The sequence below is a fragment of the Sulfitobacter sp. W074 genome (assembly GCF_025142275.1).
GTDB lineage: Bacteria > Pseudomonadota > Alphaproteobacteria > Rhodobacterales > Rhodobacteraceae > Sulfitobacter > Sulfitobacter profundi.
The window spans coordinates 2074573-2132243 of the sequence record NZ_CP081130.1 but is presented as its reverse complement, the minus strand read 5'-3'; the positions used below and the strand labels follow the sequence as shown (position 1 = coordinate 2132243).

General features: G+C 61.2%; 48 protein-coding genes and 1 tRNA gene (2 of these 49 only partly in view). 26 read left to right on the top strand and 23 right to left on the bottom strand.

Features of this window, described 5'->3' with window-relative positions; genetic code table 11:
• Together hflX and K3762_RS10540 are read left to right on the top strand one after the other, a co-directional pair.
• Positions 1–1071, top strand: the 3' portion of a protein-coding gene (hflX, locus tag K3762_RS10545; protein WP_120351170.1) for a GTPase HflX. The gene continues 228 nt to the left of window position 1, outside the view; 1071 of the gene's 1299 nt are visible here — the last part of the coding sequence; its start codon lies beyond the left edge, outside the window; its stop codon occupies positions 1069–1071.
• A gap of 99 nt (positions 1072–1170) precedes the next feature.
• Entirely contained in the window at positions 1171–1572 is a 402-nt protein-coding gene (locus tag K3762_RS10540; protein ID WP_132443316.1) for a DUF2177 family protein, read from the top strand.
• Here K3762_RS10540 and K3762_RS10535 read toward each other — a convergent pair.
• Both K3762_RS10535 and K3762_RS10530 read right to left on the bottom strand, forming a co-directional pair.
• Positions 1569–2135 carry a pseudouridine synthase gene (locus K3762_RS10535; RefSeq protein WP_120351168.1) on the bottom strand — a complete coding sequence of 189 codons (567 nt, stop codon included), beginning with the start codon at positions 2133–2135 and terminating at the stop codon, positions 1569–1571. The two genes, K3762_RS10540 and K3762_RS10535, sit on opposite strands and share 4 nt — an antisense overlap.
• Positions 2132–4600, bottom strand: coding sequence for a penicillin acylase family protein (locus K3762_RS10530; protein WP_260009442.1), 2469 nt, complete (start codon positions 4598–4600; stop codon positions 2132–2134). Before K3762_RS10530 ends, K3762_RS10535 begins: the two co-directional genes overlap by 4 nt.
• A 96-nt stretch (positions 4601–4696) precedes the next feature.
• Here K3762_RS10530 and K3762_RS10525 point away from each other — a divergent pair, with 96 nt between their 5' ends.
• A complete protein-coding gene (locus K3762_RS10525) occupies positions 4697–5569 on the top strand; it encodes an NAD(P)-dependent oxidoreductase (protein ID WP_132443317.1) in 873 nt (290 codons plus the stop codon).
• 76 nt (positions 5570–5645) lie between these two features.
• Here K3762_RS10525 and K3762_RS10520 read toward each other — a convergent pair whose 3' ends face one another.
• On the bottom strand, positions 5646–6212 hold the full coding sequence (locus K3762_RS10520) for a YSC84-related protein (protein ID WP_067628155.1): 567 nt from the start codon (positions 6210–6212) through the stop codon (positions 5646–5648).
• A gap of 126 nt (positions 6213–6338) precedes the next feature.
• Entirely contained in the window at positions 6339–7343 is a 1005-nt protein-coding gene (gene hemB, locus K3762_RS10515; protein WP_132443318.1) for a porphobilinogen synthase, read from the bottom strand.
• Between the two features lie 119 nt (positions 7344–7462).
• Here hemB and K3762_RS10510 point away from each other — a divergent pair, with 119 nt between their 5' ends.
• Together K3762_RS10510 and mfd are read left to right on the top strand one after the other, a co-directional pair.
• Positions 7463–7990 carry a component of SufBCD complex gene (locus tag K3762_RS10510; RefSeq protein WP_120351165.1) on the top strand — a complete coding sequence of 176 codons (528 nt, stop codon included), beginning with the start codon at positions 7463–7465 and terminating at the stop codon, positions 7988–7990.
• A gap of 31 nt (positions 7991–8021) precedes the next feature.
• On the top strand, positions 8022–11492 hold the full coding sequence (gene mfd / locus K3762_RS10505; RefSeq protein WP_260009438.1) for a transcription-repair coupling factor: 3471 nt from the start codon (positions 8022–8024) through the stop codon (positions 11490–11492).
• 18 nt (positions 11493–11510) lie between these two features.
• Here mfd and K3762_RS10500 read toward each other — a convergent pair whose 3' ends face one another.
• Together K3762_RS10500 and K3762_RS10495 are read right to left on the bottom strand one after the other, a co-directional pair.
• A complete protein-coding gene (locus K3762_RS10500) occupies positions 11511–12716 on the bottom strand; it encodes a multidrug effflux MFS transporter (RefSeq protein ID WP_206054265.1) in 1206 nt (401 codons plus the stop codon).
• Between the two features lie 148 nt (positions 12717–12864).
• A complete protein-coding gene (locus K3762_RS10495; protein ID WP_067628143.1) occupies positions 12865–13509 on the bottom strand; it encodes a DsbA family protein in 645 nt (214 codons plus the stop codon).
• Between the two features lie 102 nt (positions 13510–13611).
• On the opposite strand from K3762_RS10495, the gene K3762_RS10490 reads away from it, so the two are divergent.
• A complete protein-coding gene (locus K3762_RS10490; RefSeq protein WP_007119543.1) occupies positions 13612–14235 on the top strand; it encodes a helix-turn-helix domain-containing protein in 624 nt (207 codons plus the stop codon).
• On the opposite strand, the gene K3762_RS10485 is transcribed toward K3762_RS10490, so the two are convergent.
• Positions 14224–15954: an extracellular solute-binding protein gene (locus K3762_RS10485; RefSeq protein WP_132443321.1), complete on the bottom strand. Its 1731-nt coding sequence runs from the start codon at positions 15952–15954 to the stop codon at positions 14224–14226. The two genes, K3762_RS10490 and K3762_RS10485, sit on opposite strands and share 12 nt — an antisense overlap.
• A gap of 401 nt (positions 15955–16355) precedes the next feature.
• Between K3762_RS10485 and K3762_RS10480 the strand changes: the two genes are divergently transcribed.
• Positions 16356–17141, top strand: a complete 786-nt coding sequence (locus K3762_RS10480) for a 3-hydroxybutyrate dehydrogenase (protein ID WP_132443322.1) — start codon at positions 16356–16358, stop codon at positions 17139–17141.
• 5 nt (positions 17142–17146) lie between these two features.
• Positions 17147–18181 (top strand): patatin-like phospholipase family protein, encoded by a 1035-nt coding sequence (locus tag K3762_RS10475; RefSeq protein WP_132443323.1) that lies wholly within the window; start codon positions 17147–17149, stop codon positions 18179–18181.
• Here K3762_RS10475 and K3762_RS10470 read toward each other — a convergent pair.
• The 4 genes from K3762_RS10470 to K3762_RS10455 all read right to left on the bottom strand — a co-directional run bounded on the left by K3762_RS10470 (position 18161) and on the right by K3762_RS10455 (position 21681).
• The gene (locus K3762_RS10470) at positions 18161–18913 is read right to left on the bottom strand and encodes a DUF502 domain-containing protein (RefSeq protein ID WP_067262054.1); all 753 of its coding nucleotides are present in this window, start codon (positions 18911–18913) and stop codon (positions 18161–18163) included. The genes K3762_RS10475 and K3762_RS10470 overlap by 21 nt on opposite strands.
• Positions 18914–18997: 84 nt before the next feature.
• Entirely contained in the window at positions 18998–19930 is a 933-nt protein-coding gene (locus K3762_RS10465) for a pseudouridine-5'-phosphate glycosidase (RefSeq protein WP_260009434.1), read from the bottom strand.
• A complete protein-coding gene (locus K3762_RS10460; protein WP_260009431.1) occupies positions 19927–20811 on the bottom strand; it encodes a PfkB family carbohydrate kinase in 885 nt (294 codons plus the stop codon). Before K3762_RS10460 ends, K3762_RS10465 begins: the two co-directional genes overlap by 4 nt.
• Positions 20812–20853: 42 nt before the next feature.
• Positions 20854–21681 (bottom strand): DUF4198 domain-containing protein, encoded by an 828-nt coding sequence (locus K3762_RS10455; RefSeq protein ID WP_260009429.1) that lies wholly within the window; start codon positions 21679–21681, stop codon positions 20854–20856.
• Between K3762_RS10455 and K3762_RS10450 the strand changes: the two genes are divergently transcribed.
• Positions 21680–22825: a HupE/UreJ family protein gene (locus tag K3762_RS10450; protein WP_260009426.1), complete on the top strand. Its 1146-nt coding sequence runs from the start codon at positions 21680–21682 to the stop codon at positions 22823–22825. The genes K3762_RS10455 and K3762_RS10450 overlap by 2 nt on opposite strands.
• A gap of 40 nt (positions 22826–22865) precedes the next feature.
• On the opposite strand, the gene K3762_RS10445 is transcribed toward K3762_RS10450, so the two are convergent.
• On the bottom strand, positions 22866–23489 hold the full coding sequence (locus tag K3762_RS10445) for a thiamine phosphate synthase (protein ID WP_067623812.1): 624 nt from the start codon (positions 23487–23489) through the stop codon (positions 22866–22868).
• 140 nt (positions 23490–23629) lie between these two features.
• On the opposite strand from K3762_RS10445, the gene K3762_RS10440 reads away from it, so the two are divergent.
• From K3762_RS10440 to K3762_RS10425, 4 genes are all read left to right on the top strand, one after another.
• Positions 23630–24394 (top strand): RNA methyltransferase, encoded by a 765-nt coding sequence (locus tag K3762_RS10440; RefSeq protein ID WP_260009415.1) that lies wholly within the window; start codon positions 23630–23632, stop codon positions 24392–24394.
• A 262-nt stretch (positions 24395–24656) separates the two neighbouring features.
• Positions 24657–25802, top strand: coding sequence for a heme A synthase (gene ctaA / locus K3762_RS10435; RefSeq protein WP_120351157.1), 1146 nt, complete (start codon positions 24657–24659; stop codon positions 25800–25802).
• Between the two features lie 3 nt (positions 25803–25805).
• A complete protein-coding gene (locus K3762_RS10430; protein WP_132443329.1) occupies positions 25806–27287 on the top strand; it encodes a carboxypeptidase M32 in 1482 nt (493 codons plus the stop codon).
• A 162-nt stretch (positions 27288–27449) separates the two neighbouring features.
• Complete coding sequence (locus K3762_RS10425) at positions 27450–27782, top strand: hypothetical protein (RefSeq protein ID WP_132443330.1); 333 nt, start codon at positions 27450–27452, stop codon at positions 27780–27782.
• 124 nt (positions 27783–27906) lie between these two features.
• On the opposite strand, the gene gyrA is transcribed toward K3762_RS10425, so the two are convergent.
• Positions 27907–30657, bottom strand: coding sequence for a DNA gyrase subunit A (gyrA, locus tag K3762_RS10420; RefSeq protein WP_132443331.1), 2751 nt, complete (start codon positions 30655–30657; stop codon positions 27907–27909).
• 190 nt (positions 30658–30847) lie between these two features.
• On the opposite strand from gyrA, the gene K3762_RS10415 reads away from it, so the two are divergent.
• Positions 30848–31117, top strand: coding sequence for an usg protein (locus K3762_RS10415; protein WP_132443332.1), 270 nt, complete (start codon positions 30848–30850; stop codon positions 31115–31117).
• A 32-nt stretch (positions 31118–31149) separates the two neighbouring features.
• Here K3762_RS10415 and K3762_RS10410 read toward each other — a convergent pair whose 3' ends face one another.
• Complete coding sequence (locus K3762_RS10410; protein ID WP_132443333.1) at positions 31150–32097, bottom strand: radical SAM protein; 948 nt, start codon at positions 32095–32097, stop codon at positions 31150–31152.
• A 160-nt stretch (positions 32098–32257) separates the two neighbouring features.
• Between K3762_RS10410 and zwf the strand changes: the two genes are divergently transcribed.
• The 4 genes from zwf (at position 32258) to K3762_RS10390 (ending at position 37768) form a co-directional block, all read left to right on the top strand.
• On the top strand, positions 32258–33721 hold the full coding sequence (zwf, locus tag K3762_RS10405; RefSeq protein ID WP_260009409.1) for a glucose-6-phosphate dehydrogenase: 1464 nt from the start codon (positions 32258–32260) through the stop codon (positions 33719–33721).
• Entirely contained in the window at positions 33718–34389 is a 672-nt protein-coding gene (gene pgl, locus K3762_RS10400) for a 6-phosphogluconolactonase (RefSeq protein ID WP_120351151.1), read from the top strand. Before zwf ends, pgl begins: the two co-directional genes overlap by 4 nt.
• Complete coding sequence (gene pgi / locus K3762_RS10395) at positions 34386–35978, top strand: glucose-6-phosphate isomerase (protein WP_206054253.1); 1593 nt, start codon at positions 34386–34388, stop codon at positions 35976–35978. Before pgl ends, pgi begins: the two co-directional genes overlap by 4 nt.
• Positions 35979–36139: 161 nt before the next feature.
• Positions 36140–37768 carry a long-chain fatty acid--CoA ligase gene (locus tag K3762_RS10390; RefSeq protein WP_132443335.1) on the top strand — a complete coding sequence of 543 codons (1629 nt, stop codon included), beginning with the start codon at positions 36140–36142 and terminating at the stop codon, positions 37766–37768.
• Between the two features lie 53 nt (positions 37769–37821).
• On the opposite strand, the gene K3762_RS10385 is transcribed toward K3762_RS10390, so the two are convergent.
• The 4 genes from K3762_RS10385 to K3762_RS10370 form a co-directional block, all read right to left on the bottom strand.
• Positions 37822–39873 carry an ATP-binding protein gene (locus K3762_RS10385; protein WP_132443336.1) on the bottom strand — a complete coding sequence of 684 codons (2052 nt, stop codon included), beginning with the start codon at positions 39871–39873 and terminating at the stop codon, positions 37822–37824.
• Positions 39874–40069: 196 nt separating this feature from the next.
• Positions 40070–40143 (bottom strand) — tRNA-Gly (locus K3762_RS10380).
• 41 nt (positions 40144–40184) lie between these two features.
• Positions 40185–41030: a class I SAM-dependent methyltransferase gene (locus K3762_RS10375; protein ID WP_260009405.1), complete on the bottom strand. Its 846-nt coding sequence runs from the start codon at positions 41028–41030 to the stop codon at positions 40185–40187.
• Positions 41030–43090 carry an ASKHA domain-containing protein gene (locus K3762_RS10370; RefSeq protein WP_260009403.1) on the bottom strand — a complete coding sequence of 687 codons (2061 nt, stop codon included), beginning with the start codon at positions 43088–43090 and terminating at the stop codon, positions 41030–41032. The genes K3762_RS10375 and K3762_RS10370 overlap by 1 nt, the downstream gene beginning before the upstream one ends.
• A 191-nt stretch (positions 43091–43281) precedes the next feature.
• On the opposite strand from K3762_RS10370, the gene guaB reads away from it, so the two are divergent.
• The 3 genes from guaB (at position 43282) to K3762_RS10355 (ending at position 48350) form a co-directional block, all read left to right on the top strand.
• Complete coding sequence (gene guaB / locus K3762_RS10365; RefSeq protein ID WP_132443339.1) at positions 43282–44730, top strand: IMP dehydrogenase; 1449 nt, start codon at positions 43282–43284, stop codon at positions 44728–44730.
• A 49-nt stretch (positions 44731–44779) separates the two neighbouring features.
• Positions 44780–45940: an RsmB/NOP family class I SAM-dependent RNA methyltransferase gene (locus tag K3762_RS10360; RefSeq protein ID WP_132443340.1), complete on the top strand. Its 1161-nt coding sequence runs from the start codon at positions 44780–44782 to the stop codon at positions 45938–45940.
• 175 nt (positions 45941–46115) lie between these two features.
• A complete protein-coding gene (locus K3762_RS10355; RefSeq protein WP_409202470.1) occupies positions 46116–48350 on the top strand; it encodes an ATP-binding protein in 2235 nt (744 codons plus the stop codon).
• Positions 48351–48363: 13 nt separating this feature from the next.
• On the opposite strand, the gene K3762_RS10350 is transcribed toward K3762_RS10355, so the two are convergent.
• Complete coding sequence (locus K3762_RS10350) at positions 48364–48957, bottom strand: gamma-glutamyl kinase (protein ID WP_120351144.1); 594 nt, start codon at positions 48955–48957, stop codon at positions 48364–48366.
• Between the two features lie 203 nt (positions 48958–49160).
• On the opposite strand from K3762_RS10350, the gene recA reads away from it, so the two are divergent.
• From recA to K3762_RS10330, 4 genes are all read left to right on the top strand, one after another.
• On the top strand, positions 49161–50231 hold the full coding sequence (recA, locus tag K3762_RS10345; protein WP_132443341.1) for a recombinase RecA: 1071 nt from the start codon (positions 49161–49163) through the stop codon (positions 50229–50231).
• Positions 50232–50369: 138 nt separating this feature from the next.
• Positions 50370–53027 carry an alanine--tRNA ligase gene (gene alaS, locus K3762_RS10340; RefSeq protein WP_120351142.1) on the top strand — a complete coding sequence of 886 codons (2658 nt, stop codon included), beginning with the start codon at positions 50370–50372 and terminating at the stop codon, positions 53025–53027.
• Between the two features lie 5 nt (positions 53028–53032).
• A complete protein-coding gene (locus tag K3762_RS10335; RefSeq protein WP_132443342.1) occupies positions 53033–53320 on the top strand; it encodes a DUF1330 domain-containing protein in 288 nt (95 codons plus the stop codon).
• Positions 53321–53402: 82 nt separating this feature from the next.
• Positions 53403–54128, top strand: coding sequence for a phosphatase PAP2 family protein (locus tag K3762_RS10330; protein ID WP_132443343.1), 726 nt, complete (start codon positions 53403–53405; stop codon positions 54126–54128).
• 85 nt (positions 54129–54213) lie between these two features.
• Here K3762_RS10330 and typA read toward each other — a convergent pair whose 3' ends face one another.
• The 3 genes from typA to K3762_RS10315 all read right to left on the bottom strand — a co-directional run bounded on the left by typA (position 54214) and on the right by K3762_RS10315 (position 56981).
• On the bottom strand, positions 54214–56031 hold the full coding sequence (gene typA / locus K3762_RS10325) for a translational GTPase TypA (RefSeq protein ID WP_067931183.1): 1818 nt from the start codon (positions 56029–56031) through the stop codon (positions 54214–54216).
• A gap of 146 nt (positions 56032–56177) precedes the next feature.
• The gene (locus tag K3762_RS10320; RefSeq protein WP_067626829.1) at positions 56178–56507 is read right to left on the bottom strand and encodes a multidrug efflux SMR transporter; all 330 of its coding nucleotides are present in this window, start codon (positions 56505–56507) and stop codon (positions 56178–56180) included.
• Positions 56508–56522: 15 nt separating this feature from the next.
• Positions 56523–56981 (bottom strand): Lrp/AsnC family transcriptional regulator, encoded by a 459-nt coding sequence (locus K3762_RS10315; protein WP_132443344.1) that lies wholly within the window; start codon positions 56979–56981, stop codon positions 56523–56525.
• 115 nt (positions 56982–57096) lie between these two features.
• Here K3762_RS10315 and K3762_RS10310 point away from each other — a divergent pair, with 115 nt between their 5' ends.
• On the top strand, positions 57097–57303 hold the full coding sequence (locus K3762_RS10310; RefSeq protein WP_120351138.1) for a DUF6356 family protein: 207 nt from the start codon (positions 57097–57099) through the stop codon (positions 57301–57303).
• Between the two features lie 291 nt (positions 57304–57594).
• On the opposite strand, the gene K3762_RS10305 is transcribed toward K3762_RS10310, so the two are convergent.
• Positions 57595–57671, bottom strand: the 3' portion of a protein-coding gene (locus K3762_RS10305) for an NADP-dependent isocitrate dehydrogenase (protein ID WP_132443345.1). 1138 nt of this gene lie beyond the right edge of the window; 77 of the gene's 1215 nt are visible here — the last part of the coding sequence; its start codon lies beyond the right edge, outside the window — the gene reads right to left on this strand; the stop codon is at positions 57595–57597.

Genomic DNA, 57671 nt, shown 5'->3' with positions numbered 1-57671 from the left:
GAGGAACTCGATCAGCGCATGAAGGAAGCCGAGGTTGAGCTTGTGCTGGTTGACGGTCCGGTGACCCCGGTCCAGCAGCGCAACCTTGAGAAGGCTTGGGGCGTCAAGCTGCTCGACCGCACCGGTTTGATTTTGGAGATCTTTAGCGACCGCGCGGCGACCCGTGAAGGGGTGCTTCAGGTCGAGATGGCCGCGCTGAACTATCAGCGCACGCGCCTTGTTCGCGCATGGACCCACCTTGAGCGTCAGCGCGGCGGTTTGGGCTTTGTTGGTGGTCCGGGTGAGACGCAGATCGAGGCGGACCGCCGCGCGATCGACGACCAGTTGGTGCGTCTGCGCCGGCAGTTGGAAAAGGTCGTGAAAACCCGCGCCTTGCACCGCGCCGCCCGTGCCAAAGTGCCGTTCCCGATCGTCGCGCTTGTGGGCTATACCAACGCCGGAAAATCCACGCTTTTCAACCGCCTGACCGGGGCCGAGGTTATGGCCAAAGACATGCTCTTTGCCACGCTCGACCCGACCATGCGCAGCCTTGTCCTGCCCGATGGGCCAGAGATCATTCTCAGCGACACGGTGGGGTTCATCAGCGATCTGCCCACCGAACTCGTCGCAGCCTTCCGCGCCACGCTGGAAGAGGTGCTTGCCGCCGATATCATCTGCCATGTGCGCGATGTGTCCCATACCGAGACTGAAGAGCAGGCCCAGAACGTGCGCGATATTCTCGCCTCACTCGGCGTCCCGAAAGAGACCCGCAGTTTCGAGGTTTGGAACAAGCTGGACCTGCTCCCCGAAGACCGCGCCGACGCCATGCGCGCGCGGGCTGCGCGCAACGACGACGTGCTGGCAATCTCGGCCATTACCGGCGAGGGGCTTGAGGCGTTTCAGGAAACCATCGCCGAAGCGCTGCAGGGGGCGGTGCGCGAGGCCGAATTGACCCTCGGCTTTGCCGAAGGCAAGAAACGCGCCTGGCTGTTTGCGCAGGACGTGGTGGAAGGTGAGCGTCAGACCGAAGACGGGTTTGAGATCACCGTGCGTTGGTCCGCGCGCCAAGAGGCTGAATTCCAGCAGATTTGAAAGCTACAACGCAGGCTGCGGCAATTTTTGCCCCGGCAAGCATCGAAATCGACCCGCTGCGTCGCATATGGTGAAACGACCTTTTGCGGAGCGCGCCACATGACTCTCGTCATCCTTTATATCTCAACCGCCGTGATCTTCCTCGGGCTGGACTACCTTGGACTGACCTATCTCATCAAACCCGTGTTTGAGCGTGATATCGGAGACTGGCTGCTGGATGAATTCCGCGTCGCCCCGGCGCTGATCTTTTACGCCTTCTTCGTGGCGGTGGTGCTGTGGTTCGTGTCTTGGCCCGCGATGATGCAGGATCATTCTTTCCTTTGGGTCTTTGGCAATGCGCTGCTGATCGGCGCGATGGGCTATGGCACCTATGAGTTCACCAATCTGGCGACGCTCAAGGATTGGACATGGGCCATGGTGGCGCGAGACTTCGCCTGGGGGTCGGTCCTGACCGGCACGGCGGCAACCGCAGGCGTGGCGATCACCCGTGCGTTGACCTAGCGGCCATTCTCGGTCGACCAGCGCCATGCGCCGGGTTGCAGTCCGGCCAGTTCCCAATCACCCACGCTGGCGCGGATCAGCCGCAGGGTGGGCAGCCCCACATGCGCCGTCATGCGCCGCACTTGCCGGTTGCGCCCCTCGCGGATGGTGATGCGCAGCCAAGCGTCGGGCACCGTCTTGCGAAAACGCACGGGCGGGTCGCGCGGCCAAAGCGCCTCGGGCGCGTCGATCAGATCCACTTGGGCCGGTTTCGTAACGCCGTCTTTCAGTTCCACCCCCTTGCGCAGCGCCTCAAGGGCCGCGGCATCGGGCGTGCCTTCGACCTGTACCAGATAGGTTTTGGGCCGCTTGTACTTGGGATGCGCGATGCGGGCTTGCAGGGGGCCGTGGTCGGTCAGCACCAAGAGCCCTTCGCTGTCGCGATCAAGCCGCCCTGCGGGATAAAACCCCTTTTCGTCGATATAGGCCGAGAGTGTGGGCCGCGTGCTGCCCTCAGTGCCTTTGTCGGTGAATTGCGACAGCACGCCGTAGGGTTTATTCAGCAAGATCACGCGGGCGGTCATTGGGCAGGCTCCAATCGTGTCACGCCCACGGCGGCGGCGCGGGCCAGTTCGGCGTCGAGTGACATCGGAATATATTCGCCCCGCCGCCAGAGTTGCGCCATGTCGTCGTAATGCCGCGACAGGAAATGCCCCGATTGCCCGGTGGAGGTGACAAAGACCGAACTGTCGGGATCGGCAAAGTCATAGACCCCGCGGTAGCCTGCACCATGCACATTATAGAATGGGTCTTTGCCGGTGCCGCGGGTCAGCCCCCGTTGCAGGGTATTGTCCCCACCCGAGGTCGACTGGCGGATGTTCACGAAGTAGCGCAGCAGCGGCACGTCGCCCAAGACGGGGTGATCATGGGTCGCCTGATGCGCGTCGCCCCAGCGGAGGGATTCCAACTGCGTGCCCCAAGTCTCTTTGATCCAGAGCAGGGCGTCGTCCAATGCCAGTCGCGCCATGTCATGGCACGTCTCTACTGGCGCGGATTGGCGCACGTCGCACCATTTCGCGGCGCCTTGCACATCGCGGAAGGCGCGTTCGATGAAGAGCGGTTGAATATGGGTGAATTCTTCGGCCAATGGCCCCAGTTCATCCCGGATAAGACGGTCCTGCAGGGCGCGGATCCATGCGGCATAGATCAGCGGCTCGGGCAGGTGTTCGTTCATTTCACCCGACCAGCCTGCCAGCAGATCCAGTGCGCGCTGGCGTTGGCGTTCGGGCGTGCCATCGGGCGCGGCCTCTCCGGTGAACCACAGCTCGGCGCCGATCAGCGGCAAGAGCGCGCGGGCCGTGGGGCTGACCGTATCAAGCTGCGCTTCGATGAAACTGTCGCGTGTATGAACCTCGCGGTTCTGCATCAGCCGCTGCCAGCGTTGCACCCGCTGTGTGTCGCCCCAGACGAAAGAGACATGGTTGGGAAAGGGGCGATCGACGGTCTTGTTGTTGGTGTTGCCAAGGATACCGCCCGCGGGGGCGATGAACTCAGGGTTGGCGGTATAGGGCAACATGTCGTCCCAACGGTTCGCAGCGATCCAACCGGGACTGGGCATGCGCCCTTTGCTTTGGTGATTGGCATCGCGGCGCGGCATGGCGCCGATGGTTTTCATGGCGATGGTGTCACGGTCCACCAGTGTGAGGTTCTGTGCCGGGGCCACATAGTCGGTCGCGGCATTGATCGCCTGCTGCACCGATTTCGCGCGCATCACCTTCATCGCGGCGGCAAGCGAGGTGTCTTCTTCGGTAAAGAGGGTCGAGGCGACAGAGGCCACATGCCCCGGCGGCGTGATGCTGCCAAGGTTGTAATGGCTGCCCGGCAGCACCGGGCCATTGTCGGTCCAACGTAGGGTAACGGTGATCGGATCGGCATCCGCGATATTGATGATCGACGAGCGTTTGCGGAATTTCTTGAACCCGTCGGGGGTGCGGTATTCTTCGGTGTTTTCCGGGTTCAGCTCTTCGATATAGACGTCTTGGTCGTCGACATAGGCGGTGGTCAGCCCCCAGCCCAGATCGGCGCTGCGGCCTGTCAGGACCACGGGCATGCCGGGTATCGTGCCGCCGATCACGCCGCCGGTCTCAAGCTCCAGCCGGGCCAGATACCAGATCGCCGGGGCGGTGAACCCCAAGTGCGGATCATTGGCCAAAAGCGTGCCGCCCGCGGCAGAGCGCGACGGCGCTGCGGCCCAAGCGTTGGACGCACCGGCGAAGGCCTGCCGTTTGAAAGGCGACAGCGGATGACTGTCCATGGGCGCTGCGGCGGCGTGGCGCGTCGTCACGTCAGGAAAGAGGGCGGCATATTCAGGCAGGGCGGCGACCCCGCTGCCCGGCGCATCCGGCAGGATGTCGCGCAGGCGGTCTTGGTCGCTCAACTCCAACGACACCCGTGCGCGCAGCACTTCGGCCTCTAGGTGGCCCGACATCTGCAGGCCCATCAGCTTGGTCACGGCCAATGAGTCGGCGGGCCGCCACGGGGCCATGGGTGCGTTGAAAAGCCACATCTCGGGCGCGCCACGGCCCAAGGCTTCGGTGTTGATCTGATCTAGGCGGGCGTTGATCCCGGCGGAATAGGCCTCAAGCGCCGCGTCGGTTTCGGGGTCAAGCTCACCTGCGGCCGCTACGGCAAGACGGTAGATATCATAGCGCCGCATCAGCTTGTCGGTGGTGACGGTGGCGGTGCCAAAGACCTCAGACAGGCGCCCCTGCGCGGTGCGCCGCAGGGTGATCAACTGCCACAGCCGGTCTTGGGCATGGGCGAAGCCAAGGCCATAAAATACGTCTTCGTCGGTTTCGCCAAAGATATGCGGCACATTGGCGTTGTCGCGCACGATCTCGACCGGGGCGCTGACGCCTTGGACATCAACCCGATCATCATAGTCGGGCAACGACCGCGCGGCGAACCAATAGACCAGCAGCAAAACCACGACACTCAGCGTGACGAGAAACACCGCCAATCGGATAAGCCAGCGAAACATCAATGCCATCGGGGGTTCCTCGGCTGGCGCGCAGATTGACCGGAGCGCGCAGGGTGGTAGGTGTTGTGACAGGGAATAACGCAACTGAATGATAAGGAAAAGCACATGGCAAAGCTCGCGTTTTTGGGACTGGGGGTCATGGGGGCTCCGATGGCGGGGCATCTGCAAAAGGCCGGCCACGAAGTGACCGTCTATAACCGCACCGAAGCCAAGGCCGAAGACTGGGTGAAAACCTATGGCGGCGCCATGGCCAAGACCCCGCGCGCGGCGGCAAAGGATGCGGATTTCGTGATTGCCTGCGTTGGCAATGACGATGACCTGCGCTCGGTCTGTCTGGGAGAGGACGGGGCCTTTGGCGGCATGACGGCGGGGGCGATCTTTGTCGATCACACGACCGTTTCAGCGGCCGTCACGCGCGAACTTTACGCCGCTGCCGATGACGCGCAGGTGAGCTTTGTCGACGCGCCGATTTCGGGTGGTCAGGCAGGAGCGGAAAACGGCCAATTGTCGATCATGTGTGGCGGAGATGAGGGCGCCTTTGACCGGGCGCTGCCGATCATGGAGGTCTACTCCAAGATTTGCCGCCGCATCGGCGACAGTGGCGCAGGCCAGATGACCAAGATGTGCAACCAGATCGCCATCGCCGGGCTGGTGCAGGGCCTCTCTGAGGCACTGCATTTCGCCGAGAAGGCGGGCCTCGATGGCCGCGCGGTGGTTGAGGTCATCAGCCAAGGCGCGGCAGGCTCGTGGCAAATGGAAAACCGCTATGAAACCATGCTCGACGACAAGTTTGAGCACGGCTTTGCGGTGGATTGGATGCGCAAGGATCTGGGCATCTGTCTGGATACGGCGGATGAGACAGGGGCCAGCCTGCCGGTTACGGCACTGGTCGATCAGTTCTACAAGGATGTGCAAAAGCAGGGCGGCGGGCGTTGGGATACGTCGAGCCTGATCAAACGCCTGCGCGCCATGGGCTAAGGCTGTTTGCAAAAGAAAAAGGGCAGCGCCGGATGAAACTGGCGCTGCCCTTCAAAGACCATCGGTCGACCCTGCGTTAGGGGATGATCCGCGTGTATTTCGTGCCTTCCAGTGTCGCGCCGATCCGCAGCCCCGCGCGCCCAAAGACCGCTGCCAGAACCGGAGCCATGACAGTGGTCGTATCGGCGCTCACGCTGTCGCCCTTGTCGGAGATCACGTATTCCAGACCGGCGCCAGCCGCCCAACCCGGCGAGCTGCGGAATTCGCGCAGCGCGGGCTCGGTCATGAAGAACAGCACATGCGCATATTGCTGCGCGCCAATCTGCAAGCCGCCCGAAGCTTTGGTCACCGAGTAGTAGTCCACCGTCACGTCGTTGACGCGTAACGCGCCGCGCCCGTAAGCGCCGCCAAAGCCAAGGCCCGCTTCGGTCACCAGCGGCATGACCAGCATGCCATTGGCTTTTTCGGCCAACTGCCGGGTGTTGGGATAGCCGCGGTACATCTCGGCCAGGGTCGCATCGACGCGCGCGTCGATCATGGCGCCGCCCCGTCCGCCCACGCCGTTGCCGCAAGCCGCGGTTGCGCCAAGGGCCGTAAGGGCGCCCAAAGTCACAAAGCGCCGGTTATATGTCTGATTGCTCATCTTTTCTGCCTGTATGTTCAAGATCGATTGCCTGCTGCCGGTTTTCCCGACTTATGCGCGAGATTACGCATAATCACGCGCTTTGTCATGTCGGTTGGACCCTTTGCGCAGATTTACGCCCTTAGGTCACGCGCTTTTGGCCAAAAGCCGGGCAACATCGGGGGCAAAGTAGGTTAGCACCCCATCACAACCCGCGCGCTTAAAGGCCAAAATGCTCTCCATCATTGCGCGTTCGCCGTCGATCCACCCTTGGTCCGCCGCGCCCCGGATCATGCTGTATTCTCCCGAGACCTGATAGGCGAAGGTCGGCGCGCCAAAGGCGTCTTTCACGCGGCGGCAGATATCAAGGTAAGGCATGCCGGGTTTGACCATGACCATATCCGCGCCTTCCGACAGGTCGCGCGCCACCAGCCGCAGGGCTTCGTCGCTGTTGGCGGGATCCATCTGATAGGTCTTTTTGTCGCCGGTCAGGGCCGAAGAGGCACCCACCGCATCGCGGAACGGGCCGTAAAAGGCGCTGGCGTATTTGGCGGCATAGCTCAGGATCATCACGTCATGATGCCCGGCCTGCTCAAGGGCGTCACGGATTGCGCCGATGCGCCCGTCCATCATGTCCGACGGTCCGATGATATCGGCACCCGCTTCGGCTTGGGCCAGCGCCATCTTGACCAGCGCCTCAACCGTGCGGTCATTCACGATGATGCCGTTTTCGACAAAACCATCGTGGCCGTTGATGTTATAGGTGTCCAACGCGACATCTGTCATCACCACCATCTGCGGTATGGCCTCTTTGATCGCCGCGATGGCGCGGTTGGTCGCGTTTTGCGGATCCCAGGCGCGGGCGCAATCCTCGGTCCGGTCCTCGGGGCCGGTATAGGGAAAGACACAGACCGTACCGATGCCGAGATCGGCCGCCTCGCGCACCGCCGCGACCAGCGTGTCGACCGAGCGGCGCATGACCCCGGGCATGGAGGGGATCGGTTCTTCCACGCCTTCGCCTTCGCGCACGAAAACCGGCCAGATCAGATCGCCCAGTTGCAGGTCATTCTCGCGCACCAGCGCGCGGATACCGGCGTTGGCACGGGTGCGGCGCAGGCGCGTGGCGGGGAAGGGGGCGTGGACGGGTTGCATCAAAATTACCTCAGAATGGCTTGGCATGGGCTTGCCATGTATTTTTGAACGCCTCAACCCTATGAATTGTCGCGCCGGACCGCTAAGAGATGCGAACTTAAATTTCGGACGAGCACGCCTTGGACTGGTACCAGACCCTTTTCGAAATGATTGACATGCGCTCTTTCTCGAACCTGTGGTTCTGGATCGCGCTGGCTGTGATGTGGTCGACCGCAAGCCATTGGGTATTGGGCGTGCCCTTTGACATGGTGCTGCGCGCCCGACGTTATGGGGGCGAGGCGCAGGCCGATCTCGAAGACATCGTGCGGATCAACGTGAACCGGCTGCTCTATATCTCGCAGGTCTCGGGGCTTTGGCTCTTGGGGCTGGGTTTTTTCGCGCTGACCTCTCTGGTGCTTTTGGGGTTCGTCTATGCCATCGAATTCGCCCAAGCCCTGCTGCTGCTGGGGTTCCCCATGTCGCTGGTCGGGCTGCTGAGCCTGTCGACCGCGCGGCTCATCCGCATCGAAGGCTCCACCGGCGACGTGTTGCAGCGGCGCCTGATGCGGCACCGGCTTTATACCCAGATCATCGGCATGTTCTCGATCTTCGTGACCGCGCTTTGGGGAATGTATCAAAATCTAAGCATTGGCCCGCTGGCGGGTTGACAGGCCCCCCGTGAGGCCCAATTGAGACCCGATGAACGATCCGCGTAATATCACCCTCTCCGGCGTTCCCGAAGGCTTTGATGCCCGCGCCATTCTTGATGAAATCGCCAAGGGCGGCCAGCCGGTGGCCCATGTGGCGCGCGATGACAAACGCATGGCCGCGATGCAGGCCGCCTTGCGCTTTTACGCGCCTGGTATGCCGGTGTTCACCTTTCCCAGTTGGGATTGCCTGCCCTATGACCGGGTGTCGCCCAACGCCGATATTTCGGCACAGCGCATGGCGACGTTGGCGGCGTTGGTGCATGGGATGCCGGATCAATTCGTTCTGCTGACGACGCTGAACGCGGCCAGCCAACGTATCCCTGCGCGGGATACATTGCGCGACGCGGCCTTTGCGGCACGGGTGGGCAGCCGTATAGATGAAAAAGCCCTGCGCCACTTTCTAGTGCGGATGGGCTTTGTGCAAAGCCCCACGGTGATGGAGCCGGGCGATTACGCCGTGCGCGGCGGCATCATCGATATCTACCCGCCCGGTGATCTTGGCCCGGTAAGGCTTGATCTTTTCGGTGACGTGCTGGACGGTGCGCGGCGGTTTGATCCGGCGACGCAGCGGACGACGGAAAAGCTTGATCTGGTGGAACTGGCCCCGGTCAGCGAGGTCATCTTGGATGACGCGGCAATCACCCGCTTCCGGCAGAACTACCGCATCGAATTCGGCGCGGCGGGCACTGATGATCCACTTTATGAGGCGATCAGCGCAGGCCGCAAGCATCAGGGCGCAGAGCATTGGCTGGCGTTTTTCCACGACAACTTAGAAACGCTCTTTGATTACCTGCCCAAAGCCACGATCACGCTGGACGATCAACTGACGCCCATGCGCCTCGCGCGGTGGGATACGATCGCCGACCAATATGAGACGCGACAACTGGCGATGAAGACGCGGTCTAAGATGGACAGCGTCTATAAACCCGCCCCGCCCGAAGGGCTATATCTGACCGACGACGCTTGGAACGAGGCGTTGATTGGGAAACGGGTTATCCAGTTCAACCCATTGCCGCAGCCCACTGGGCCGGGCGTGTTGGACGCAGGTGCGCGGATCGGGCGCAACTTCTCGCCCGAACGACAGCAGGAATCGGTCAGTCTTTTCGGTGCTTTGGCTGCGCATATTAAAGCAAAGCTTGAAGTAGGGCCGGTGCTGATCGCCAGCTATTCCGAAGGCGCACGCGAACGCCTGACGGGGCTGATAGAAGACGAAGGGTTGGCCGAAGCGATCCCGGTGGCGGATGCCTCGCGGATCGGCAAACGCGGGCTGCATCTGGCCGTTTGGGCGCTGGAGCACGGCTTTGAAGCGCCGGGGATGACGGTGATTTCCGAGCAGGACGTGCTGGGCGACCGATTGATCCGTGCGCCGAAACGCAAACGCCGGGCCGAGAATTTCCTGACCGAGGCCCAAAGCCTCAGCCCCGGCGATCTGGTGGTTCACGTCGACCACGGCATCGGCCGCTATCACGGGATGGAGGTGGTCACCGCCGCAGGTGCTGCCCATGAATGCCTCGTTCTGGAATATGCCGAGCAATCAAAGCTTTACTTGCCCGTTGAGAACATCGAACTGCTGTCGCGTTATGGGCATGACGAAGGGCTGCTGGACAAGCTCGGCGGTGGCGCGTGGCAGTCGAAAAAGGCCAAACTCAAAGAGCGTATCCGCGAGATGGCGGACAAGCTCATCCGCATTGCCGCCGAACGCGCGCTGCGCAAAGCGCCGGTGCTCGACCCGCCACCGGGCATGTGGGATGCCTTCTCCGCCCGGTTCCCCTATACGGAGACCGACGACCAGCTGCGCGCCATTGCCGACGTGGTGGATGATCTGACCAGCGGCAATCCGATGGACCGTCTGGTTTGCGGCGATGTGGGCTTTGGTAAAACCGAAGTTGCGATGCGGGCGGCTTTTGTTGCGGCGATGTCGGGTGTTCAGGTGGCGGTGATCGCGCCTACGACACTGCTCGCCCGGCAGCACTACAAAAGCTTTGCCGAACGCTTTCGCGGCTTCCCGATCGAAGTGCGCCAACTCAGCCGCTTTGTCTCGGCCAAAGAGGCAGCGGCGACGCGCGATGGGATGGCTAAGGGAACGGTCGATATCGTCATCGGCACCCATGCGCTGCTGGCCAAAGGCATCCGGTTCAAGGACCTCGGCCTGCTGGTGATCGACGAAGAGCAGCATTTCGGCGTGACTCACAAGGAACGGCTCAAATCCCTGCGCACCGATATCCACGTGCTGACCCTGACCGCCACACCGATTCCCCGCACGTTGCAACTGTCGCTGACGGGCGTGCGCGATCTGTCGATCATCGGCACGCCGCCCGTCGACCGCCTCTCGATCCGCACCTATGTGAGCGAGTTCGACGCGGTTACCATCCGCGAGGCGCTGCTGCGTGAGCATTATCGGGGCGGGCAGAGTTTCTATGTGGTGCCCCGCCTGAGCGATCTGCCAGAGATCGAAGATTTCCTTCAGGCGCAGCTGCCGGAACTCTCCTACGTCGTCGCCCACGGTCAGATGGCACCGGGGGAATTGGATGACCGGATGAACGCCTTTTATGATGGCAAATTCGACATTCTGCTGGCAACGACGATCGTTGAATCCGGCCTCGACATTCCTACGGCCAACACCATGGTCGTGCACCGCGCCGATATGTTCGGCCTTGCGCAACTGTATCAAATCAGGGGCCGCGTGGGCCGCTCGAAAACCCGGGCTTATGCCTATCTGACCACCAAGCCGCGCGCGAAGCTGACGGATACGGCGCAGAAACGTCTGCGGGTGTTGGGCAGCCTTGATACGCTTGGCGCGGGCTTCACCTTGGCCAGCCAAGACCTTGATATTCGCGGGGCGGGCAACCTGCTCGGCGAAGAGCAATCCGGCCAGATGCGCGATGTGGGCTTTGAGCTTTACCAGTCCATGCTGGAAGAGGCGATTGCCAAGATCAAGGCGGGCGAGATGGAGGGCCTCAGCGAGGCCGACGAGCAATGGGCACCGCAGATCAACCTTGGCGTGCCGGTGCTCATTCCTGAGGACTACGTGCCTGACCTCGATGTGCGTCTTGGCCTCTACCGCCGCCTCAGCGAGCTCTCAACTAAGGTGGAACTCGAAGGCTTTGCCGCCGAATTGATCGACCGTTTTGGCAAGCTGCCGAAAGAGGTGAACACCCTGATGCTGGTGGTGCGGATCAAGGCGATGTGCAAACGCGCCGGGATCGCCAAGCTCGATGGTGGGCCGAAGGGCGCGACGATCCAGTTCCACAATGACAAATTCGCCTCGCCCGAGGGGCTGGTGCAGTTCATTCAAGACCAGCGTGGGCTGGCCAAGGTCAAGGACAACAAGATCGTCGTGCGCCGGGATTGGAAGACGGATGCCGACAAGATCAAAGGCGCCTTTGCCATTGCACGCGATTTGGCCGAACATGTGATCGCCAAAGAAAAGACTGCGAAAAAGGCCAAGGCAAAGGGCTAAGCCCCGAAAGGGCGGCGGTTATTCCGCCGCCGCCGGCTGTCGGTTTTCCATCCGCCCCATATAGAGCATCAGAGCGTAAGCCCCGATGGCCATGAGCAGCATCGCCAGCGCCAATGGCTTGGTCGTGCCGTCGAACATCAACCCCACGGGCGAGGCGATGAGCGCGGCCAGCACAGTTGAAATCGCCCCCACGACCGAGGCGGCCATGCCCGCAATATGGCCCATCGGCTCCATCGCGATGGCATTGAGGTTGCCCAGCGTCAGCCCCGCTTGGAAGAACAGGCAGGTCTGGAAGAACACAAAGGCGGCAAAGCCGTAAGGGTCGGGCAGGGCGCCGAGGTTCAGGAAATACATGGCACCCGACAGCAGGATTTGAAAGCCAAAGGCGATGCTCACCAATCGGCGCATGCCATAGCGCACGACCAGCAGCGCATTGATCAGGCTGGCGCTGGCCGCCACAACGGCAATGCCGCCGAACCAGAGCGGGAAGCTTTCACCCCGGCCATAGACGGTGTCATAGATCGGCTGCACCAGCATGATCATCGAAAATAGCATCGCCAAGGCTAGCGATTGCACGAGGATCGACAGGCGCACCGTGCGGTGTCCGACCAACTCGCGTACTGCGCCAATAATCAGCCGCGCACGCAGGGGACGACGGTTTTCCCGCGGCAGTGTTTCGGGCAGGCGCAGGCCCATCCAGACCACCGAGATGATCGAAAACGCCATGAAAGCGATGAAGATCGCGCGCCAGCCCGCTGTGTGAATGATCCCCGCGCCCAGCATCGGGGCCATTGCTGGCACCAGTGCGAAGACCATCATCACCACCGACATGATCCGCGCCATCTCGCGCCCGGCATAGAGGTCACGGATGATCGCCACGGCCACCACGCGGGGGCCAGAAGCGCCGAGCCCCTGAAAGATACGGGCCACGAGCATGACTTCCAGTGAGTTGCTCATCCATGCGACGAAGGCCGACACCGAATAAAGTGCCGCGCCGCCAAAGACCACGTTGCGGCGCCCGAATGCATCCGACAACGGCCCGCTAAAGAACGTGCCCAACCCCATGCCCAGCACGAAGGACGTGAGGATCAGCGGGGCGCGGTGGGCGATCTCGGGCGAGAGTTCTGCCGCGATCTCGGGCAGGGCGGGCAGCATCGCATCAATGGAAAAGGCGATGGTGGCGGTCATCATCGCGATGAGGGCGACGAATTCGATCCGCCCCATGGAGAATTTTGGATTTTCGGTGGTCACGAACGCGCGCTCCGGCGATTGTCCCGAACGGCGGATCCGTCTGGGCAGGCTTCAGGGAATAACTTGTGGTTGCGCTCTCGATAATTGAGAACGCTTAACTTGGCAATGATTGCCGCCCTGTTTAGCTCTGCTGTTTGGTCAGATCGGCAATGACCTGCGCCCATAGCTCGGGCGGCTGTGCACCCGGCACCGCATGGGCATTCGCGATGATGAACGTCGGCACGGAGTTCACCCCCATCTTGCGGCTATGGGCATCGCGGTCGCGAATGTCCTGCGCGTCGACATCGGATTTCAGCAAGCGGGTGACCACGGCGGCGTCCATCTCAATGCTATCGGCGATATCGGCCAGCACTTCGGCATCGCCGATGTCGCGGGCCTCGACGAAATAGGCTTTGAAAAGCGCGGAGACGGCGGCGGTTTGGCGGCCTTCGATCCCGGCCCAATGGATCAGACGGTGCGCGTCCAACGTGTTGGGCGTGCGCTGCATGGCCTCGAAGTTGATGTTCAGACCGGCCTTTTCGGCATGTTCCACGACCGGTGCATAGGCGCGTACGGCGCCCTCTTTGCCGCCGAACTTGCCTTCTAGATAGGCGCGACGGTCCATGCCCTCGCGCGGCATCTCGGGGTTCAGTTGGAAAGGGTGCCATTCGATGGCGAAGGGATGGTTGGGGTGATCCTGCAATGCGCGGTCCAGATGCGCCTTGCCGATATAGCACCATGGGCAGATCGGGTCTGACATGATATCGAGTTTGATCGCTTCGGCCATGGTAAACCCCATCTATTGCTGCGCAATGGGCATAGCGGGCCGGGGCGGGTATCGCAAGCGGGCAGCGTTGCAAGCGCCTTTGGGCGCGGCTATAGCAGGTCCATGACAGACACGCCGCCCCGTTCCATGATCCAGATCGCCCGCGAAAGCGGCGCGAGCGAGACCGCCCCGCCGGTCGACCTTGGTGCGCGGGTGCGCGAACTGCGCAAGGCGCGCAACTGGACGTTGGAGCAGGCGGCGCGGCAGGCCGGGCTGGCGCGCTCAACCCTTAGCAAGATCGAAAACGGGCTGATGTCGCCCACCTATGACGCGCTGAAAAAGCTCGCCGTGGGGTTGGAGATCACGGTGCCGCAGTTGTTCACCCCGCCTGCGGGGGAAAAGATCACCGGCCGCATGGCCGTGACCCGCGCCGAAGAGGGCGCGGCCAAGGCCACCGGCACCTATGAGCATGTTCTGCTGGCCGACGCCCTGCGCAAGAAACAGATGCTGCCCTACCGTGCCCGCATCCGCGCGCGCCGGATGGAGGAGTTCGACGGCTGGGTGCGCCATGACGGCGAGGAATTCCTCTATGTGCTGACCGGCATGGTGCGGCTTTTTACCGAGTTCTATGAACCCGTCGACATGCGCCGGGGCGATAGCGCCTATTACGACGCCACCATGGGGCACAATGTCGTCTCGCTCAGCGATGAGGATGCGACGATCCTCTGGGTGACCTCACTGGTCTGAATTCTCTGCCGGTTCCCACCACCAGACCTCGGGCATGAAGTTCGGCCCGTCGCCGTAGAGCGGGATCGTGTCAGGGTAAGCCATGCGCGCGTCATGGGCGATCAGCCCCTCGTCGAACTGCCAGAACGGAATGACATAGCGCCCGGCGGTCAGGATACGGTCAAGCGCGCGGGTGGCGGCGACGAAATCCGCTGTCTCGCGGGCCTGCAGCATCTGGTTGATCATCGCATCCACCGCCGGAGAGCGCACGCCCATCAGGTTGCGCGTGCCGGGCAGGTCGGCGGCCTCTGACCCCCAATAGAAACGCTGCTCTGTGCCGGGGCTGAGCGATAGGGCGCGGCGGAAGGTGGTCATGTCGAAGTCATATTCGTTCTGACGCGCCACGAATTGCGCGTCATCAACCGTTTCAATCTGCGCTGTGATCCCGAGCCGCTTTAGTGCCTGCGTGTAAAGCTCTGCAATCGCTAGGTTTTCACGGCTTCCCTTCGACAGAAGAATGGTAAATGTCAGCGGCGTGCCATCCGCCCGGCGCATGACGCCGCCTTCGGCCTGATAGCCTGCGGCATTAAGTTGCTGCATCGCGGCACGGATGCCCGCGCGGTTGCGGACAGAGCCATCGGCCACCGGCAGCCGATAGCCATCCACCGTGCCCGGCGGCAGCGTGTCGGCGTAATCGGCCAGCAGGTCAAAGACCCGGCCCGTCGCCGGGCCATCGCGCATGGCAAGGTCGGAGTTTGAGAAATAGGAGGTGATCCGGGGCAGGGCACCGCCAGTCAGCGTCTCGTTGATATACTCAAAGTTAAAGGCCGAGATCAGCGCGTCGCGCACCCGCCAATCGTCAAAGGGCGCGCGGCGGGAATTCATCACAAAGCCCGTCATGCCCGAGGGTTTGCTGTGCGGAAAGCTGGATTTCACCACCTCGCCCTGACTGATCGCCGGGAAGTCGTATTGCGTGGCCCAAGTCTCGGCGTTGAATTCGCGCACGGCCGAAATTTGGCCCGCCTTGAACGCCTCAAACAACACGCTGGCATCGCCGTAGAAGTCGATTTTCACTTCATCATAGTTATGCGTGCCTTGCCGAAAGGGGACATCGGCGCCCCAGTAGTCAGGGTTGCGCGTCAGCGTGACATGGCGCCCCGCCTGATAGTCGCTGATGACGTAAGGCCCCGTTCCTAGTGGTATTTCGGTCAAGGGGGCATTGGCAAAGTCCTGCCCCTCCCACTGCGCTTTGCTGAGGATGGGGCGCATCCCGGCGAGCAGGACAAGCTCACGGTTGTCGCTGTCAAAGGTCATCCGCAGGCTGCGCGGACCGGTCTGTTCGATGCTTTCAATCTGTTGGCGCAGTCCGTGGTAGCGGGGGTGGCCCTCAGTGCCCAGCAGATCGAAAGAAAAGATCACATCCTCGACCGTGACCGGGCTGCCATCGGAAAACCGCGCCTCTTCGCGCAGGGTGAACTCAACCCACGAACGGTCATCGGGCACTTCGATCGTCTCGGCCAGCAGCCCATAAAGCGCAAAGGGTTCGTCCCATGAACGCCCCATCAAAGTCTCATGGGTGAAATGCGGCAGCTGCCAAGGCGCGGTGCCTTTGCGCACGAAGGGGTTAAGGCTGTCGAATCCCCCGGTATTGCCCAGAACGATCTCGCCCCCCTTGGGGGCCTCGGGGTTTACATAAGGCAGGGCGGCAAAATCGGCGGGCAGGGCCGGGTCGCCGTACATGGCGATTCCATGCTGAGGGGCCGCCCCAGCCGCGCCAGAGAGCAGAATCAGTGAAGAAAGCGCCGCAACGCCCCGTGTTGTCGAGAAAAAATCCCAGCTCATTTTTGAAACAATCACGATCTGCCCTTATTTTGTTGGAGTTAATCCATACCCGCGGATTCCCGCCTTATCAAACTTTTAGCTTGGATTGTGGCCGTAGATTGCGTATACAGAGGTCACTGCTCGATAGGTTTCTTGCCTGTATGAAACCTGCCTCAATAACTTACGCCCGCCTCGTGCGGGCGTTTTTTTTGGCCTATTGCGTGCCGCCTCCCTTCCTTGGCGGTTTCGCGCGCAAACCCTTTCCCTTTGCCGCCGCCGCAGTACATGATGCAGTCGCAGCATGAACAAGGAGACGCGCCATGGCTTTCACCATCGACCTGTCCGGCAAAACAGCCGTCATCACCGGATCGAATTCTGGAATCGGACTGGGCATCGCCTGGGAATTGGCGCGGGCCGGGGCCGATATCGTGTTGAACTCTTTTACCGATGACGAGGCGGATCATGCCTTGGCGCAGAAGATGGCCGAGGAATGCAACGTAACGGCCCGGTACATCAAGGCGGATATGTCCAAGGGGGCGGAGTGTCGGCGTTTGATCGCCGAAGCCGGGACCTGTGACATCCTGGTGAACAATGCGGGCATCCAACACGTGGCTCCGATCCCTGAGTTTCCGGCCGAGAAATGGGATGCGATTATCGCGATTAACCTGTCGTCGGCCTTTCACACCACTGCCGAAGCGCTGCCGATGATGCGCAAGGCGGGGTGGGGCCGGGTGATCAACATCGCCTCGGCGCATGGCTTGACGGCCTCGCCCTATAAATCGGCCTATATCGCCGCAAAACATGGGATTGTCGGCCTCAGCAAGACCACGGCGCTGGAGACGGCGAAAGAGCCGATCACCTGCAACGCGATTTGCCCGGGCTATGTGCTGACCCCGATCGTCGAGAAGCAGATCCCCGACACGATGAAGGAATACGACATGAGCCGCGAGGAGGTGATCGAGCAGGTCATGCTCACGCGCCAGCCTTCGCGTGAATTTGCAACCGTTGAGCAGATGGGCGGCACGGCGACGTTTCTCTGCTCTGACGCGGCGGCCCAGATCACCGGCACGACCATCAGCGTCGATGGCGGCTGGACAGCGTTGTAAGCGCCGTGGCGGTCAAAAAACGCATTAACCTCGCCCTCCAAGGGGGCGGCGCGCATGGCGCTTTCACTTGGGGGGTGTTGGATCGGCTGTTGCAACAGGACGATCTTGAGATCTGCGGCATCTCCGGCACGTCTGCCGGGGCGCTGAATGGCGCGGCGCTGAAATCGGGGATGATCTCGGGCGGGTGCGAGGGCGCGCGGGAAAACCTTGATTGGCTCTGGACGCAGGTGTCGGGCATTTCCGACCTGCGGCTGTCGCATTGGCTGGCGCCTTTTGGGTTGGATAAGCTCAGTCAGGCGATGGAATACTCCCTGCCCATGGCGATCTCAGACTCGCTGACGCGGGTTGTGTCGCCCTATGCCTACGGCCCGTTCTATCGCAATCCGCTCGAAGATGTCGTGGCGCGGTTCGACTACGGCAAGGTAGGCGCGCATAAGCCGCCGTTTTTCTTTGTCTGCGCCACACGGGTGCGCAACGGCAAGATCAGAGTGTTCGAGGGAGATGAGATCGGCCCTGCCGCGCTGCTGGCCTCGGCTTGTCTGCCGACGATCTTTAAGGCGGTTGAGATTGACGATGCCCAGACCGGCCAACGCGAAGCGTTTTGGGACGGTGGCTATACCGGGAACCCGGCGCTGTTTCCGCTGTTCCGCGATGACCTGCCCGAAGACATCGTGGTGGTGAACATCAACCCGCTAGAGCGTGAAGACCTGCCGACAACGCCCCAGCAAATCCAGAACCGTATCAATGAGATCAGCTTTAATTCCAGCCTCTTGCGAGAGATGCGTGCGATTGATTTCGTCCAGCGCCTGATCGCGGATGGCACCCTGCCAGAGGGGCGGATGAAGCGGGTCCACATGCATATGATCGCCGATGACGCGCTGATGGCGCAGCTTTCGGTGGCCACCAAGCTGATGCCGAACCCAGCGGTGATCAGGGCGCTGCATGAGGCGGGTGTGGCGGCGGCGGATCAGTTCTTGACCGACCACTTTGACGATCTGAACCAGCGCAGCAGCGTTGATCTACCCGCGATGTTCGGCTGAGTTTTCGGGGTCTGACAGCGCCAGCGCCTCGGGCAGATCGGCACCGGGGCGCGGCGGATAGACCAGTCCGGCAGAGATCACCAGCTTCGCCGCGTCTTCGACACTCATGTCGAGTTCGATCACATCTTCGCGCGGCAGGAAGAGCAGAAAGCCTGAGGTCGGGTTTGGTGTGGTCGGTAGAAAGACCGAGAGCATCTCGCCCCCTGCATTTGTGCGGGCCAAGACCTCTCCCTTGGCTTCGGTCGAGATAAAGCCAAGCGCCCAGATGCCGCGCCGGGGGTATTCGATCAGGCAGGCGGTCTCAAAGCTCCGCTCGGACTGGGCAAAGATCGTCTCGGAGATCTGTTTGATGCCGGAGTAGATCGTCCGCACCACGGGGGTGCGTTCCACCAGACTTTCGGCAAAACGGATCATTGAACGCCCGATCAGCCCTTTCGCAGCCCAGCCCACCATGACGGTGAAGATCAAAAAGATCACCACCCCAAGGCCGCGCACGTTGAATTGCATCGACGGGTCAAGGCCAAGGAAATCTTGGAGTAGGCGGTCAGGATGGTAGGCTTTGGGCACCAATGGCAGCACGAAACCGTCGATCCAGCCGACCACGCTCCAGATCAGCCAGATGGTCAGCCCAACGGGCGCAATCACAACCAACCCGGTCAGGAAAGACGCGCGCAGCCTTGCGACAAGGCTGCGCCGGACCTGCGTTGGGTCGGGATCAAAAGGTGTGTTCATCTGCGCCGTTTTCCGAAGAGTTAATCGCAACATAGCTAAGGCGTATGCCCCGGCCCGGCAATGGCTCGACGGTGTTTTTCGCCTTTAACGCGGCAGGTTGACGAGGTTTGCGGCGATCTTGGCCCCCAGCCGGGCATTGTTGCGCACCAATGCGATATTGGCGGTGAGCGAACGGCCTTCGGTCAGTTCGAAAATACGCTGCAGCAGGAAGGGGGTCACGCCCTTGCCGCTGACACCCTGCGCATCGGCCTCGGATTGGGCCTGCGCGATGATCGGGGCCAGTTCGGCGGCGGGAATTTCCTCATCCGCGGGGATCGGATTGGCCACAAGCTGCCCGCCGGGCAGCCCCATGGCGGCGCGGGTGCGGTGGGCTTTGGCAAGGGCTGCGGCATCGTCAAGGCGCAACGGCGATTGCAGTTCGGAGCCTGCGCTCCAGAAGGCGGGGAAGCTGTCTTGCCCCACGGTGATGACCGGCACGCCTTGGGTCTCAAGTACTTCCAGCGTTTTCGGGACGTCCAGAATGGCTTTGGCACCCGCGGCGATCACGGTGACGGGGGTCTGCGCCAATTCCATCAGGTCGGCGGAGATGTCAAAGCTGTCTTCCGCGCCTTTGTGCACGCCGCCGATGCCGCCGGTGGCGAAGACTTCGATGCCCGCAAGATTGGCGGCGATCATGGTGGCGGCGACAGTGGTGGCGCCTGTGCCGCCCGACGCGATGCAGACGGCCATGTCAGCGCGCGAAAGTTTCGCCACGTCTTTGGCCTGCGCCAGATCGCTAAGCTGGTCGTCGTCCAAACCGATGTGCAACGCGCCACGGATCACGGCGATGGTGGCAGGGACAGCCCCGGCATCGCGGATGTCCTGCTCAACCTGCCGCGCCACTTCTAGGTTTTGCGGATAGGGCATGCCATGAGTGATGATGGTGCTTTCCAGCGCCACGATCGCGGCACCGCTTTCGCGGGCCTTGGCCACCTCGGCGCTGAAGGTCAGGGACAGGGCGGAAGGGGCGGTGGTCATATCTTGGTCTCTCCGGAAACGTAAAGGGCAGCAGCGTCAAGTGCGGCCTTGAGGGCGGGTTGCGCGACGGCACCGCCAAGTTCGGCAGCCACATGGGCGGCCATGAATGTGTCGCCTGCGCCCGTCACGCGGGCCACATGGACCGAGGGCGGGGTGAGGGTGATGATATCATCGCCTTGACCCACGGTGGCGGGTTTGCCGCCGTCTGTCACCACGGCACGACGCGCGCCGCGGGCCAGCAGAGCGCGGGCGGCGGAGGGGGAATCGTCAAAGCTGGCCTGACACAGCAGCCCGGCTTCTTCGAGGTTTACATAAAGCGTGCCGCGCCCCGCTTTAAGGAAAGGCGTCAGCCGCAGCGCCTTGCCGGGAGAGGCGGGGGCCACGCGCAGATCGGCCTTTGCCAACAGCGGGCTTTGCGCCATCCGGGCGAGCAATTCGACGGTAAGGTTGCCATCCAGCGCCACGGCCCCTTCGTAAGGGGCGGGCAGGCTGCCATCCTCCAGCGGGCGCAGAATTTTATCCCCCGCAGCTTCCAGCGAATGAGCATCGGCAATCGCGGCAATCAACCCGTTCGAGCCTTCGACGGCCATATAGCGGTCGGTCGGCAGGTCGTCTGAGCGGTAGACGTGATCGGTGATCAATCCGCGCAGGGCGCAGGCGGCGATCAACTCATCCCCCTCCGCATCGCGGCCCACGGCGGACAGCAGCGCGGGCGTCAGCCCAAAGCGCGCAAGGGCCATGCCGATGTTCAGCGCCACGCCGCCCGGCAAACGGGTGATGCGCCCCGGCATGTCAGAGCCTTGGCGCATGGCGTTTTCAGAGCGGCCGATCACGTCCCAAAGGACGGAGCCAATGCACAGGATGTCAGCTGTCTTTGTCATGCGGCGCTTCTAGCCGCCAAATCTGCCCACGCGCAAGCGGCGTTATTGTGGCACCGCAAATGTCAGCGCCGCCCAGAGCGTTTCCCAGACCGGCTGATCTGGATCGTATCCGGCACCCGTTTGCGCCGCTGCTGCCGGGCGCAGCACCACGGCGTCAAAGAGGTATTCGTGGCCTGCGGTGACTGGAATAACCGCTTCGCCCGCCGCGTCGGTGCGGTGGAGCGAGATGGTCACGCTGTCATCCGGCGCGCGGTCGAATACCTCAATCTGGGCATCGGCGCGGGGTTCATCCTGATAGAAAAGCGCAACTTTCATCTGACCGTCAAAATCCGCGTCATAGGGATTCGTCAGGGCGACAAATTCGGTGGTCATGCCGGTGGGGGCGTCGTCTCCAACGCCCGTACCTGTGGCGATCAGGGTTTTGACGTGGCGTGTATAGCTCTCCACGACTTTTTCCTGCGACCAGCCGTTGGCGCTGTGATCGGCTTCGGCTTTTGGGAAATCTTTGTGTTCCGCAAATGAGAGGAACTTCTCCCATTCCTCATAGATCACCTTTGAGGGGGTGGTTTCGGCCAGTACAACGACCAGACCATCCCGGCCCGGTGCGGGGACCTGCAGTGCCGGGTTGTCGCCCGCACGGGGAGAGAGATTATAGGCCTGTCCCTCTACCACGATCTCAAAACGATTGAGCCGGTTGGGGAGATAGGGAAAGGTCGATCCGACAAACTCTTCGCCATTGCGAAAATGGGCTGCGATCTTTTCACCGCTTTCCACTTGATAGTTCAGCGGCGACAGCCAGTATTCATGGGCAACGGCAGGTAATGCCGGTAAGATACTGAAAATAATAGCGGACAACTGGGACAGTTTCATGAAGCGAACTTTCATTTTGTTAAGAACCAAGCTGGCATTGCTTGGGCTAATGTCAAGCGCGTTGGTATTTTCCATAGGCGCTGCGGTACAGGCGCATGAGGTCAAACCGACAATCGCGGACCTGACCGTCGCCGAAGGGCGCGCGGTGCTGGCGCTTGAGATTAACCTCGAAGCCCTGCTGGCGGGGATCGACCTCGACACTGTCGAAGACACCGACAATGCCGAGAATGCAGGCGATTACGATGCGCTGCGCAGCCTGCCCGCCGCGCGTATCGCGGCCCGTGCGCCCGAGCTTTTGCCGAACTGGAACAGCCTGCCATTGCTCAGCGTGAATGGCGCGGCCGTGCCTTTGGAAAGTGTGATGATCGAGGTGCCCGAGGGGATCGACGCCGAACTGCCGCGCGACAGTCTTTGGCGGCTGGAGGCGGCAGTGCCCGCAGGAGCCGAGCAGGTGCAGGTGACCTGGCCCGATGGCGCGGGCGCATTGGTCCTGCGCCAGCAGGGGGTGGAAGACCCCTATACCGGCTATCTGGCGGGCGGCGAGAAAAGCCCCGAGATCGCGCTCTCGGGCGGCGATGCGCAAAGCGGTTGGCAAGCCTTCGTCAGCTATATCCCGGTCGGTTTCGACCACATCCTGCCCAAAGGGTTGGATCATATCCTTTTCGTTCTGGGCCTGTTCTTCCTGTCGACCCGTCTGCGCCCTCTGATCTGGCAGGTTACCGCCTTTACGCTGGCCCATACGGTCACGCTTGCGCTTGGTGCTCTGGGCTGGGTCAACGTGCCCGGTGCCATCGTCGAGCCGCTGATCGCCGCGTCGATCACCTATGTCGCGGTCGAAAATATCTTTCATTCCGCGCTGAACCGTTGGCGGCCCTTGGTGATCTTTGGCTTCGGCCTGCTGCACGGGCTCGGCTTTGCCTCGGTGCTGGGGGACTTTGGCCTGCCTGCGGGGCAATTCGTCCCGGCGCTTATTGGCTTTAATATCGGGGTGGAACTGGGCCAGCTTGCGGTGATCGCCATCGCCTTCGTGCTGGTCGGCTGGGCGATGAAGCGCAATTGGTATCGCCGGGCCATCGCGGTGCCCGCCTCCTGCGTCATCGCGGCGGTCGGGGCCTATTGGTTCATCGAACGGGTATTTCTGTAAGCGCGCGGGCAGCCCTTAACCGGGCTGCCCCAAGGGCCGCTTAGCCCTGCATGGCGGCGATCAGGGTGGCGAGTTCGGCCACCGGATCGTCCTTGTCCCAAATCTCGGTCCCGATGCCGAAAAAGTCGGTCCGGGGGGCAAGGGCGCGGATCATATTGATGTCCAGCGCGCCCTCGGCGACGACGGGCACTTCGATCACTTCGGACCACCATTGAAACAATTCGGCTTCGGCAAAGCTTCCGTCGCCAAGCGTGCTCGCTTGGGTGGGGCCAAAGCTGACGTAATCGGCCCCGGCTTCGCCAGCGGCCATCCCTTCGTGCCGCGATGTGCCGCAGAAAGAACCGACGATCGCATCTTCGCCCAGTTCTTTGCGGGCATGGCGCACGGTGCGCGCGGCATCGCTCAGGTGTACCCCGTCAAGGCCGAGCTTTTCGACCATCAGCAGGTGATCCGAGATCACCAAGGCCACATCGCGCGCATGGGTCACTTCGCGCAGCGCGTCACCTGCGCGCGACAGACGGTCTTCGTCGCGGGTTGATAGCGCCATCCGCACACAGGCGACCGGATGCGCGTCCAGCACGGCGGCCAGTTGCGCGGGGAATTGGCTCAGCTCAACTTCGGGTGGGGTGATAAGGTAAATCTGCGGCTGTTCTGGCGCGTCCATGGTCATTGTCCTTAATCGGGTCTGGGGCCCTGCTCGGGTCTGGAGGTCTGACTAGCGCAAGGCGCTGCAAATGAAAACGGATATGCGTCTGTGGCGCGGGCTTTCTTGCGGTGGTGCGGCGCAGGGGCTATGAGGCGCGCATGACCCAGACAACATCCTCCTCCGTCCAGCCTGCGCCGATCCCGGCCATCGTGCTTGTCCGCCCACAGATGGGCGAGAACATCGGCGCCGCGGCGCGCGCGATGTGGAATTTCGGCCTTGATCACATGCGCGTCGTGGCCCCGCGCGACGGCTGGCCTAGCCAATCTGCCGTGGCCATGGCCTCGGGCGCAGGGCGGCTGTTGGATGAGGCGCAGCATTGCGACGATCTGCCGGGCGCGCTCAGCGATTGCGATTTTACCTTTGCCACCACCGCGCGCGGCCGCGACCTGACCAAGCCGGTCTACAGCCCCGAAGCGGCGATGCGGCTGGCCGCGGAAAAGATCGCGGCGGGCCAACGGGTTGCGGTGCTTTTCGGGCCGGAGCGGGCCGGGCTTGAGAATGAGGATATCGCGCAGGCAAACGCCATCGTCTCGGTTCCGGTGAACCCGAAATTCGCCTCGCTCAACCTCGCGCAATGTGTGCTCTTGATGTCCTACGAATGGATGCGCGCACAGGGTGAAGTGACGCATGAGGTGACCGAGATGGCAGGCACCGACTGGGCCAAAGGGGCCGAGGTCGACCATCTGGCGCGGCATTACGAGGAACGGTTGGAAGAGGCAGGGTTCTTCTACCCCGAGCACAAAACGGCGTCGATGAAGCTGAACCTGCGCAACATGTGGTCGCGGATGCCGCTGACCCGAGCGGATGTGCAGATGCTGCATGGCGTCCTGCGGCAAATGGTCCGGTGGAAAGAGAAGGGCTGAGCGAAGCCCCCGGCCCGGAATCAGGCCACAGGCGCCGGGCCATCGCCTGCCCGCCCCACGGGGAGGCGATTTTGCCAAAATGTGCCGCGCCTTAGATTAGATGCACCAAGCTTGAACCATAAAGTGGCATGACGGGACCCGTCGGTTCGCCACCCCTCGGGCAGGCGATGGCCCTCGGCACATGCGGCAACATAACTCACCCCGCTAGACCTTTCCCCGCCCATGGCATACCACTGCATCCAAACGGAAAATGAGGCGCGCCATGGCGGAAAAACGCAAACTTTTCGAAGAGGTCGGCACCGACCAACCCAGCCGTGCCCCGGTGCAAACCGGCGGCATCGACAAGGGCCGTGGCGGCGCACGCGGCCCGATCCGGATTTGGCTGATGATCCTCTTCGCGCTGGTCTTTGTCATGATCGCCGTGGGCGGGCTGACGCGGCTGACCGACTCTGGGCTTAGCATCACCGAATGGCGCCCCGTAACCGGTGCCCTGCCACCGATGACTGAGGCCGAGTGGCAGTCTGAGTTCAATAAATACAAGCAGATCGACGAGTTTCAGGTCCAGAACTCTTGGATGGAACTCTCTGATTTCAAAAGCATCTATTGGTGGGAATGGGGGCATCGGCAACTTGGCCGGGTGATTGGCCTCGTCTGGGTTTTGGGCTTTCTCTACTTCCTGCTTCGGCGTCAAATTCCTGTAGGCTGGAACAAGCGCCTGCTTTTTATTGGTGCATTGGGCGGCGCGCAGGGGGCGATTGGCTGGTGGATGGTCGCCTCGGGGGTGACCAGCGGGCAGGGGGTGACGGATGTGGCCTCTTACCGTTTGGCGACCCATCTCGGCCTCGCCTTTGTCATCCTCGGATTTATCACATGGTATGTGCTCTTGTTGGGCCGCAGCGAACGCGACCTGATTCAGGCCCGCCGCGCCAAGGAGGCCAAGCAGTTCGGCATGGCCACCGGCTTGTTGCATTTCGCAGCGTTGCAGATCCTGCTGGGTGCCTTGGTCGCGGGCATTGATGCAGGGCGCTATTTCGTCGATTGGCCGCTGATGCAGGGGCAGTTCTTCCCGCCAGAGGCTTTCGATATCACGCCCACATGGCGCAACTTCTTTGAAAATCCCGGGCTGGTGCAATTCATGCACCGGATGGCGGGCTATCTGCTCTTTGCATTCGGCGTGGTCGTCTGGCTGCGCGGTCGCCGTTCGGCCCATGCGCGGACGCGCTTTGCGTTTAATGCGGTGATGGCGGCGCTGGCCTTGCAGGTGGTTCTGGGCATCACCACGGTGCTTTATGCCGCTCCGGTGCATCTGGCGCTAGCACATCAGGCGCTTGCCGTTCTGCTCTGGGTGTTGATCCTGCGGGCGCGTTTCCTTGCGGCCTATCCCGTCGCCACATCGCTGAGAGGCTGAGACATGACTGCATATGACGATTTGATGGCCTTTCAGCGCGAGACCGAAGCGCTGGCGCAGGTCGCGGGGCGGCTCGGCTGGGACCAAGAAACGGTCATGCCCCGCGGCGCCGCGCCCCAGCGGGGCGAAGAGATGGCGGCGATGGAAAGCGTGCTGCACGCCCGCAGGATCGACCCGCGTATCGCCGATTGGCTGGGCCGTATCGAAACGGCGGGTCTGGACGCGGTGGGTCAGGCCAATCTGCGCCACATCAAACGCGATTTTGACCGTGCGACCCGTGTCCCCGCCGATCTGGCGGCGCGGATCGCCCGCGTCACCTCCGCCGCCCAAGGCACATGGGCCGAGGCCCGTGCCGCCGACGATTTCGCGGCCTTCGCCCCGACCTTGAAAGAAGTGATCGCCCTCAAACGGGAAGAGGGGGCCGCGCTGGCCGAGGGGCGCGATATCGGTATCTATGATGCGATGCTAGAAGACTATGAGCCCGGCACCACAGCGGCCGACCTCGAAGCCATGTTCGGCGCGCTGCGCCCAAAGTTGTCCGAACTGCGCGCCGCCGTGCGGGAGGCCGAAGCGCCGCCGGTGCTTGAAGGGGTTTTCGACGAAGCGGCGCAGATGACCCTGACCGCCAAACTGGCGCGGCGCTTTGGCTATGATCTGGCCACCGGACGGATCGACAAGGCGGTGCATCCTTTCTCATCGGGCTCGGGTTTGGACGTCCGGATCACCACAAGGACCAATGCGCTTGACCCGTTCAACTGCTTTTACTCCACCGTGCATGAGGTTGGCCACGCCGCCTATGAACAGGGAATCGACAGCGCCTACCTGCTGACCCCACTAGGGCGGGGCGTGTCGATGGGGGTGCATGAAAGCCAAAGCCGAATCTATGAGAATCAAATTGGCCGCAGCCGCGCCTTCACCGGATGGCTCTATGGCGAGATGACGGCTGTCTACGGCGACTTTAGCGTGCCGGATACCGAGACATTTTACAGAATCGTCAACCGCGTGTCGGATGGCTTCATCCGGACCGAGGCTGACGAGCTGCAATATAACCTTCACGTCCTGCTGCGGTTCGACCTTGAACGGGCGCTGATGTCGGGCGATCTGCAGGTCGACGGGTTGGAGGCCGCATGGAACGATCGGTTCGAGGCCGATTTCGGCTACGCGGTTGACCGTCCCTCAAACGGGGTCTTGCAGGATGTCCATTGGTCCGTCGGACTATTGGGGTATTTCCCAACCTACAGCCTCGGCAATGTCTATGCGGGATGCCTTCATGAGGCGCTGCGGAAATCGGTACCTGACCTTGATGACGCCTTGGCAAGAGGAGATACAAGCGCGGCCTCCGCATGGCTTCGCGAGAAGGTGCAGCAGCACGGCGGGCTCTACGGGCCGCGAGAGGTGATCGAACGGGCTTGCGGAAAGTCGCCGACGGAGGCGCCTTTGCTGACTTATCTGGAGAATAAGTTCAAAGATTTGTACAATATTTAAGCATGCAAGACCGGGAACAATTGAGCGTTGACGGGGTTGCTTAAACAGCGGGCACTGCTTTGGTTCTTAACTATGCCTTAACATTTCGCCTTTGCGCTGCCCACGTTTATATGCGATGGTGCAGTGAGTTTAAAATTTGACGAGATACAGGAGTACCTAGACGTGAAAATTCTTGCAACGGTGGCGGCGACTATCGCTCTTTCGGGTGCTGCTTTCGCCCAGACGACAACACAGGCAGCTGTTCTTGGCGCATCGGACGATAGCGTCTATTCGCTTCAGGTTCAGGGCGCTAACGGCATCATCTACAACTGTAAGCCGAACCCAGTAACAGTTGACGGCAACACCGCGCGTGTTTGCGTTCGTGCTGATGGCGCTGGTCTCTTCGAAGCGGGCGCTGGCCTGGGTGGCGGCGCTGCTGCAGCCGGTGCGGCTCTGGTCCTGATTGCGATTGCGTCGGGCTCGTCCTCTTCGACTACAACAACGACTACCAACTAAGTCTTAACGAAAGCTTAAGATGGAAAAACCCCCGCGCTGATAGCGCGGGGGTTTTTTTATTGCTGGATAGTCTGTCGAAAAAAACGCCCCCCACGTTTTGCGCAGGGGGCGGAGCGGCCGCCGATTATTCGGCGGCGCTGCTTCCTTCTTCGGCTTCGTCTTCTTCGTTGCCCTGGTCGGCGATCCAAGCGACGCTGACGACTTCCTCGTTTTTGCCAGTGCTGAACACCTTCACGCCGCCTGCACTGCGCGAGCGGAAAGAAATCCCCTCAACCGGGACGCGGATCGACTGGCCTTTGGAGGTTGCAAGCATCACCTGATCGGACATTTCCACCGGGAAACAGGCGACGATAGGGCCATGGGCCATGGCCTTGGTCCAAGCGGTCACACCCATGCCGCCGCGGCCGCGGACCGGGTAATCATGGGCCGAGGAAACTTTGCCCGCGCCCTTTGCGGTGATCGTCAGGATTAAATCTTCGGCCGCCGACATTTCCGCATAGCGTTCGGTGCTGAGCTGCCCGGCTTGTACCTGCTCTTCCTCGTCGTCGCTGCTGTCGTCATCGGTCAGCCCGGCCATCAAGCGGCGCTGTTTAAGATAGGCGACACGTTCTTCCGAGCTAGCCTCGAAATGCCGGATCACGGACATGGAGACGAGGTTATCCCCTTCGCCCAACCGGATGCCGCGCACGCCGACGGAGTTGCGCGAGTTGAAGACCCGCACGTCGGTCGCCGGGAAGCGGATTGCCCGGCCTGCGTCGGTGACCAGCATCACGTCATCGTCGTTCGAGGCGATGCGCGCGTTGATCAGCGTGGTGCCCTCGTGTTCGCCTTCGAACTTCATCGCGATCTTGCCGTTGGACTTCACATTGGTGAAATCCGACAGCTTGTTGCGCCGCACTGTCCCGGCGGAGGTGGCAAAGATCACCTGTAGATCATCCCAATCCTTCTCATCCCGGTCCACGGGCATAATCGCGGCGATGGAGACCCCGGTGGGGATGGGCAGAATGTTGACGATGGCCTTGCCCTTGGCGGTGCGGGCCCCCTGCGGCAGCCGCCATGTCTTCAGCTTGTAAACCATGCCATCGGTGGTGAAGAACAAAAGCTGCGTATGGGTATTGGCAACGAAGAGGTTGGTGACGACATCCTCTTCCTTGGTCTGCATGCCCGAAACGCCCTTGCCGCCCCGACGCTGCGCGCGGAAGTCGGCCAGCGGCGTGCGTTTGATGTAGCCGCCGGAAGTCACGGTCACGACCATATCCTCGCGCGCGATCAGGTCTTCGTCGTCCATGTCGCCCGACCAGTCGACGATCTCTGTCCGGCGCGGCACGGCGAATTGCTCGCGCACCTCGCGCAGCTCGTCCGAGATGATGCCGAGGATGCGCTCACGGGAGCCGAGAATTTCGAGATATTCCTTAATCTTACCGGCCAACTCTTCCAGCTCGTCGGTGACTTCCTTGACGCCGATCTGGGTCAGGCGCTGCAAACGCAGTTCAAGGATCGCGCGGGCCTGCGCCTCGGAAAGGTTATAGGTGCCATCGTCATTCGCGGTATGGGTCGGATCGTCGATCAACGCGATATAGGGCAGGATATCTTCGGCGGGCCAGCGACGGGTCATCAGCTTTTCGCGTGCCTCAGCCGCGTCGGCAGAGGCGCGGATGGTGGCGACAACCTCGTCGATGTTGGTGACGGCCACGGCCAAACCACAAAGGATGTGGCTGCGTTCACGTGCCTTGCGCAGCAGATAGGCGGTGCGGCGGGCGACAACTTCTTCGCGGAAGTCAATGAAGTAGCTGAGGAACTTGCGCAGCGTCAGTTGCTCGGGGCGGCCCCCGTTCAGGGCCAGCATGTTGCAGCCGAAATAGGTCTGCATCGGCGTGAAACGGTAAAGCTGGTTCATCACGACTTCGGCAGTCGCGTCGCGTTTCAATTCGACCACCACGCGCACGCCGTTGCGGTCGCTTTCGTCTTGAACGTGGGCGATGCCGTCAATCTTCTTATCGCGGACCTGTTCGGCGATCTTTTCGATCATCGTGGCTTTGTTGACCTGATAGGGGATCTCGTCGATGACGATGGCCCAACGGTCTTTGCGGATTTCTTCGACCCGCGTCTTGGCGCGGATCACCACGCTGCCACGCCCCTCAAGGTAGGCTTTGCGTGCGCCGGAACGGCCCAGCATGATGCCGCCTGTCGGGAAATCGGGGCCGGGGACGTAGTCGATCAACTGCTCTGAGGTGAGGTCCGGATCGTCAATCAGCGCGAGGCAAGCGTCGATCACCTCACCAAGGTTGTGCGGCGGGATGTTGGTCGCCATACCGACGGCGATACCGCCCGCGCCATTGACCAGCATGTTGGGAAAGCGCGCGGGCAGGACAGTCGGTTCCTGCTGCTTGCCGTCGTAGTTGTCTTGGAAATCAACGGTTTCCTTGTCGATGTCCGCCAAAAGATAGGCGGCAGGCTTGTCCATGCGCACCTCGGTGTAGCGCATTGCCGCCGGGTTATCCCCGTCCATCGAGCCGAAGTTGCCCTGACCGTCCAAGAGCGGCAGCGACATGGAGAAATCCTGCGCCATCCGCACCAGCGCATCATAAATCGCACTATCGCCATGCGGGTGGTACTGGCCCATGACATCGCCCACCGGGCGGGCAGATTTGCGGTAGGCTTTTTCATGCGTGTTGCCGGTCTCATGCATCGCATAAAGGATGCGGCGGTGCACCGGTTTCAGGCCATCGCGCAGATCGGGAATCGCGCGGCTGACGATCACGCTCATCGCGTAGTCCAGATAGGACGTGCGCATCTCGTGTTCGATGGTTACCGACGGCCCGTGAAAGATGGGCTTTTTGTCTGCGTTTTCAGGGGTATCCGGCGTATCGGTCACGTATCTTGCCCACCATTTTTATGGTTCTATATCTTGGGGTTTTCTATAGCAGACGGGGCATATCAGGTGCAATGGCTGTGGCCGAAACGCACTGGCAGCACTCTAGCTCAAGTGCCAACACGCTGTTTTCATTGAAAAGTAATTCTCACCGCGCAAACTTGTCATACAGAGGCAGCAAAGGAGGCGAAACATGCCCCGCAGTGAAACCGAAATGATGCTGAAAGGTTACGGGCTAACCACGGCAGAGTTCTTTTATCATATGCCCGACTATAGTCATGTGCTGAACAGCTATATCTGGCAGGATTACGACATCGCGCCAGACCATCCGCGTCTGTTCGAATTCGTCGAATTCTGGCGCACGGAACTAGATGGGCCGCTGCATTCGGTCCGTTTCACCCATCGCAAGCTGATCGGTCCCGGTGAGTGGCAGAACCAAGTGGGCGAGTTCACGCTACATTAAGCCAAAAGGCAGCCATCCAAAGGGCAGGGGCGTCAGGCCGAACAGCTCGCCCCGCCCAAGACACAGAACTTTGCGCAGTGCGGGTGGTTCAATGCCACATCACGCTCCGCCTCGGCCAAGGTCGTGCCAAGCTCGAACTCCGGGTCGTAGGGCAGCAGGGTGCAGGCCAGCACGGCAGGCTTCTCAGCGCCTTTGCGTTTGACCACCATACGAGAGGAAGAGCACATCACCGCATTTGGCGAAATATCCAAGATGCCCCAGCAGGCGGTGGTAATCTCTGGAACTTCAACGGTTTCGTCCATCTCTGGGAAAAGTACGGTCATGCCGGGGTCTTGGGCGTCGATGTCAAAGCCGTGCTCTGCGTAAAAGGCAGCATAGCCCGCGCGGCTATCGGCATCGCTATCGGCAAAGATCGAGCGCCCGGCCACGGCCATGCGGAACCCATTGTCGCGCAGCCATTCCATGCCCAGCAGCGTCTTGTCAAAAGCCCCTTCACCGCGCTCCGCGTCATGCAGATCGCGGCGGTAGTGATCGACGGAGATACGAAAGGTCATCTTGCCGGGATAGGCATCGCGCAGCCGCAACAGACCGTCTTGCACCGATTTGCGCATCATCGGGCGCATAGCGTTGGTGAGGATCAACACCTCATAGCCGCGCGCCAGTGAGGTTTCGGTGATCTCGATCATCTGCGGGTTCATGAAGGGCTCGCCCCCGGTAAAGGCGATTTCGCGCACCGGCCAGTCGCGCTCGACGATCTGGTCGAGGTAGTCGCGCACCTCTTCGGCGGTGATATAGACCAGCGCGTCATTCTTGGGGCTGGAGGCGATGTAGCAGTTCACACATTCGATATTGCACAGGGTGCCCGTGTTGAACCAAAGCGTTTCCGCCCCGCGCAGAGCGACGGTGGCGCGCGGTTCCCCCTTGGCGGTCACCGCCGGGTTCTGGAACTTGCCCTCGTTTGCTTGCGCAGTATCTTTCATGATTGGTCCTTGCGTGATCCCGTGTGTTCCTATCCAGTTGTGGTAAGGTATTGCGACCCTGCCTAAAAGTCCAAGCTGCGGGGCGCACAGTCTTGTGAACTGGGTAAAAATAAGTATGTTTGCGCTAACTCTGCTATCTCGCACAGACAAGGATTGATCAATGGTTTCGCGTGTTATCCCTGTCGACCCTTTCGATCTGGTCATCTTTGGCGGCACCGGAGATCTGGCCCGGCGCAAGATTTTGCCCGGTCTCTACCGCCGTTATTGCGCGGGTCAAATGCCCGAAGAGGCGCGGATCATCGGTGCCGCGCGCACCGAAATGGACGCCGAAGGCTACCGCGAGATGGTGTCAGAGGCGATCAGCGAATTTGGGGGCAAAGACGCCTGCGATAACCTTGATGCCTTTCTGGCCAAGCTCGATTACGTCGCCATCGACGCACGGGGAGAGACCGGCTGGCGTGAGCTACAGGAGTTGATGTCCGGGAAAGACCGGATTGAGGTCTACTATTTCTCCGTCGCGCCGGGGCTCTTTGGCGATTTGGCTGAACGCTTGCAGCAATGGGGCATGGCGGGCGCGGAATGTCGGATTGTCGTCGAAAAACCCTTTGGCCGCGATCTGGAGAGTGCGCGCGCGCTCAACGCGACATTGGCCACCTATTTTAAAGAGCAGCAGATCTACCGCATCGATCACTATCTCGGCAAAGAGACGGTGCAAAACCTCATGGCCGTGCGTTTCGGCAATATGCTGTTCGAGCCTCTGTGGAACCGCCAATATGTCGATCACATCCAAATCACCGTGGCCGAGACTGTTGGCGTCGGCGGGCGTGGGGAATACTACGACAAATCCGGTGCCATGCGGGACATGGTGCAGAACCACCTGATGCAGCTTTTGTGCCTGATCGCGATGGAGCCGCCCGCGCGGTTTGATCCGGATGCGGTGCGCGACGAAAAGCTGAAAGTGATCCGCGCGATCGACCCGGTGTTGCCGCATCATCTGGTCCGCGGTCAGTACGAGGCCGAAGAGGGCAATGAAGAAGAGGCGCCAAGCTACCGCGACGCCGTCGACAACCCGCGCTCGCGGACCGAGAGTTTTGTGGCGCTCAAGGCCCATGTCAGCAATTGGCGCTGGCATGGCACGCCGTTTTATCTGCGCACCGGCAAACGCATGGTGGCGCGATCCAGCGAAATCACTGTGGTTTTCAAGGACACGCCCCATTCGATCTTTGCCGAAGACGCAGGCCGCCACCGCAATGTGCTGTCGATCCGCCTGCAACCGAACGAAGGCATCACCCTTGGCGTGACGATCAAGGAACCGGGCCCGGGGGGCATGCGTCTGGTCGATGTGCCGCTCGACATGACCTTTGCCGAGGCGCTCGGCCCCGATGGGGGCGATCAGGTCGATGCCTATGAGCGGCTTATCATGGACGTGATCCGGGGCAACCAGACATTGTTCATGCGCGACGACGAGGTCGAGGCCGCCTGGGCCTGGACCGATCCGATCATCCAAGGCTGGGAGGCGCGTCACGACGTGCCCAAACCCTACGACAGCGGCTCTGCCGGGCCGACGGATGCGACAGAAATGATGCGGCGCGATGGCCGTGAATGGCGAAAGGTATCCCCATGAACATCATCGAATATGCGGACCGCGAAATGCTGGTGATGAATGTCGCCAACAAACTGGCGGGCAAGCTGAAATCGGCGCTTTCGGGCAATGACCGCGTGTCTTTCGCGGTGCCGGGCGGCTCTACCCCCGGGCCGATCTTTGAAATGCTCAGTGCCACCGATCTGGATTGGGAGCGCGTGGATGTGATGCTGACCGATGAACGCTGGGTCGATGAGCATGATCCGCTGTCGAACGCGCGTTTGGTGCGCGAGCATTTGTTGAACGACCGCGCTGCCGCGGCGCGGTTCATCCCCTTTTTCCGTGCTGGTCTGTCGCCGGGCGAAGGGGCAGAGGCCGTGGCCCCCAGTCTGGCCAGCCATATGCCGATCTCTGTGCTGCTGCTTGGCATGGGCGATGACATGCATACTGCATCGCTTTTCCCCGGCGACCCCGGTCTGCCTGACGCCTTGGCCGCTGATGCGCCACTGCTGTGCCCGGTCTACCCCGAGGGGCAGCCCACCGCGCGGGTCACGCTTCCTGCGCATGTCTTGGATGGGGCGCTGAACAAACATCTCGTGATTTTCGGGGAAGAGAAACGCGCCGCCCTTGAGCGCGCGCAGGGGCTTTCCCCCGATGAGGCGCCGATCGCAGCGGTGCTGGATGAAACCGAAGTTTACTGGGCGGCATGATGAGCATTTGGCAAGACCTTCAAGAGCGGCAAAACGCCGTGGCGGACCGCAAGATAACCGCGCTGTTCGATGACCCGAACCGCGCCGAGGATTTCTCGCTCCGCACGCAGCACATGCTGTTTGACTACGCAAAGACCAATATTGACGCTGGTGCCCGCGCGGCGCTGTTGCAGCTGGTAGAAAACGCCAAGGTCACTGAGCGTCGCGATGCGATGTTCGCGGGCGCGCCGATCAATGAAACCGAAGGCCGCGCAGTATTGCACACGGCTCTGCGCAACCTTGATGGCGGGCCGGTCGAGGTGGCGGGCGAAGATGTCATGCCGCAGGTCCGCGACACGCTGGCGCGGATGCGCAGCTTTGCCGATCAGGTGCGCGGCGGCGACATCACGGATGTGGTCAATATCGGCATCGGCGGCTCGGACCTTGGCCCCGCCATGGCAACCCGCGCACTGACGCCCTATCACGATGGGCCGCGCTGCCATTTCGTCTCCAACGTCGATGGCGCGCATATCGCCGATACGCTGCGGGGGCTGGATGCCAAGACGACCTTGGTGATCGTCGCTTCCAAGACCTTTACCACCATTGAGACCATGACCAACGCGCGCACCGCGCGGGCGTGGATGCAGGACCATGGCGGTGACCCGGCTGCGCAATTCGCAGCCCTCAGCACCGCTGATGACAAGACCGCCGAGTTTGGGGTCGACCCCGCGCAGGTCTTCGGCTTTGAGGATTGGGTCGGCGGGCGCTATTCCGTCTGGGGGCCCATTGGCCTTTCGCTGATGATCGCCATTGGCCCCAAGGCCTTTGACAGCTTTCTGCGCGGCGCGCAGGAGATGGACCGCCATTTCTGCGGTGCCGAACCGGCTGAGAATATGCCGATCCTTCTGGCGCTGGTGGGCATCTGGCACAACCAAATCTGCGGCCATGCCACCCGTGCGGTGCTGCCCTATGACCAACGGCTTGAGATGCTGCCCGACTACCTGCAACAGCTTGAGATGGAATCGAACGGCAAGGGCGTGCAGATGGACGGCTCTGACAGCCCGCGCCACACCGGCCCGGTGGTCTGGGGGGCGGCAGGTACCAATGGGCAGCATGCTTTCTATCAGTTGATCCACCAAGGCACCCGTGTGATTCCTTGCGAGTTTCTGGTCGCGGCCAAGGGGCATGAGCCTGACTTGCAGCATCACCATGACCTGCTGATCGCCAATTGCCTCGCCCAATCCGAAGCGCTGATGCGCGGGCGGTCTTTGGACGAAGCGCGGGCGATCATGCGCGACGCGGGGCTTTCGGGCGATGAGCTTGAGCGCCAAGCCCGCCACCGTGTTTTCCCCGGCAATCGGCCCTCGACCACGCTGGCCTATGAAACGCTCGATCCGTTCACCCTGGGCCAGATCATCGCGCTTTATGAGCACCGCGTCTTTGTCGAAGGGGTGATCCTCGGCATCAACTCGTTCGATCAATGGGGCGTGGAACTGGGCAAGGAATTGGCCAAGTCGCTCCAGCCGCTGGTCGAAGGAGAGGTCTCTGCCGAGGGCAAGGATGGCTCTACCGCCGGGTTGATCGGCTATATCCACCAGTATCGCGGCTAGGAACTGCTTCCAAAGTTGATTGAAAAACCGCGCAGGCAAACCCCGCCTGCGCGGGCCATTCTGCTGCCTATCGTTGCCGATTTCGACTTGCCGGAGGGGAAGGCTTGCAACTGCCCTGACCTTTGGACAGTCTCAAAGCAAATGATTGGAGGATCCCCATTATGCTTGGCCAAATGATGTCGCAGCCGCTGCTGATCTCAAGCTTGATTGCCCATGCCGAACGCTACCACCCCGAGGGGGAGATTATCTCGGTTTCAACCACAGGCGGGGTCGAGGAAACCAACTGGGGCAAGGTGGCCGAAAACGCACGGCGCTTGGGCTCGGCCTTGACCGATCTGGGGCTGTCACCGCAGGCGCGCTGCGGGACCATCGCATGGAACAATCGGCGGCATCTGGAGATCTACTTTGGCACCTCCGGCGCGGGCTTTGTCTGCCATACGATCAACCCCCGTCTTTTCGCCGATCAACTCATCTACATCCTCAATCACGCGGCGGATGAGGTGCTGTTCATCGACAAGACCTTCGTGCCGCTGGTCGCCGCGATCCGCGACAAGCTGGAGCATCTCAAGTATCTCGTGTTGATGTCCGGCCCTGATGCCGAGGCCGCCGAGGCGCTGCCGGGGCTGATTTTCTACGACGAGTTGGTGGCCTCAGGAAATGCCGGTTTCGACTGGCCCAATCTGGATGAGAACACCGCGTCGAGCCTGTGCTATACCTCCGGGACCACGGGCAACCCCAAGGGCGTGCTCTATTCTCACCGCTCGACCGTGCTGCATTCCTTCGGCATCAACATGGCCGACAGCATTGCCATCTCTGCGCGGGATATCGTCATGGCGGTGGTGCCCATGTTCCACGTCAACGCTTGGGGCTGCCCCTATGCCAGCGCCATGACCGGCGCGCGGATGGTACTGCCGGGGCCGAACCTTGATGGGGCGTCGCTGGTTGGCCTGATCGACACCTACCGTGTTTCCTTGGCGCTTGGCGTGCCGACAATCTGGCAGGGGCTGTTGGCGGCGGCCAAGAAGTCGGGCAGCGAGCTCACGAGCCTTGAGCGCACGGTGGTCGGAGGCTCGGCCTGTCCACCGTCGATGATCAAGACCTTCCGCGAAAAATATGGCGTTGAAACGATCCACGCTTGGGGCATGACCGAGATGTCGCCGGTGGGCAGTGTCAACAAACCCTTGGCAAAACACGGCGAATTGCCCGAAGACGCACAGCATAAACTGCGCGAGAACCAAGGCCGCCCGGTCTTTGGCGTTGAGCTTGAGATTTGGGGCGACGAAGGCAAGCCGCTGCCCCATGACGGCGAAACCCAAGGTGCGCTGGTCACGCGCGGGCATTGGATTTTGGACGCCTATTATCAATCTGACCGCGACAGCACCCTGCGCGATGGCTGGTTCGACACCGGCGATATCGCGACGATGGACAAGGACGGATATATCACCATCCGTGACCGGGCCAAGGACATCATCAAGTCGGGCGGCGAATGGATCAGCTCGGTCGAGCTAGAGAATATCGCCATCGCCCATCCCGATCTGGCCGATGCCGCCGTGATTGGTGCGACCCATCCCAAATGGGATGAGCGCCCGGTTCTAATCGCGGTAAAGGCCGAAGGGGCCGATCCGTCAGAAGCGGATATCCTCAAGGTCTTTGAAGACCAGATCGCCAAATGGCAGGTGCCGGATCGCGTGGTCTTTGCTGAGGCCCTGCCGCGCAATGCGACCGGCAAAGTGCTTAAACGCGATCTACGGGACCGTTTCGGTGATGTGTTGATGCAGGGCGAAAGCTGAGGTAGGCCGCCCCGGTCTGATCTGGGCCGGGGCGTTTTTAACCGCGTTTGGCGTCAGGCTGAGCGGCGCATCTCGCTGTCGGCCACGGGCCGGGGCAGGGTCAGCCGGAAGGTGCTGCCCACGTCGATCTTGCTTTCCAATGACAGGCTGCCGCCATGCAGAGTGGCCAGTTGCTCGGCAATCGCCAGCCCCAGACCCAAGCCGCCGTTCTCGCGTGACATGGAGCCGTCAACCTGCTGAAACCGCAGGAAAACGCGTGCGAGATTGTCCTCGGAAATGCCGCAGCCCGTGTCTGTCACGGCAAAGGTGATCTCCTCTGCGGTCTGATGCATCTTGAGGTGGATGTTGCCGGTGCGGGTGAATTTGATCGCGTTTGAGATGAGATTGTAGAGGATCTGCCGCAGGCGGACCGGATCGGCGTTGGCACTGGCTGTGCCGTTATCCTCATAGGTAAGCGTCAGCCCCTTGGCCTCGGCATCCGGGCGCAGGTCATCGGCGACCGAGCGGGCGATCTCGCTGGTTTCGATTTCTTGCAGATCAAGCTCCATCTTGCCGCGCGCGACTTTGGTCCAATCCAGCAGGTCTTCGACGAGACGCAGCATATGTTTGGACGATCCCGCGATACCGCCCGCTTGGTCCGAGACGAAGTTCTGGAATTCGTCCACGCTGTGGCGGATATCGGGCGTGGCGTTCGCGCTGTTGTTCAAAGCGGTCTGCAAGCGCCGGGCCTGAGGCAGTTTCTCGGCATGTTGCAAGAAGGTCGCCCGGCCCGAGATCACGGTAAGCGGGGTGCGCAGCTCATGGCTGACGTTGTTGAGGAATTCGGTTTTCTCGCGATCTGCCGCCTTGGCCGCGTCCAACGCGCGTTTCTCAGCCGTCACATCGGTCCAGATGCCCACGGTATAGCCATGCGGCGTGCGCGATTCCGTGACTTTGAGCCAGAAGTTGTCGGACACCTCAAGAATAAAGGCGCCGGTGGGATTGCGGAACCGCCCAAGGCGCTTGGCAATCCATGCCTCACGGTCTTCGACATTTTCGGGGTGCTGATGCCGCGCGACCCAATTGCGCAAAAGCTCCTCGATGGTTTTTCCGGGGATCAGAAGGTCAGCGATTTCAGGGTGATACTCAAGAAACTTGCTGTTGACGGTGACCAGGCGTTCTTTCTCATCGAAGGCGATAAAACCCTCTTGGATCGAACCGATGCCCTCGGCCAAAAGCGCATGGGCCTCTTGCTTTTTCAGCGTGACCCGGCGGAAGGCCCAGAGCCCCGCCATCAGTGCGATGGTCGCGATCAGAGCGAAAGCCACGAGGTAGGGGCTTTGCGGAGCATAAGGAGGCAGGCCGTTGGCAAGGCTTGCCGTGGCCTCCCATGTCTTGCCCAAAAGCTCGAACCGGGTGCGGACGGGCGCTGCGGGGTCGATGGTCGCGGGCGCAATATCGTCCGGCATGACACCTGTCGGGAAGGCGCGCAGGCTATAGATATAGTCAGCGGCTTGATGCGGGTTTTGATTCAGTTCAAACAGCCGGTCAGGCTGGAACACGATGGACATCACCCCCCAAAAGCGCGGCGCGCCAAGGCCGATGGGGCGCTCGAACACCGGGTAGTGCATGATATAGCCCTTGCCGCCTTGAACGAGGTTCAGCGGCCCTTCGATGGTTGGGCTCTGGCGGCGGTAGGCGTTTGCCACACCTGAAAGCTGCGTCGGAATGTTCTTATATTCCAGCCCGATAACCCCGGCGTTCGGGGTTTTGGGATAGCTATGGGTGATCTTGAGATCAGGGGCGAGGGCGAAGGCCTGAATGCCGGGGTTCCGATCTCGCAGCTCTTTGACCAGAAGTTCGATTTTCTTGTCTTTGAAGGCTTCGCCGGAGAGCAGAATATTCTCGATGTTCTTTGTCACCAGAATGGTTTCTTGGAACTGGTGCTGCACCTGATTGCTGACTTCATGGAGCGTCTGCCGCGCATCCTGACGGATGCTGGCGATATGTTGTTCGTAATCCAATTTGACGATCGAATAGCTGATGCCAGCGACGCAGCACAGCACGATGAAATTGACGATGATATACGCCTTGGATGTTGCGTAGTCCCTGAACGCGTTTGCCACGCTTTTTTCCTTTGCCTGCCAGCGCATCTGACTTCGTTGGGCCATTTGCGCGTAAGTTACTTCCCTGCTGATTGCTACTTTTGCGGGCAATCATGGCGAAATTCGGACCAGAATGGGCTTTTCGTGGGTGACCCTAGGTAAGTTCGCGTGCCTTGGCCGCGATCATCCATGGTCGGCTTGGAAAGGGAGACTAGCGTGGAGCGGGTAACGAGAATCGAACTCGTAACTAAAGCTTGGGAAGCTGCCGTGATACCTTTTCACCATACCCGCGCGCTGAGGTTGGGATAATCGGCGCGCCGGGGAAGGTCAAGTCAGGGTTTCGTCGCGGTGACGAAATTGATTTCGGCGGGCAGGCGCAGGGGGCCGTTTTGCGCGTAGGGCCGCAGGGCATCGGCAATGGTCTGCCGCAACTCGGCGACTTGGTCGGGGTTGGCGTCAAAATGGGTGATCGCGCCGCTGGCCGGGCCAATGTCACACATCTGCTGGGCAAGGTCATCGACCGTGCCTGCGGGGGTGAGGTCAAGTTGGGTCACCTTGCATGCGATATCGGCAAAGCCCGCTGCCGCGAGGATCGAGACAACACGTTCGGGGTCACGAAAGGCAAAAGGGCCGGGCGCGTCGGGGTCGCTTTTGGGCATGGCACCGATGGTGGTACGGGCCGCGCGGGCGGGCAGGGTAAAGAAAGGATTTTCGGGGATCTGCCCCCAAGCGGCAAAGCTAAGCCTTGCGCCGGGGCTGAGTTGCGCGGCCATCCGCGTAAAGCTTAGCACCGGATCCGCAAAGAACATCACCCCAAAGCGCGAGATCAGCCGGTCGTAGGCGGGCTCAAGTTCAAGCTCGGTCGCGTCGCCATGGTGAAAGGCCACTTGGGGCAGGGCGGCGGCACGCTGCCGCGCGAGGTCCAGAAGCGGGGCAGAGACATCGACGCCCAGCACCGCGCCCTCATCGCCCACCGCATTGGCCGCCGCAAGACAGCCAGCACCCGCCCCACAGCCGATATCCAGCACGCGCAGCTTCGGCGTCAGTTCGGCGCGGGCCAGCACGCCGTCAAGCACCGGCTGCATGAGGATATCCAGCTCCGCCTGCCGCGCGGCCCATTTTCGGCCCGCCGCCGCGCTCCAGAATTCGACCTGATCGTTGTTGTCGGGCGTGCTCATCACGTGGCCTTTCTTCTGCGACGGCGTCCGCCGCGCTCGCCCCCGGCGCCGCCTGTGCCGCCGCCGCCGGTATTAAAGGTCACGTCCGGCAGGGCGACGAGGCTGTTGAGAATGGGGAAGGGTTCCACTGCATTGGGAATGGCAGAAGCATTGACGAAATGCTCTTGAAAGCGTGGTTCGACGGCGGTCTCGATCTTGTGGATGGCGCGCACAGTCGCCTCAATCTCAGCCCGCGCATCGGTGTTGAGCAGGGCAATCCGCGCACCGGTGCCTGCGGCATTGCCCGCGCTGGTGACCTTTACGAGCGGGGCGTCGGGGATCATGCCCAGCACCATCGCGTGTTTGGGGCTGATATGGGCGCCAAAGGCCCCGGCCAGCACCACCCGGTCGACTTTGTCGACGCCGAATTTGTCCATCAACAGACGGGCCCCGGAGTAGAGCGCCGCCTTGGCCATTTGGATTTCGCGGATGTCGCGGTTGGTCACCGTGATCTTTGGGCCGCCCTTTTCGGTGCCGTCGTAGACCAGATAGCTGTTGGTGCGCCCATCGGCGAAAACCGACGCCGAGCCTGTCTGCTCGGCGCTGCCGATCAGCCCCGGCGCGTCGACGATGCCGTGAATGCGCATCTCTGCGACCATCTCGATGATGCCCGAGCCGCAGATGCCGGTGATCCCAGTGCTCGCGACGGCCTCTTCAAAGCCTTCCTCATCGGACCAAAGGTCGCAGCCGATCACCTTGAACCGCGCCACTTTTGTCTCGGGGTCGATCTCGACCCGCTCAATCGCCCCCGGTGCCGCGCGTTGGCCCGAGCTGATCTGCGCACCCTCGAAAGCAGGCCCGGTGGGAGAGGAACAGGCCAACACCTTTTCCTTGTTGCCCAGCAGGATTTCCGCATTGGTGCCCACATCGACCACCAGCATCAAATCATCCGATTTTTCCGGCGCCTCTGACAGGGCAACGGCGGCGGCATCTGCGCCCACATGGCCCGCAATACAAGGCAGCAGATAGACGCGGGCGGAGGGGTGGATGTTCAGATCCAAGTCTTCTGCCCGCAGGCGCAGCGCGCCGGACGTCGCCAGCGCGAAGGGCGCTTGGCCCAACTCAAAGGGGTCAATGCCGAGCAGCAGGTGGTGCATCACCGGGTTGCAGACAAAGACCGCATCGACGATCAGGTCCGGCGCGACATTCCCTTCGGTCGCGATCTGGGTAAATAGCGTGCTCATCCCCTCGCGCACCGCGCGGGTCATCTCCTGCGCGCCGTCGGGGTTCATCATCGAATAGCTGACGCGGCTCATCAGGTCTTCGCCAAACCGGATCTGCGGGTTCATGACCCCGGAGGAGGCCATGACCTCTCCGGTTTGCAGATCACACAGATGCGCCGCGATGGTGGTGGAGCCAAGATCGACCGCCAGCCCGTAGACCGTTCCTTCATAATACCCCGGCCAGATGTTCATGATCCGGGCCGCGTTCTCTTGATCGCCCAGATGCACGGCGACGGTCACCTTCCACGCGCCCTTGCGCAGGACCGGCTGCATCATCTGTAGGATGTGCAGATCGGCGGTGACCTTCTCCAGCTCCCATTGCTCGGCCAGCGCGGTGCGCAGCCGCTCCAGATCGCCCGAGGGTTCGTGCATGTCGGGCTCTGTCACCTCAACGTAGAAGAGTTTGACCGATGGGTTCAGCACGATCTCCCGCGCCTCGGCGCGTTTGCGCACGACCTGTTTGTGCACTTGGCTCTCTGGCGGCACGTCAATCACCACGTCGCCCTGCACCGTGGCCTGACAGCCCAGACGGCGGCCCTCTTTCAGGCCGCGCTTTTCGTCATAGCGTTCCTCGACCGCGTTCCAGTCGCTCAGCGCGTCAGGTGCGACGGTAACGCCATGTTTGGAAAACTGCCCGTAGCCGGGCGAGACCTGACATTTCGAACAGATGCCGCGCCCACCACAGACCGAGTCCAAGTCAACGCCCAACTGCCGTGCAGCGGTCAGCACCGGTGTGCCTTTGGGAAAGCGCCCTCTCTTGCCAGAGGGCGTGAAAATCACGAGGGGATCACTGCTCATCGGGGCCGTCCTTTGTTTCTTTGCGCCACCATAGCGTTCCGCGCGGCGGGGGAAAGATGCGGGGCGGCAATTCGTGCCGCGCCTACGTCATTCCATGTTCATGCCTTACGCGGGGGAATAGGCCTTTCCAATCCCTGCCATCCGTGAAATAGGAAACCGCCAAATGAACCCATCCAGACCCGAGGTGTTAAATGGAGATTCGTGAGGCCCTGACCTTTGATGACGTACTGCTGGTTCCCGCGGCGTCTTCTGTGTTGCCATCTACCGCAGATACAAGAACCCGCGTCACGCAGAGCATCGCGCTCAATATCCCGCTGCTCAGCTCGGCCATGGATACGGTGACCGAAAGCCGTATGGCGATTGCGCTGGCGCAGGCCGGGGGCATGGGGGTGGTGCACCGCAACCTCACGATCGAAGAGCAGGCCCGCGAAGTGCGCCGGGTCAAACGCTTTGAATCCGGCATCGTCTACAACCCGATCACCCTGCGCCCCGACCAGACGTTGGCGGATGCCAAGGCGCTGCAAGAACGCTACCGCGTGACGGGTTTCCCGGTGGTGGATGAAAATGGCCGCGTGCTGGGCATCGTGACCAACCGTGACATGCGCTTCGCCTCTGACGACCGCACGCCGGTGTCGGTGATGATGACCTCCGAGCGGCTGGCGATCTTGCAAGAGCCTGCCGACCGGGACGAGGCGATCAGCCTGATGAAATCCCGCCGGATCGAGAAACTGTTGGTCACCGATGCCAGCGGCGTGCTCACCGGGCTTTTGACCCTGCGCGACACCGAACAGGCCGTGCTGAACCCGACCGCCTGCAAAGACGATCTGGGCCGGCTGCGCGTGGCTGCGGCGACCACCGTGGGCGACGCGGGTTTCGAGCGTTCTGAGGCGCTGGTCGATGCGGGCGTCGATATGATCGTGATCGACACGGCACATGGCCATTCCGAAGGCGTGGCCCATGCGGTGACCCGTGCCAAAAAGCACTTCGGCGATGTGCAGGTCGTCGCGGGCAACGTCGCCACCGGTGCCGCCACCCGCGCATTGATCGACGCGGGCGCGGATGCTGTGAAAGTAGGCATCGGCCCCGGCTCCATCTGCACCACGCGGATGGTCGCGGGCGTGGGCGTGCCGCAATTAACCGCCATTATGGATTGCGTGGCCGCCGCCGGTGACGTGCCGATCATCGCCGACGGTGGCATCAAGTTCTCCGGCGATTTCGCCAAGGCGATTGCCGCTGGTGCCTCTTGCGCCATGGTCGGAAGCATGATCGCGGGCACCGACGAAAGCCCCGGTGAAGTCGTTCTTTATCAAGGCCGTAGCTTCAAAAGCTACCGTGGCATGGGCAGCATGGGCGCCATGGCGCGCGGCTCGGCGGACCGGTATTTCCAAAAAGATGCCGCCTCTGACAAACTGGTGCCCGAGGGTATCGAAGGTCAGGTGCCCTACAAAGGCAGCGCGGGCAATGTGCTCCACCAGCTTGTGGGCGGTTTGCGCGCGGCGATGGGCTATACCGGATGCGCCACGGTCGATGAGATGCGCCGCAACTGTAGCTTTGTGAAGATCACCGGCGCGGGGCTGAAGGAAAGCCATGTGCATGACGTGCAGATCACCCGCGAAAGCCCGAACTACCGTATCGGTTAACCCATAAAAGCAACGGCTTAAGAGCCGTTCTTTACCTAAGGAAGATGCCATGACCCCGGGCGCGCGTGTATCGGCTGCGATAGAAGTTTTGGATGCGATCGCCGGGGGGCTGGCCGCCGAACAGGCGCTGACCCGCTGGGCGCGGCAAAGCCGTTTTGCAGGCTCCAAAGACCGGGCCGCCGTGCGGGATCATGTCTTTGACGTGCTGCGCCAGAAACGGACGGCGGCCCATTACGGCAGGGGAGATAAGGGCCGTGCCCTGATGATCGGTGTGCTGCACGGGCAAGGCGCTGATCTAGACGCCCTGTTCACGGGCGAGGGGCACGCGCCCACGCCGTTGAGCGACGCGGAACGTGCTTTCCCACAGCCGCCCGAAGACCGCGCCACAATGTTGAATCTGCCCGATTGGCTGCTGCCTTTGTTCGACGCAGCGCTCGGGGAAAAGGCGGATGCCGCAGCCATGGCGCTTCAGGAACGCGGGCCGATCTGTCTGCGGGTCAACACGGCGCGGATCGCGGTGCCTGCCGCGCAGGAATTGCTGGCGGAGGAGGGCGTTCAAACCCGAGCCAACCCGCTTGCCGATGCCGCGCTAACCGTAATTGAGGGGCAACGCCGGATCCGAAATTCCTCCGCCTTTGCAGATGGCTACGTGGAATTGCAGGACGCGGCGAGCCAAGCAGTCGTGGCCGCCCTGCCGCTGGGGGGGCGGGTACTGGACTACTGCGCCGGGGGCGGTGGCAAGGCCTTGGCTCTGGCCATGGACGCCACGCGCGAGATCACGGCCCATGACATCGACCCGCGTCGGATGAGCGACCTTTCCCCCCGCGCCGCGCGCGCGGGTGTTGAGATTTCCCTGGCCGATACCGAAAAAGCCGAAGCTGGCGCGCCCTATGACCTCGTTCTCTGCGACGCGCCCTGTTCGGGGTCTGGCGCATGGCGCCGCGCGGCAGAGGGGAAGTGGACCCTGACCCCCGACCGGCTGGCTGAACTGACTGCCATTCAAGACCAAATTCTCGATACAGCAGCGTCACTTACGCAACCCAACGGCGTTTTGGCCTATGCCACATGCTCGCTTTTCCGAGAGGAAAATGAGGCGCGGGTTGAGGCATTCTTGGCCCGTCACCCGGGCTGGAAAATCGCCCGGATGGACCGTTATGACGTGACTGCCGAGGGCGACGGCTTTTTCTCAGCACAGTTGACGCGCGAGTAATTTACCCCATAATCAACCAATGCGTGCAAGTGTTCTAGGGTTAAAGCCTGCTTAACCTCTCTCGCGCGTAATAGTCCTATGATTCGGTTGTTAGGGGAATCGCGTGCAGCAGGGCGTCGGGCATTCAGGGATTGGCGGGCAGGCCGGGCTCATGCGGCTGTGGCTGCTTGGGGCGATGGCTGTGGCCACCGGTGCGCTCGCGCAGCGCAGCGCCGAGGCGTCGTTGAAGCTTGGCCTTACCGCAGCGGCGGTCACGCTCGGCTTGATTTCAATCGGTTACATGGCCCTCCGCCTGCGGGCGCGGATGCTGAACCAAGCCAGCACCGACGGAGTCGCCGATTTCATTGCAAATGACGGCACGCCCAGCTTTATCGCGTCGATCGACCGACAAGTTATTTACCGCAATGAAGCGGCTCAGAAGCAGTTTGGCGACGGCAGCGGAGAGACCCTCGCGCAGGCCCTGCGAACGCATTTCTCCAACCCCGTGGGTCTTCTCTACCGTCTGCAGTCCCGTGCTACGGCAAGCGGTAACGCGCGGGAAGAAGTGATCACCCGCGTCGGTCCGGTGCGCATATCCGTACACCATGTGTCGGCTGACCGTTTGCTTTGGCGGGTTGAACCAGCACCAGCCCGCGCGGGCCCCCGTGCCACCCAAGATAGCATGGCCTTGCCGATGGTCATGGTGGGTCGGGGCGGGACGATCCTTTACATGAACGAGGCGGCGCGTTTGTTCGTCGGGGACCGGGTGAAGTCCTTGGACCGATTGTTCAACGCCCTGCCACTGATATCGGGAACCGTGGCGGAAATATCCACCGCACAGGGCAACCGTCAGGTATTGGTGGCCGAAGTCGACGCCGGTGCCAACCGCCGTGCACTTTACCTCTTGCCTCCGCCCGATGGGGGTGTCTCAGCCAGTGAATTGGGATGGGAAACTTTTCAAGACCTCCCCGTGCCGATGATCAAGCTGGGGCCGGATGGGACCGTATTGGCGTTCAACCGAATGGCGGCCAAACTGCTCGGCGTCTCCCTGCGACGCGGCGCGCATCTTTCACAGCTAATGGAGGGACTGGGCCGTTCTATCTCTGACTGGTTGAATGACAGTCTCGCAGGGCGATTGGTGCAGAAATCCGAATTTCTCAGGCTGACCCGCACGGATCAGGAGATTTTTGTACAGGTCTCGCTGAACCGGATATCCGAAGGCGGAGAGGCCGCCCTGATCGCGGTGCTACAAGACGCAACCGAACTGAAATCGCTAGAGGCGCAATTCGTGCAGAGCCAGAAAATGCAGGCTATTGGTCAGCTGGCTGGCGGTGTGGCGCATGATTTCAACAACCTTCTGACCGCAATTTCGGGCCATTGCGACCTCCTCTTGCTGCGCCATGACCAAGGCGATCCGGATTTCAGCGATCTGGTCCAGATTAATCAGAACGCCAATCGGGCAGCCGCGCTGGTGGGGCAGCTCCTCGCCTTCTCCCGCAAACAAACCCTCCGGCCCGAAACGCTGGACATGCGCGATACCTTGGCCGACCTTACCCATTTGCTGAACCGTCTGGTGGGCGAGAAGGTAACGCTAACCTTAAGCCATGACCCGGTCCTTGCGCCGATCCGTGCGGATAAACGCCAGTTGGAGCAGGTGTTAATGAACCTCGTTGTCAATGCCCGCGATGCGATGCCCGCCGGGGGTGAAATTCGCATCCTGACGGAGGTGACAACACTCGACCAACCACTCGAGCGGGACCGGGTCAGCGTTCCCGCCGGGCGCTATGTCACAGTGCAGGTCCACGACGATGGCACCGGCATCCCGAAAGACAAGCTGCAAAAAGTGTTCGAGCCGTTTTTCACTACCAAACGCACAGGCGAGGGGACCGGCCTTGGCCTCTCCACCGCCTATGGGATCGTCAAACAGACGGGCGGATTTATCTTTATCGACAGTGAGTTGGGGCGTGGAACCTGTTTTACTCTGTACTTTCCCGTGCTTGAGGGGCAGCCGCATACGGTTTCTCGAAAGACCGCCTCGCAGCCCGATCAGGGCCCACTGCAGCGTTCCGATGGGGTAATCCTGCTGGTCGAAGATGAAGCGCCGGTTCGGGCATTTGCCAGCCGTGCCCTACGCCTGCGCGGCTACACGGTGCTTGAAGCGGAATCCGCCGAAGCCGCACTGAAGATGCTCGAAGATCAAGAACTGGATATCGACGTCTTTGTAACGGATGTCGTCATGCCCGGCATGGACGGGCCAAGCTGGGTGCGCCAAGCTTTGAAACAACGACCGGACGTGCGGGTCGTTTTCGTTTCTGGCTATGCAGAGGACAATTTCGGGCAGGAACAGTCGAAAATTCCCAACTCGGTTTTTTTGCCCAAACCCTTCTCCCTGACCGATCTGACCAATACGGTACATAACCAGTTACACTAAGCTGAGGGCAGGGCTAAGGGATCGACTCGTAAAGCTCAAGTTCCGCCGCGAATTTCCGGCGAAAGCGTTTTTCGACGTTTGGGGAAAGCGCCAATTCCATCTTGGGCGATACATTTTCTTGCCCCAAGGACAGAGTCACGTCGAGCCGCTCTTCCAAAAAACTACGCAGCCGGGCCTGATCTTCATAGCGGAAGTGGTGGGTGATGCCGGTGCCGTTCGGTTGGGTCTCCATAAACTTCAACTGGCTTCCAACATCGGCAAAACCCGGCTTGTCGCCTTTCATATAGGCGAGCACAAATTCGTCAAAAGTAACCCCAAAGGTGTTGTTGGGCCTACCCTCCATGAAAGGGCGCCGCCGATAGCGGTACCAACTGCCAAGCCAAGAAATCGGCTCGCGCATGACGGCCATAAGTTCAAGCTCGGCATCGCAGACTTTAAGGAACATCGGTCGAACAAACCGATTATACCGATAGACGGGCGCGTGTTTCAGCATAGGGGGATCGGAGATCACCATGTCCGCGCGGGGCGCGAGCGCCTTTTCATAGGCGGTGGTTCCGGTTTTGGGCACTGACAGAAAGGCCAGCCGTTCTTTGAAAAAAACAATCACTCGCGTCTTATCCCAAGCTGCACATGGTCCCATCTATGTCGGGTAAACCATTTCTTTACCATTCCCGAGAAAACTTAAAGGACAAACAAAATCATTGAAATGTTCTTCATTTACCCTCATATGGAACATTAGAAGAACATAAGCGACATAGCGTGCAGGCGATTGCCGCCGGTGCGCCACTGTGACACTAAGGGATGAACCTAATGGCAACGGCAGATCTTTTGACAATGGACAGCAAGAAAACCGCAGAAAAGCAAAAGGCGCTCGACAGCGCGCTGGCCCAGATCGAACGTCAGTTCGGCAAAGGGTCGATCATGAAGCTGGGCGCCGAAGGGGCGATCCAGGACATCAAAGCCAGCTCCACAGGCTCGCTGGGCCTTGATATCGCGCTTGGCATTGGCGGTCTGCCGATGGGGCGTATCATTGAAATTTATGGCCCGGAATCCTCGGGTAAGACAACTTTGACCCTGCACTGCGTCGCGGAGCAGCAGAAAGCTGGCGGCGTCTGCGCCTTTGTCGATGCGGAACATGCGCTTGATCCGCAGTATGCGAAAAAGCTTGGCGTGGACATTGACGAGTTGCTTATTTCGCAGCCCGACACGGGCGAACAAGCCTTGGAAATCACCGACACTCTTGTGCGATCTGGCGCGGTCAACATGGTTATCGTCGACTCAGTCGCGGCTCTGACGCCGAAGTCCGAGCTTGAAGGTGAGATGGGCGACAGCAGCGTAGGGGTTCAGGCCCGTTTGATGTCTCAAGCCATGCGTAAGCTGACGGGCTCAATCAGCCGGTCGAACTGTATGGTCATTTTCATTAACCAAATTCGGATGAAAATCGGCGTTATGTTCGGGTCACCCGAGACTACAACGGGCGGTAACGCGCTGAAATTCTACTCCTCTGTCCGGCTCGACATTCGCCGCATCGGCGCGCTGAAAGACCGTGATGAGGTTGTCGGCAACGCGACAAAGGTGAAGATCGTTAAAAACAAAGTCGCGCCGCCGTTCAAGCAGGTCGAGTTCGACATCATGTATGGCGAAGGCATCTCCAAGATGGGCGAGTTGCTTGATCTTGGCGTCAAAGCTGGCGTGGTCGATAAATCGGGCTCATGGTTCAGCTATGGGGATGAGCGGATCGGGCAGGGGCGCGAGAACGCGAAGAACTTCCTGAAGCAAAACACCGCTATGGCGTCGGAGATTGAGGATAAGATCCGCGCAGCCCATGGATTGGACTTTGAAGGGTCCGGCGGCGATGACGTGGATATTCTCGAAGCGTAAACACGCTTTGGGTATTAAGACACTGCAACGGGGGCGTGGCCTTGGGCTGCGCCCCTTTTTCATGGGCAGGAACGGTGGACAGCGCCGAGGCTGAGGGGTATTTGGGATCGATCAAATCTGCCCCGGAAGGCCTCGCCCATGAAGACGCTGAATGAAATTCGCTCAACTTTTCTGAATTATTTCGATGCGCAGGGGCATCAGATCGTGCCCTCCAGCCCGCTGGTGCCGCGCAACGACCCGACACTGATGTTCACCGCTGCCGGTATGGTGCAGTTTAAGAACCTTTTTACCGGGGTGGAAACACGCGAATACAGCCGCGCTACGTCGGCGCAGAAATGTGTGCGGGCGGGCGGCAAGCACAATGACCTCGACAACGTGGGCTATACCGCGCGGCACCACACGTTTTTCGAGATGCTGGGCAACTTCAGCTTTGGCGACTACTTTAAGGCCGAGGCGATCCCCTTTGCTTGGGACCTATTGACCAAAGAGTTCGGCATCGACCCGAACCGGCTTTTGGTCACGGTGTACCATACGGATGAAGAAGCGGTTAAAATTTGGAAGGCGCACACTGGCCTGCCGGATGAACGCATCATTCGCATCGCGACGGATGATAACTTCTGGTCCGCTGGTCCAACAGGCCCCTGCGGACCCTGCACCGAGATTTTCTACGATCACGGGGACCACATCTGGGGCGGCCCTCCGGGATCGCCCGAAGAAGACGGGGACCGTTTCGTTGAGATCTGGAACCTCGTTTTCATGCAATACGAGCAGTTCGAAGATGGGACGCGCCAGCCGCTGCCCAACCAGTCGATCGATACCGGCATGGGGATCGAGCGGGTGGCGGCGCTGTTGCAAGGCACGAATGACAACTATGCCACGGACTTGATGCGCAACCTGATTGAGGCCAGCGCACATGCGTCTTCGACCGATCCCGATGGGCCAGGAAAGACCCATCACCGGGTGATTGCCGACCATTTGCGGTCGACCTCTTTCCTGATTGCGGATGGGGTGATGCCTTCGAACGAGGGCCGGGGCTATGTGCTACGTCGGATTATGCGACGCGCGATGCGCCACGCGCATTTGCTCGGCGTTAAGGACCCTTTAATGCATCAACTGGTACCATCATTGGTGCAGCAGATGGGCGCGGCTTACCCTGAATTGGGTCAGGCACAATCGCTCATCCGTGAGACGTTGTTGCTGGAGGAAACCCGTTTCCGCCAGACGCTTGATCGCGGTTTGAAGCTGCTGGATGATGAATTGAGTGGACTGCCTGAGGGGGCCACACTGCCGGGGGAGGCGGCGTTTAAGCTTTATGATACCTACGGTTTCCCGCTTGATCTAACGCAGGATGCGCTGCGCGAAAAAGGGCGCGCGGTGGATACCGACGGGTTCGACACCGCAATGGCGGCGCAGAAAGCGAAAGCCCGTGCGGCTTGGGCTGGGTCGGGTGAGGCTGCGGATGCCACCGTCTGGTTCGACGTGGCCGACAAAAGCGGCGTGACCGAGTTTTTAGGCTATGACACCGAAAGCGCCGAGGGGCAGATCGTGGCCTTGGTGCAAGGCAGTGATCAGGTGGATGCTGCCGCTGTGGGCAGTGATGTGCAGGTCGCGCTGAACCAGACGCCGTTTTATGCGGAAAGCGGCGGGCAGGTCGGCGACACCGGGGTGATCCGCACGCAAACCGGTATCGTGAATGTGACCGACACACGCAAATCTGCAGGTGTCTTTGTGCATTTCGGCCATGTGGTCGAAGGCGAGGTGAAACCGGGTCAAACGGCTGTTCTTGAGGTCGATCGTTTGCGGCGCAGTGCCATCCGGGCCAACCATTCGGCCACGCACTTGCTGCATGAGGCGCTGCGCAACGCGCTTGGGGATCATGTGTCGCAGCGTGGTTCGCTTAACGCGCATGACCGTCTGCGGTTTGATTTCTCGCATGCCAAGGGGCTGTCGCAGGAGGAATTGACCCAAGTCGAGCGCGAGGTGAATGACTATATCCGCCAGAACACGCCGGTGGAGACGCGGATCATGACGCCGGATGACGCGCGGGCCATGGGGGCGCAGGCGCTTTTTGGTGAGAAATATGGTGATGAGGTGCGTGTCGTCTCGATGGGTCAATTGGAAGGTTCCGGCAAGGGAAGCGACAAATCGACCTATTCGCTTGAGCTTTGCGGCGGTACCCATGTGCGTCAGACTGGGGATATTGGCGCTTTTGTTCTGCTGGGGGACAGTGCCAGCAGCGCGGGGGTGCGCCGGATCGAGGCGCTGACCGGGACCGAAGCTCTGGCTTGGCTGCGGGAGCAAGAAGCGGCGCTGAGCCGGGTTGCGGCAGAGTTGAAAACAGCGACCAGCGACGTGCCCGAACGGGTGCGCGCCCTGCTTGACGAACGCCGGAGCCTGTCCAACGAAGTGGCGCAGCTGCGGCGCGAATTGGCGATGTCGGGCGGCGGTGCGGCCGCACCCGAAGCGCGTGAGGTGAATGGCGTCAAATTCATTGGCCAAGTCCTCAGCGGTATCACAGGCAAAGACCTGCCCGGTCTGGTAGATGAGCATAAGGCCAAGCTGGGCTCTGGCGCGGTTCTGCTGATCGCCGATACCGGGGGCAAGGCCGCGGTCGCGGGCGGCGTGACACAGGATTTGACAGATCGTGTTTCGGCAGTCGACATGGTCAAAGCGGCGGTGTCCGAATTGGGCGGTAAGGGCGGCGGTGGTCGGCCCGACATGGCTCAGGGCGGTGGTGCCTCGGCAGAGAATGCAGAAGCGGCGATTGCCGCGGCTGAAAACATCTTGAAAGGATAAGGCCCATGGGCGCACTCTGGATTGCACATGTCACCGTCACCGACGAAGAGGCATATAAGAAATACGCCGCCGGCGCCACTGAGGCCATTGCGGCCCATGGCGGCAAGTTCATCGCGCGGGGCGGGCGTTTCGTTCAGCTTGAGGGCAAGGAACGGCCGCGCAATGTCGTGGCGCGTTTCCCCGATGTTGAAACAGCGGAAAAATGTTACCATTCTGAAGCTTATCAGGCTGCGTTGAGCCATGCGCGCGGTGCGTCCGAACGCGAATTGATGATCGTCGAAACCGAGGAATGATTGGAAAGCGCCCCGCCTGAATAGCAGGTGGGGCGTCTTGCTTTGATGGGGGAACCTTCGCCCCGAACGGCGGTTGACCCATATGAACCTCAACCGACTATCCGCTTTCGCCCAATGGTGCCGCAGCCACGTGGAGGTGACCACTTTGGCCCTGATGGGCCTTTCGGTCATCGCCGTCTGGACCTTGGCCGAACTCACCGAAGAGGTCGTGGCAGGCAGCACCAGCAATCTTGACCGTGACATCCTATTGTTCCTGCGCACGCCGGGCGATCTGTCGGATCCCATCGGCCCGTGGTGGGTGGAAGAGATCGGGCGTGACCTGACAGCCTTGGGCGGTGTTGCAGTGTTGGTGCTGACGACCGTTGTGGTCTCGCTCTTTTTCTTGTTGCAACGGCGGTGGTCTACCGCGCTCTACATCTTTGCGACTGTTGGCGGGGGGATCGTCTTGAGCAGTATCGCCAAGGAGTTCTTTGACCGGCCGCGCCCCGACCTTGTGCCGCATGGGTCATTGGTCCACACGGCGAGCTTTCCTTCGGGGCATTCGATGATGGCGGCTGTCGCTTACCTCACGCTAGGGGCGATGGTGGCGCGAGCGCAGACGCGCCGGGCACTCAAGGTCTATACGCTGGCGGTTGCCGTCTTGCTCACGCTGCTCGTTGGGATCAGCCGTGTCTATATGGGGGTGCATTGGCCAACGGATGTGGCGGCTGGCTGGCTTGGGGGGGGAGCTTGGGCCATCCTTTGCCTTTTGGCCGCGCTCAGTCTGGCGAAACGCGGGCATATCGACAGAGAGGAAAGCGATCGGTAAGGCCTGCGGCTTTTCCGGCGTCAGATGTGAAAACGGCAGCGCATCCTGGGATGCGCTGCCGTTTTTATTTTGTAAAAGTCGTGGCTTAGCTGGCTTTCGCCATGCGCTTGCGCTCATGCGGGTCGAGGTAACGCTTGCGCAGGCGGACCGCGTTCGGTGTCACTTCAACAAGCTCATCGTCGTCGATATAGGCGATGGCTTCTTCAAGGCTCAGCGTCATCGGCGTGGTCAAACGTACCGCTTCGTCGGTGCCCGAGGCGCGCACGTTGGTTAGCTTTTTGCCCTTCAGCGGGTTCACTTCAAGATCGTTTTCGCGGCTGTGCTCACCGATGATCATGCCGGTGTAAACGTCAGCCTGTGCGCCGATCATCATCTTGCCACGCTCTTCGAGGTTCCACAGGGCGAAAGCGACCGAGGAGCCGTTTTCCATGGAGATCAGAACGCCCGCGCGACGGCCCGGAATCGTGCCTTTGTGCGGTGCCCAAGAGTGGAAGACGCGGTTGATGACGCCTGTGCCGCGCGTGTCGGTCAGGAATTCGCCGTGGTAGCCGATCAGCCCGCGCGAGGGAACATGGGCGATGATGCGGGTCTTGCCTGCACCGGCTGGTTTCATCTCGACCAGTTCACCCTTGCGGGTGCCGGTGATCTTTTCGATGACCGCGCCGGAGTATTCGTCATCCACGTCGATTGTGGCTTCTTCGATGGGCTCATGGCGGACACCGTCGATCTCTTGGAAGAGAACCTGCGGGCGAGAGATCGAAAGCTCAAAACCTTCGCGGCGCATGTTTTCGATCAGAACGCCCATCTGCAATTCGCCACGACCAGCCACTTCAAAGGCGTCGCCGCCCGGTGTGTCCGAAATTTTGATCGCGACGTTGGATTCGGCTTCCTTCATCAGGCGCTCACGGATCACGCGCGACTGCACTTTTTTGCCGTCACGGCCCGCCAGTGGGCTGTCGTTGATGCCAAAGGTCACTGTGATGGTCGGCGGGTCGATCGGCTGGGCGGGGATCGCCTCGTTCACGGAGGCATCGGCCAGCGTGTCGGCCACGGTCGCCTTGGTCATGCCCGCGATAGAGACGATGTCACCGGCTTCGGCCACGTCGATGGCGGTCTGCTCCAGCCCGCGGAAGGCGAGGATTTTGGTGCAGCGGAAGTTCTCGATCAGGGTGCCATCACGCGACATGGCTTTGAGTGTCTGGCCAGCTTTCAACGTGCCGGTTTCCACACGGCCGGTCAGCAATCGGCCCAGGAAGGGGTCACCGCCAAGCGTGGTGGCCAGCATGGTGAAGGGTTTGTCGGCGTTCTCGATCTGCTTGGGGGCAGGGACATGCTCAAGGATCAGATCAAAGAGCGCGTTCAGGTCTTTGCGCGGCCCGTCGAGTTCGGCATCCGCCCAGCCGGAACGGCCCGAGGCATACATATGCGGGAATTCAAGCTGCTCGTCGGTGGCATCCAAGCTGGCGAAAAGGTCAAAGCATTCGTCGAGCGCGCGGTCAGGCTCGGCATCGGGCTTGTCAACTTTGTTCAGCACAACGATCGGGCGCAGGCCCAGTTTCAGCGCTTTGGAGGTCACGAATTTGGTCTGTGGCATCGGGCCTTCGGCGGCGTCGACCAGCAGGACCACACCGTCAACCATCGACAGGATGCGCTCAACTTCGCCGCCAAAGTCGGCGTGGCCGGGGGTGTCGACGATGTTGATGCGGGTGTTGTTCCACACGACCGAGGTCGGCTTGGCGAAAATGGTGATGCCGCGCTCGCGCTCCAGATCGTTGCTGTCCATGGCGCGTTCGGTGGTCGCCTGGTTTTCGCGGTAGGTGCCGGATTGTTTCAGAAGCTCGTCTACCAGCGTCGTTTTGCCGTGGTCGACGTGAGCGATGATTGCGATGTTGCGCAGGTCCATTAAGTCAGCCTTTGGATAGGGGAGGGACGCGCCAACCTGAAGCTGCGCGTATAATTGCGCCGCCCATACCGCGCCCCGACTGCAATTGCTAGCCCTAATGGCGCGCTGTGCCTGTTACTGCGCGAACCTGTGCCGCCGCTGCGGCCTTAATGGGTGGCGCTGTTCGAGAAGAGATGGATGACCAGAATGCCGCTAATGATCAGCAAAAGGCCGAGGACTGCGGGCAGGTCCAGCCGTTGGCCGAAAAGCACGAAGCCGATCAGCGCGATCAGCACGATCCCGAGGCCCGCCCAAAAGGCATAGACGATTCCGACCGGCATGACCTTTAGCGCCAGCGACATGCAGTAGAAAGAGATCATGTAGAAAACCACCACCGCCACCGAGGGCCAGAGCCGGGTGAATTGATGCGAGGCCTGCACCGCGGTCGTGCCAAGGGTTTCCGCCACCACGGCGATGATGAGCCACAGATAATGCATGGGGGCGCGCCTTCTTCAAAGGGGGAGTTCGGTGGTTTCTTTGATCTCCTCCATCACGAAACTGGCCGAAACATCCGACAGCGGCACCCGGCGGATCAGGTCCTGATAAAGGCGATCATACCCCGCCATATCCCGAACCCGCGCCCGGATCAAATAGTCCAGATCACCGGTCATCCGGTAGACGCCAAGAATTTCGGGCATGGCCTGTGTGGCCTTTGAGAACTTGTCCAACCAATCGGGCGCATGGGCGTTGGTGCGCACCTGAATGAAGACGCTGAGGCCGAGGTCAAGTTTCGCGGCGTCCAAGAGCGTGACGCGGTTTTTGATCACGCCTGCCTTCTCAAGCGTGCGGATGCGGCGCCAGCAGGCGTTGCGCGAAAGGTGGACAGCGGACCCAAGCGCTTCGAGCGATTGGCTGGCGTCGCGTTGCAGCTCGACCAATATGCGGCGGTCAATGTCATCAAGTGTCGTCATTTTGGGAGTTTGGTGGGAAATCCTCTCAGCGGCAAGGGGTTGCGGGGTGGGATTTGAGAAAACGTCACAAAAGGGTTGGGTTAGGGTGCTGCAAAGGTAAAGACAGGAGTTTCCCATGATCGCACGTATCTTTCTCGACCATCCCGCAAAGGTAGAGGAGACGTTTTTCGAGCATATGGCCTTCGCGCTTAAGTTCTCGGGCCTGCTGTTCGCGGCGGCGGGTGCGGCGCTGGTGCATGCGCTGATCCCCTGCCTGTTCGAGAAGACAGCGAGCGGGATTATCGCCAAGCTTTATGCCCGGACGCACAACCGGGGGCAGTAGGGGCTGAGGGCCAACGCCTGGCCGTGGGTCGGCGATCAGATGGTGCCTCGTGCCACTTTATTGCTCAGCGGTGATGTGCTTCCGCGTGGTCGCACCCAGCCTTGCCAAATCGCCTACCCGGTCGCACCATATGTGCGCCCATATATAGCGGCACGCCTCCGGCGTGACGGGCGGGCAGGCGATGGCGCGGCGCATGCGGCTTGGTTCCGGGCCGGGTGGCAAGCGCGATCGCAAAAATAGAAAAGGGCCGCATCGCTGCGGCCCGTCGCATTTAGCGCAAATCCGGCCAGTTCAGCCAGCCAACGCCTTGTTCAGGTTCTCGTCCACCTTCTCCAAGAAGCCCATGGTCGTCAGCCAGCCCTGATCCG

What these genes read in the sequence shown, in the direction of transcription:
- K3762_RS10450 (WP_260009426.1), top strand. Translation starts at nt 21,680, where the DNA reads ATGAAGCGAACTTTCATTTTGTTAAGAACCAAGCTGGCATTGCTTGGG.
- K3762_RS10440 (WP_260009415.1), top strand. Translation starts at nt 23,630, where the DNA reads ATGACCCAGACAACATCCTCCTCCGTCCAGCCTGCGCCGATCCCGGCC.
- K3762_RS10495 (WP_067628143.1), bottom strand. Translation starts at nt 13,509, where the DNA reads ATGGCCGAAGCGATCAAACTCGATATCATGTCAGACCCGATCTGCCCA.
- K3762_RS10465 (WP_260009434.1), bottom strand. Translation starts at nt 19,930, where the DNA reads ATGACCACCGCCCCTTCCGCCCTGTCCCTGACCTTCAGCGCCGAGGTG.
- K3762_RS10410 (WP_132443333.1), bottom strand. Translation starts at nt 32,097, where the DNA reads ATGAAAGATACTGCGCAAGCAAACGAGGGCAAGTTCCAGAACCCGGCG.
- K3762_RS10330 (WP_132443343.1), top strand. Translation starts at nt 53,403, where the DNA reads ATGAACCTCAACCGACTATCCGCTTTCGCCCAATGGTGCCGCAGCCAC.
- pgi (WP_206054253.1), top strand. Translation starts at nt 34,386, where the DNA reads ATGATGAGCATTTGGCAAGACCTTCAAGAGCGGCAAAACGCCGTGGCG.
- guaB (WP_132443339.1), top strand. Translation starts at nt 43,282, where the DNA reads ATGGAGATTCGTGAGGCCCTGACCTTTGATGACGTACTGCTGGTTCCC.
- K3762_RS10360 (WP_132443340.1), top strand. Translation starts at nt 44,780, where the DNA reads ATGACCCCGGGCGCGCGTGTATCGGCTGCGATAGAAGTTTTGGATGCG.
- pgl (WP_120351151.1), top strand. Translation starts at nt 33,718, where the DNA reads ATGAACATCATCGAATATGCGGACCGCGAAATGCTGGTGATGAATGTC.
- K3762_RS10490 (WP_007119543.1), top strand. Translation starts at nt 13,612, where the DNA reads ATGACAGACACGCCGCCCCGTTCCATGATCCAGATCGCCCGCGAAAGC.
- zwf (WP_260009409.1), top strand. Translation starts at nt 32,258, where the DNA reads ATGGTTTCGCGTGTTATCCCTGTCGACCCTTTCGATCTGGTCATCTTT.
- K3762_RS10310 (WP_120351138.1), top strand. Translation starts at nt 57,097, where the DNA reads ATGATCGCACGTATCTTTCTCGACCATCCCGCAAAGGTAGAGGAGACG.
- K3762_RS10520 (WP_067628155.1), bottom strand. Translation starts at nt 6,212, where the DNA reads ATGAGCAATCAGACATATAACCGGCGCTTTGTGACTTTGGGCGCCCTT.
- K3762_RS10480 (WP_132443322.1), top strand. Translation starts at nt 16,356, where the DNA reads ATGGCTTTCACCATCGACCTGTCCGGCAAAACAGCCGTCATCACCGGA.
- recA (WP_132443341.1), top strand. Translation starts at nt 49,161, where the DNA reads ATGGCAACGGCAGATCTTTTGACAATGGACAGCAAGAAAACCGCAGAA.
- K3762_RS10430 (WP_132443329.1), top strand. Translation starts at nt 25,806, where the DNA reads ATGACTGCATATGACGATTTGATGGCCTTTCAGCGCGAGACCGAAGCG.
- mfd (WP_260009438.1), top strand. Translation starts at nt 8,022, where the DNA reads ATGAACGATCCGCGTAATATCACCCTCTCCGGCGTTCCCGAAGGCTTT.
- K3762_RS10445 (WP_067623812.1), bottom strand. Translation starts at nt 23,489, where the DNA reads ATGGACGCGCCAGAACAGCCGCAGATTTACCTTATCACCCCACCCGAA.
- typA (WP_067931183.1), bottom strand. Translation starts at nt 56,031, where the DNA reads ATGGACCTGCGCAACATCGCAATCATCGCTCACGTCGACCACGGCAAA.
- K3762_RS10485 (WP_132443321.1), bottom strand. Translation starts at nt 15,954, where the DNA reads ATGTACGGCGACCCGGCCCTGCCCGCCGATTTTGCCGCCCTGCCTTAT.
- K3762_RS10355 (WP_409202470.1), top strand. Translation starts at nt 46,116, where the DNA reads ATGGCTGTGGCCACCGGTGCGCTCGCGCAGCGCAGCGCCGAGGCGTCG.
- K3762_RS10535 (WP_120351168.1), bottom strand. Translation starts at nt 2,135, where the DNA reads ATGACCGCCCGCGTGATCTTGCTGAATAAACCCTACGGCGTGCTGTCG.
- K3762_RS10500 (WP_206054265.1), bottom strand. Translation starts at nt 12,716, where the DNA reads ATGGGGCGGATCGAATTCGTCGCCCTCATCGCGATGATGACCGCCACC.
- K3762_RS10455 (WP_260009429.1), bottom strand. Translation starts at nt 21,681, where the DNA reads ATGAAACTGTCCCAGTTGTCCGCTATTATTTTCAGTATCTTACCGGCA.
- K3762_RS10390 (WP_132443335.1), top strand. Translation starts at nt 36,140, where the DNA reads ATGCTTGGCCAAATGATGTCGCAGCCGCTGCTGATCTCAAGCTTGATT.
- K3762_RS10415 (WP_132443332.1), top strand. Translation starts at nt 30,848, where the DNA reads ATGCCCCGCAGTGAAACCGAAATGATGCTGAAAGGTTACGGGCTAACC.
- hemB (WP_132443318.1), bottom strand. Translation starts at nt 7,343, where the DNA reads ATGCAACCCGTCCACGCCCCCTTCCCCGCCACGCGCCTGCGCCGCACC.
- K3762_RS10335 (WP_132443342.1), top strand. Translation starts at nt 53,033, where the DNA reads ATGGGCGCACTCTGGATTGCACATGTCACCGTCACCGACGAAGAGGCA.
- K3762_RS10525 (WP_132443317.1), top strand. Translation starts at nt 4,697, where the DNA reads ATGGCAAAGCTCGCGTTTTTGGGACTGGGGGTCATGGGGGCTCCGATG.
- K3762_RS10320 (WP_067626829.1), bottom strand. Translation starts at nt 56,507, where the DNA reads ATGCATTATCTGTGGCTCATCATCGCCGTGGTGGCGGAAACCCTTGGC.
- K3762_RS10540 (WP_132443316.1), top strand. Translation starts at nt 1,171, where the DNA reads ATGACTCTCGTCATCCTTTATATCTCAACCGCCGTGATCTTCCTCGGG.
- K3762_RS10370 (WP_260009403.1), bottom strand. Translation starts at nt 43,090, where the DNA reads ATGAGCAGTGATCCCCTCGTGATTTTCACGCCCTCTGGCAAGAGAGGG.
- K3762_RS10530 (WP_260009442.1), bottom strand. Translation starts at nt 4,600, where the DNA reads ATGGCATTGATGTTTCGCTGGCTTATCCGATTGGCGGTGTTTCTCGTC.
- alaS (WP_120351142.1), top strand. Translation starts at nt 50,370, where the DNA reads ATGAAGACGCTGAATGAAATTCGCTCAACTTTTCTGAATTATTTCGAT.
- K3762_RS10315 (WP_132443344.1), bottom strand. Translation starts at nt 56,981, where the DNA reads ATGACGACACTTGATGACATTGACCGCCGCATATTGGTCGAGCTGCAA.
- ctaA (WP_120351157.1), top strand. Translation starts at nt 24,657, where the DNA reads ATGGCGGAAAAACGCAAACTTTTCGAAGAGGTCGGCACCGACCAACCC.
- K3762_RS10470 (WP_067262054.1), bottom strand. Translation starts at nt 18,913, where the DNA reads ATGAACACACCTTTTGATCCCGACCCAACGCAGGTCCGGCGCAGCCTT.
- K3762_RS10460 (WP_260009431.1), bottom strand. Translation starts at nt 20,811, where the DNA reads ATGACAAAGACAGCTGACATCCTGTGCATTGGCTCCGTCCTTTGGGAC.
- K3762_RS10375 (WP_260009405.1), bottom strand. Translation starts at nt 41,030, where the DNA reads ATGAGCACGCCCGACAACAACGATCAGGTCGAATTCTGGAGCGCGGCG.